Genomic DNA, 56,134 nt, shown 5'->3' with positions numbered 1-56,134 from the left:
CGGCCACCGAGCCGTCCTCGATGCCGCTGATGATGGACGGGTCGTCGTCGATGGCGACGACCTTGGTCGGCAAGCCGGCGGACTTGACGCCCTCGGCCGCGGCCACGGCCGGGTTGTACGCCGTGGTGACGATGCCGTCGATGTCGTTGCCGCGCGCCGCGAGCAGGTCGGCGACGGCCCGCTGGGCCGACTGCAGGTCGACGTCGATGTCGGTGACGGTCTGGACCAGCTCGACGGCCCCGTCGGTCTCCTCCACGGCCTTCTCGACGCCGGCGATGCGTCGCTGGGTGTTGGAGTCGACCCGGTTGCCGGTCAGGTGGACCAAGGCGCCGGAGCCGCCCATGGCGTCGATCGCGGCCTGGGCCGCGCGGTAGGCGGCGACCTCGACGTCGGTGGCCAGGCAGAAGGCGGCCTCGTTCGTGTCGCCGGCCGGGCAGGACGCGAGGGACGCGACCTGGAAACCCTGGTCGGTCAGGTCGGCGAAGGTGGAGTTGATGTTCTCGGGCGAGACCCCGAAGATGCCGAAGGCGTTGTAGCCCTGGGCCGCCAGCGAGCTGAGGACGTCGTTCTGCTTGGTCTGGTCCCAGGCCGCGGTCTCGTTGAAGGTGACGTCGGCGAGGCCGAGCTCCTGACCCTCGGCGGCGCCGGCGTCCTTCCAGGGCTGGAAGTAGGGGTGCGGGCCGCCGGGTACGAGGGCGACCTTGACCTGGTCGGCCGACAGGGCCTCGGCGGCGCTGGACGCGGAGGATCCGGCGTCCTGCTTCGCGCAACCGGCGGCGACGGCCAGGCAGACGACAGCGACCGCGGCGGTCCCACTGCGACGAACGTTCATGCGTGTGCTCCTTTGGACTGCACCCCGTCAGGGTGACGTGGGACACAGCATCAGACGTCATACGTATTCTGTCAAGCGTCGTCATGGCTTATGCTCGGGCAATGGAAAGCACTGCGTGGGCCGCTGGCGACGACATGGGCACGAGCGCGGCCATGCCATGGCCCAAGCGCCCGCGACGGCTGGCCACGGTGCTCGTCGAGGAGCTCGTCGACCGTCTGGTGAGCGGGGAGGTGCCTGTCGGAGCGGCGCTCCCCACCGAGCCGGTGCTGTGCGAGACCTTCGGCGTCTCACGCACGGTGGTGCGCGAGGCGGTGAAGGCGCTCGAGGCCATGCGACTGGTCACCGTCCAGCAGGGGCAGGGCACGCGCATCAGGCCCATGGCCGACTGGGACCTGGTGAACCCGGCGGTGCTGTCGGCGGCCGTGCGGCACGACGCCGACAACGCCATCCTCGAGGACGTCGTCGACGTGCGTCGGACCCTCGAGTCGCGCATGGCCGCCCAGGCGGCGGCGCACGTGAGTGCCGCCGAGCTCGACGTGATCGAGCAGCGGATGCGTGACCTCGATGCCAGCATGGACGATGCCGCGGCCTACCTGAAGGCCGACGTGGCGTTCCACGACGCGATCATGGTCGCCTCCCGCAACCGGCTCGGTCGCGCGATGGTGCACAACCTCACGGTCGAGGCCTACCGCAGCCTGCGCTACGTCGGCGATCCGTCGACCGAGCACATCCGCATCACGCACGGCGCCCACCGGCGCATCCTCGACGCCGTCAGGGCCGGCGACGCCGAGCTGGCCTCGCGGGCCATGGACGAGCACATCATCGACTCCTGGCAGCGCAGGCGACCGGCGCCGTCGCCCCGCGTCGACTGAGGCTCGTCGGCCTCAGCGGTCGAGCCCGTACCACGCGGTGGCGGTGTCGGCCCACACCGCCCGGCGATCGTCGTCGCCGAGCTCCTCGAGAGCCAGGGAGGTGACCTCGACGACCTCGGCGTAGGACAGGGACATCTGGGAGACGGGCCAGTCGCTGCCGAAGAGGACGCGCCCCGCCCCGAACAGCTCGACCGCGGTCGCGACGACCCCGGGGAGACGTCGGCGTACGTCGTCGGGATCGACCGCCCGCGCCGCCACGGCCGAGAGCTTGACGCCCACGTGAGACGAGGCGGCCAGTCGCTCGAGCGACGCGCCCCAGGCGTCGGTCGAGGTGGTGTCGAGGTCGACGTTGCCCAGATGGTCGAGGACGAAGCGCGTCTCCGGGTGCCGCTCCACGGCGACGGTCGCGGCGGGCACCTGGTCCGGTCGCAGCAGCAGGTCCACCACCAGATCGGCCGCACCGCACGCGGCGAAGAGTGCTCCCGCCTCGGGGGAGAGCGCCCAGGCGGGATCGGGCCGATCGGCGCTCTGGTCGCGCACGCCCACCAGCCGCTCGGCGCCGGGGAGGACCCGCAGTGCCTCCACCTGAGCCGCGACCTGCTGCGGGCCGGCGTCGAGGTCCACCCAGCCGACGACCCCCAGCACCAGGGGCGAGTCGGCCGCGAGCGCCAGGAACTCGGGGGTCTCACGAGGGTCGCGCACCGTCTGCACGAGCACCGACCCGGACACCCCGGCGGCCGCCGCCTCGGCCTCGTAGTCGGCGAGGAGCCGGTCGCGGCCGATCACCTGACGTTGGGCCGGCGACATCCACGTCTGCGGATAGCGGGCGATGTCCCAGACGTGGTGGTGGGCGTCGATGATCCTGGTCACATCGAGCAATTCATCATATCATCGCACCATGAGTCAATCGCTGGCGTCCGACGCCCCCACCGATCCCCTGGCCACCCTGCGACCCGCGCCGGGACTGCGCGTCCTCGTCACCGGGGGCACCTCGGGCATCGGGCTGGCCGTGACCGAGGTCCTGGAGGCCGCAGGCGCGCGGGTCCACGTGTGCGGCACCGACGCCGGTCGCCTCGAGGCGTTCCTGGCGGCGCGCCCGGGCCGCTCGGCCACCAGGTGCGACGTCTCCGACGAGGCCGACGTGGCCGCCCTGATGAGCCAGGTCCAGAGCACCCTCGGCGGTCTGGACGTGCTGGTCAACAACGCCGGCATCGCCGGCCCCACGGCGCCGGTTGAGCAGGTGAGCCTGCCCGACTGGTCCCGCACCCTCGAGGTCGACCTGACCGGCGCCTTCCTGTGCGCCCGCGACGCGGCGCCGATGCTGCGGGCCAGCGCCGGGAGCATCGTCAACATCTCCTCGGTGGCCGGACGACTGGGCTACGCCCTGCGAGCGCCCTACAACGCCGCGAAGTTCGGGCTGCGCGGTCTGACCGAGTCGCTGGCCCGCGAGCTGGGGCCCGAGGGCGTGCGGGTCAACTCGGTGCTGCCCGGATTCGTCGACAGCGACCGGCTCAACCGCACCACGCAGGCCCGGGCCGACGCCACGGGGGCCGACTTCGAGCAGGTCGAGCAGGTGCTGCTCGCCAAGACCTCGCTGCGGACCAAGGTCAGCGAGGAGGAGGTCGCGCTCCTCGTCGCCTACCTCGTCTCGCCGGCCGCGCGCACCATCAGCGGGCAGTCGCTGAGCATCTGCGGCAACGTGGAGTACCTGTGAGCGCCTCGTCGGGTCCCGCGCCGGGCCCCGTCGCCGTCGTCGGTGCCGGCCTCGTCGGTCTGGGGTGGGTGGTGGTGTGGACGCGCGCCGGACATCCGGTGCGTGTGGTCGACACCGATCAAGCGGCGCTGGACCGCGCGGGCGAGACCATCGCCGCGCTCTGGAGCGACGTCGAGACGCGGCCCGTGCCCGACACCGTCACCTTGACCACCGACCTCGCCGCCGCCGTGAGCGACGTCGTGCACGTGCAGGAGTGCGTGGTGGAGGACGCCACGGTCAAGGCCGAGGTCTTCGCCGCGATCGCCGCGGCCGCCCCGGCCACGGCGGTCATCGCCTCGTCGACCTCGGCCCTGGTGCCGTCGTCGTTCACCGCGTCGGTGCCGGGCCGCGAGCGCACGCTGGTCGCGCACCCGTTCAACCCGCCGCACCTGCACACCGCCGTCGAGCTCGTGCCCGCCCCGTGGACCGGCGCCGAGGCCATGGCCGCGACGCGGCATCTGCTCGAGGACGCCGGCATGGAGCCGATCGAGCTCGCCGCCGAGATCGACGGCTTCGTGGTCAACCGGCTGCAGTCGGCGCTGATCCACGAGGCGTTCCGGCTCGTGGGGTCGGGGGTGGTCGATGCGACCGACGTCGACCGCGCCGTGCGGGGAGCGCTCGCCCCGCGGTGGCTCACGCTGGGGGTGATGGAGACCATCGACCTCAACGCCCCGGGAGGGATCGAGGACTACGTCCAGCGCTACGGACCGATGTACGCCCGCCTGGCCCGTGAGCAGCGTGAGCCCGTGGACTGGCAGCAGGTGCTGGACGCCGGGCTGGCCGCCGACCGGGCGGCGGTGCTGCCGCGCGAGGACCTCGACGCGCGACGGCGCTGGCGCGACGGACGTCTGGCCGCGCTGCGCCGCTTCCTCGACGGCGGGTCCGCGACCTCCTGAGACCCCCTGGCGCACCTCCGATCCGGGGGCTCCCGCCGGGCCGGCCGCGAGGGCCGGCCCGGCGGCGCTACTTGCTGGTCGAGAGGCGGTACTGCCGCACCGAGAGCGGCACGAAGACGACCAGGATCAGCAGGACCCACAGCAGCGTGTAGAGCGCCGGGTGCTGCATCGACCACGCCTCCTGGGGCGGGGCGGTGGCCGGCACGTTGCCGAAGAGCTCGCGCACGGCCTGGGTCAGCGTCGACACAGGGTTCCACTCGACCACCGTGCGCAGCACCGAGCCGAAGCTCTCGGTGGGCACGAACGCGTTGGAGACGAAGGTCAGCGGCATGATGACGATGAACGAGGCGTTGTTGATGACCTCCACGCTCGGCACGAGCAGGCCGACCCAGGCCATCACCCAGCTGATCGCGTAGGCGAAGAGCAGCAGCAGGCCGAAGGCGAGCAGCGCGTCGACGACCCCGTCGCGGATGCGCCAGCCCACGAGCAGGCCGGTCAGCGACATGATCACCACCGACAGCACGTTGTAGACCACGTCGGAGGTCGTGCGGCCCACGAGCACCGCCGACGACGACATCGGCAGTGAGCGGAAGCGGTCGATGATGCCCTTCTGCATGTCCTCGGCCAGGCCGGCGCCGGTGAACGTGGCGCCGAAGACCACCGTCTGGGCGAAGATGCCCGGCACCAGGAACTCCTTGTAGTCCACGCCCTCGGGGGAGATGGCGCCGCCGAAGACGTAGGCGAAGAGCAGCACGAACATGATCGGCGAGATCAGCACGAAGACGAGCACCTCGGGCACCCGCTTGATCTTGATCAGGTTGCGCTTGGCGACCACCCAGCCGTCGGTGGCGGCGCGGGTCATGGTGCTCATCGGAGGGCCTCCGTCGGGGTCGGGGAGTCGTCGGTCGCGGCCGGTGAACCGGGCGTGGCCGAGGTGGCGTGACCGGTGAGGGTCAGGAAGACGTCGTCGAGGGTGGGCCGGCGCAGGCCGACGTCGAGCACCTCCACGCGGTGCTCCTCGAAGTCGCGCAGCACCTCCAGCAGCGCGGACGCGCCGCGGTCGACGGCCGCGGTGAGGGCCCGGCCGTTGTCGCCGACCGACACGCCGCCGACGGCGACCCGCTCGAGCACCCGCTGGGCCGTCTCGCGGTCGGCGGCGTCGCGCAGGACGATCTCGATCCGCTCCCCGCCGGTCTGGGCCTTGAGCTCGTCGGCCGTGCCGCGGGCGATGGCGTTGCCGTGGTCGATGACCACGATGTCGTCGGCGAGGCGGTCGGCCTCCTCGAGGTACTGCGTCGTCAGCAGCAGGGTGGCGCCGGAGGCGACCAGCTCGCGGATGACGTCCCACATCTGCTGCCGGCTGCGCGGGTCGAGCCCGGTGGTCGGCTCGTCGAGGATCAGCACGGGCGGCTCGGCCACGAGGGCGCCGGCCAGGTCGAGGCGCCGGCGCATGCCGCCGGAGTAGGTCTTCGAGGGCCGGTCGCCGGCGTCGGCGAGGTCGAAGCGCTCGAGCAGCTCGCGCGCACGGGTGCGGGCGCGGGCGCGACCCAGGCCGTAGAGCCGGCCGACCATCTCGAGGTTCTCGTAGCCCGTGAGGTGCTCGTCGACCGCGGCGTACTGCCCCGACAGGCCGATGCGCGAGCGCACGCCCTCGGGGTCGGCGAGCACGTCGACGCCCGCGATCTGCGCGCTGCCGCCGTCGGGCTTGAGTAAGGTGGCCAGGACGCGCACCGCGGTGGTCTTGCCGGCACCGTTGGGCCCGAGCAGCGCCAGCACGGTGCCCTCCGGCACGGCGAGGTCGAGCCCGCGCAGGGCCTCGACCTCCTTGTAGCGCTTCACCAGGCCGGTGGCGCGGATCATCTCGTACATGGGGTCCTCTCCTCGGGTGCCGACGCGAGGTGGACCCGGGTCGACGCCGAGAATCATCGCGCGCGGCACCGACAGTCGCCAGCGGATTGACGGCCCCGGCCGGCCCCGGCCGGCCCCGGCCGGCGACCGGTCGGCGTTGCGCCGAGCCGGACGGCGTGGCAGCGTCGTCGGCCGGCCGCCGTCCACCGACCGGACGGTCGGGGACCCACCACCGAGGAGCCCGCCATGCACCCCCTGCGCCTGGAGCGCGACGGCGCCGTCGCGACCGTCGTGCTCGACCGGCCCGCCCAGCGCAACGCCCTCGACCTCGCGCTCAAGGTCGCGCTGCGCGAGACGCTGGGCGAGGTCGCCGCCGACGAGGGGGTGAGGGCGGTGGTGCTCACCGGTGGTCCGGAGGCCTTCTGCGTCGGCCAGGACCTCGCCGAGCACGCCGCCGCGCTGGCCGAGGGTCCGGCCTTCGACACCGTCACCGAGCACTACAACCCGGTCGTGACCGCGCTGGCCACCATGCCCAAGCCGGTCGTGGCGGCCGTGGCCGGCCCCTGCGTCGGGGCGGGCCTGGGGCTGGCCCTGGCCTGCGACCTGCGGCTGTGGAGCACCACGGCCCGCCTCGGCACGGCCTTCTCCGGGATCGGCCTGACCTGCGACTCGGGCCTGTCGACCACGCTGGTGCGCGCGGTCGGCGAGCAGCGCGCCCGGGAGCTCGTGCTGCTGGCCCAGCCCTTCGGGCCCGACGAGGCCGTGGCCTGGGGCCTGGGCGGCCGCGTCGTCGAGCCCGACGCGCTGCTCGAGGAGGCGACCGCCCTGGCGCGGCGGCTGGCGGCCGGGCCCACGGCGGCGTACGCCGAGTCCAAGCGGCTGCTCGCCGACGCCGCCGCGGGCCGCCCGCTGGCCGAGACCCTCGCGGCCGAGGCGGCCGCGCAGGTGCGCCTCGGCGCCACGACCGACCACGCCGGAGCGGTGGCGTCGTTCCTGGCCAAGCGGCGCCCGACCTTCGAGGGCCGCTAGCCGCCGCGCGGGCTCAGCCCTGACGGGCCTTGAGGCGGGGGTTCTGCTTGTTGATGACGTAGGTGCGGCCGCGGCGGCGGACGACCTGCGACCCGGGCTGCTGCTTCAGCGAGCGCAGCGAGTTGCGGACCTTCATCTCTCACCTCCCCCCGAGGTGCGGACGCGGGTGGGGGCGCCGGTGGCGGGGTCGACCAGGCCGCGCTCGACGGCACGGAGCAGGCGCCGGGGCACGAGGTGCTCCTCGCCGGCGACCGTGACCGGCACGAGGGCGGGAGGGTTCGCCTTCCACTGCGAGCGGCGGTGACGGGTGTTGCTGCGCGAGGTGCGGCGCTTCGGCACGGCCATCAGGCGATCTCCCTCACGGGGCCCAGCCACGGCTCGAAGCCGTCGACCGGACGCTGCCACGACTGCCCGGAGGCCTCCTCGGCGGTGGTCATCAGCAGGGCCTCGAAGGCCTCCTCGAGGTGGTCGGGCCGCGCGCCGACGCCGGTGAGCACCAGGCGGGTCTGCGCGGGGCGACGGCCCCACGACTCGCCGGCGCCGATGCTGAGCTGGCCGCCGGCGCCGTCCCACTCCAGCGCTCGCCCGGGGCGGGTGGGCAGCCAGAAGCAGCCGCGCGAGCGGTGGCGTCCGCTGCCGAGGTCCTCGAGGCCCTCCAGCAGCCGGTCGGGGTGGAAGGCACGGTCGGAGCGCAGGTCGACCTGCCACACGTCGGGGACGTCGGGGGAGGGCACGTCCTGGGTGCGGTAGGGCGAGGCCCAGGCGGTGGTCGCGGCGTGGTCGTGCAGCCCGCCCGCGACCAGCGCGCCGTCGAGCAGCTCGGGGCCTGCGACGACGCGGGCGCCCGGCCGCGCCAGCGTGCGCAGCAGGGCCAGGCCCGCGGGCTCGCGCTCGCCGGTGACCACGACGACGTCGGCGTGCTCGACCATGCCCGAGGCGACCTCGCCGACGCCGCGCTCGTCCTCGTGGGACGTCGCGACGCCGCGCTCGGCCATCAGTGCGTCGCCGAGCAGGTCGTCGACCACGGTGGGGCCGGCGACGGCGGTCACGACCCCGGCGACGCGCAGGTGGCGGGCCAGGCGCGCGTCCCAGGTCAGCACGTGGCACACCTGCGCGGCGTCGGCACCGACCGGCAGGTGCGCGACGACGGTGCCCCAGCGCCCGTCGCGGGCCAGCCGCTCGATGGTCGGCACGACGTCCTCGCGCAGCGCGCAGCTCACGCAGGCGTGCTCGAGGTCGACCTCGGCGCGGTCGAGCACGCCGGTGACGTCGCTGACCACCCGGGTCAGCAGCTGCCGCTCGACGTCGATGTGGTGGCGCACGGCGACGGCCTGCGGCAGGTCCCACTGCAGGCTCACCAGGGTCGCGTCCATCGCGTCGGGCGAGACGCCCGTGACCAGGACGACGGGTGTCCTCACGACGACCGCCCCCCTCCGGCGCGGGCGCCGTAGCGGCGCTGGAAGGCCTCGACGCGGCCCTCGCTGTCGAGCACGCGCCCCTTGCCGGTCCAGAACGGGTGGCTGGCGCTGCTCACGTCGACGTCGACCACGGGGTAGGTCGCGCCGTCGACCTCGACGGTGCCGCCCTCGCCGGCCGCGCGCTCGGCCAGCGTCGAGCGCGTCAGCACGACGTCGCCGGTGGAGCGGTCACGGAAGGCGACCAGGTCGTAGGTCGGGTGGATGCCGGGTCTCAACGGGTCCTCCTGGAGTGCTTAGAATGAGAATCGTTATCACTCTAGCCCATCACCAGGAGGACCCGTGTCCCGCACCTGCCAGGTCACCGGGCGGCAGCCCGGCTTCGGCCACCACGTCTCGCACTCGCACCGGCGCACCAACCGGCGCTTCGACGTCAACGTCCAGAAGAAGCGCTACTGGGTGCCGAGCCTGGGCCGCACCGTGACACTGCGTCTCAGCGCGCGCGGCATCAAGGTCGTCGACGTCCGCGGCATCGAGTCGGTCGTCGCCGACATCCAGCGCCGGGGCGGGAGGCTCTGATGGCACGCGGCAGCGACATCCGCCCGGTCGTGAAGCTCCGCTCCACCGCGGGCACCGGCTACACCTACGTCACCCGCAAGAACCGGCGCAACGACCCCGACCGGCTCGAGCTGAGCAAGTACGACCCCCGCGTGCGCCGCCACGTGGCCTTCCGCGAGGAGCGCTGAGGTGGCTACGACCGCGAAGATCGCCGCCGACGCCCGCCGTCGGCGCACCGTCGAGCGGTACGCCGAGAGGCGCGCCGCCCTCAAGGAGCGGGTGCGCCGGGCCGAGCCGGGCTCCGCGGAGCTGGCCGACGCCGTGCGTGCGCTCTCGCGCCTGCCGCGGGACTCCTCCCCGGTGCGCGTGCGCAACCGCGACCAGGTCGACGGCCGCCCGCGCGGCTACCTGCGCAAGGCGGGGGTCTCGCGGATCACCTTCCGGGCGCTGGCCCACCGCGGCGAGCTGCCGGGGATCACCACCTCCAGCTGGTGACCCCCGGCGTCGCCCCGGGCGATCGGATCAGCGCACGAAGCGGTCGGCGGTGACCGGGAGGTCGCGCACGCGGATGCCGGTGGCGTGCCAGGCGGCGTTGGCGACGGCCGCCGCGGTGCCGACGATGCCGATCTCGCCGATGCCCCGCCCGCCGAAGGGCGTGGCGAGGGTGTCGGTGTCGTCGGCGAGCCACTCGACCTCGATGCCGTGCACGTCGGCGTGCGAGGCCACGTGGTAGGTCGCGAGGTCCTGGGTGACGACGTGGCCGAAGCGCGGGTCGCGCACCGACTCCTCGAAGAGCGCGCCCGAGAGGCCCATGACCAGGCCGCCGTAGAACTGCGAGCGGGCGGTCATCGGGTTGACCACCCGACCCGAGGAGTAGACCCCGAGCAGCCGCGGCGCGCGCAGCTCGCCGGTCCAGCGGTGGATGCGGACCTCCGCGAAGACCGCGCCGAAGGAGTGCAGCGCGTAGCGGTCCATGTCGGGGTAGGCCTCGGCCGTCGCGGTCGAGGCCACCCCGGCGTCGGGGTGCTCGCCGTGGTCGGCGCGCAGCTGCTGCACGGTCTGCACGATCGCGGTGCCCCACGACCCGGTGCCGGCCGACCCGCCGGCCACCGTGGCCGCGGGCTGGTCGGTGTCGCCGATGTGGAGGTCGACCGCGGCGGGGTCGACGCCCAGGGCGTCGGCGGCGATCTGCACCAGCACCGTGCGGGCGCCGGTGCCGATGTCGACGGCGCCGATCGACACGGCGTAGCGGCCGCCCCCGAGCGACTCCACGCGTGCGGTGTTGCCCGGCATCCACAGCGTCGGGTACGTCGCCGCGGCCACGCCGGTGCCGACCCACCAGTCGCCGTCCTGCACGGTGCCGGGAGCCGACGGGCGACCGGCCCAGCCGAAGCGCTCGGCGCCGCGCTCGAGGCACTCCACCAGGCGGCGGTTGTTCCACGGGTTGCCCGTCTCGGGGTCGGCGTCGGGCTCGTTGCGCACGCGCAGCTCGATCGGGTCGACCTCGCAGGCGAAGGCCAGCTCGTCCATGGCGACCTCCTGGGCGAACATGCCGGGCATCTCGCCGGGCGCGCGCATCCAGGACGGCACCGCCACGTCGAGCGCGGCCACCCGGTGGGTCGTCGCGCGGGCGGGCGCGGCGTACATCATGCGGGCCGCGGTGGCGGTCTGCTCGGTGAACTCCTTGATCGCCGAGGTCTGGCTCACCGCGTGCTGCTCGATGCCCAGCAGCCGCCCGTCGGGCTCGGCGGCCAGGCGCACGTGGGAGACCGTCTCGGTGCGGTAGCCGGTGAGCGCGAACATCTGCTGGCGGGTCACCGCCAGCTTGACCGGCCGGCCCGGCACCGACAGCGCGGCCAGGGCGGCCGCCATCTCGGGGGCGTGGGGCAGGCCCTTGCTCCCGAAGCCGCCGCCGACGTAGGGCGCCCGCACGGTGATCTGCGCGGCCTCGAGACCGAGCATCGGGGCGAAGGTCTTCGCGACCGCGTGGACGGCCTGGGTGGAGTCCCACAGCGTCAGCCGCTCGCCGTCCCACAGCGCCGTGGCGGCGTGGGGCTCCATCGGGCTGTTGTGCTCGTGGGGGGTGGAGTAGCGCTGGTCGACGACCACCGCGGCCCCGGCGAAGGCGGCCGCGACGTCGCCGTCGGCCCAGTCGGTCTCGTGGCCGGCGTTGACCGACTCCGGGGCGTAGGTCTCGGCGCCCTCGAGGGAGGCCCGGTGGGGCTCCTCGTCATAGGCGACGTGCACCAGGCGCGCGCCCTCGCGGGCGGCCTCGGGGGTCTCGGCGAGCACGACCGCGACGATCTGGCCTCGCAGCCCGACCCGGTCGTCCTGGAGGATCGCCAGCTCACGGTCCTCGGTGTCGGCCAGGCGCGGCGCCGACTCGTGGTCGAGCACGCTCACGACGCCGGGGTGGGCGAGCGCCGCGGCGGGGTCGACGCGCACGACGCGGCCGCGGGCGATCGTCGACTGCACGAGCCAGGCGGTGAGCGGGGCCTCGACGCCGTCGTCGGCGCCGTGCTCCATCGCGTAGCGGGCGTGGCCGGTGACCTTCTCCCGGCCGTCGGCGCGGTCGAGGTGGGTGCCCATCGAGCGTGCCTCGACGGGGGTGGCCTGCTGGGTCATCGGGTGCCTCCCTGCTGGGGGTGCTGCTGCTTCGACGCGAGCTGGTGCATCACCAGCGCGGTGGCGTTGCGGACCATGGCGACCTTGAACGCGTTGTCGTCGCCGGTCTCGGCCGCGCGCAGCTCCTCGGCCGCGGCGGCGCGCACGGCGTCCTCGCTGTAGACCTCGCCGCGCAGGGCCTGCTCGGCCACCGTGGCTCGCCACGGCTTGTGGGCCACGCCGCCCCAGGCGATGCGCACGTCGCGCACGACGTCGCCGTCGAGCTCCAGCGCACCGGCCACCGAGACCAGGGCGAAGGCGTAGGACGCGCGGTCGCGCGCCTTGTAGTACGTCGAGTGCCGCGTCAGCTCGCTGCCGCGCAGCTCGACGGCCGTGATCAGCTCCCCGTGGGCCAGGGTGGTGTCGTCCTCGGGGTGGTGACCGGGCAGTCGGTGCAGGTCGGCGAGCGGCACGCGCCGCTCCCCGTCGGGGCCGAGCACGACGACGTCGGCGTCGAGGGCGGCCAGGCCCACGGCCATGTCGGAGGGGTGGGTGGCGACGCAGTCGGCGCTCGTGCCGAGGATGGCGTTGTAGCGCCCGTAGCCCTCCAGCGCCGAGCAGCCCGAGCCGGGCTCGCGCTTGTTGCACGGCGTGGTGACGTCCTGGAAGTAGACGCAGCGGGTGCGCTGCAGCAGGTTGCCGCCCGTGGTGGCCTGGTTGCGGATCTGGCCCGAGGCGCCCGCGAGCAGCGAGCGCGAGAGCGCCGGGAAGGTGCTGCGGACCACCGGGTGGGCGGCGAGGTCGCTGTTGCGCACGTTGGCGCCGATGCGCAGCCCGCCGCGGTCGCCCTCGAGGACCTCGACGGTGTCGAGCGGGAGCCGGCTGACGTCGACCAGGGTCGAGGGGGTCGCCACCCCCAGCTTGAGGTGGTCGACCAGGTTGGTGCCGCCGCCGAGGAAGCGGGCGTGGGGGTCGGCGCTGACGGTGGCGACCGCGGAGGCGGCGTCGTCGGCGCGGACGTAGGTGAGCTCCTTCACCGGGCGCCCTCCGTCTCGTGGTCGTGGGTGTGGCGGGCGGGATCGACGCCCCGGCCGGGGGTCTGGCCCGCGGCCTGGCGCACGGCGTCGAGGATGCCGACGTAGGCGCCGCAGCGGCACAGGTTGCCGCTCATGCGCTCGCGGATCTCCTCGTCGGTCAGCTCGACGTCACCGCCGACCTCGAGGTCGTCGGTCACGTGGCTGGGGTGGCCCTGCTTCGCCTCGTCGAGCACGCCGACGGCCGAGCAGATCTGGCCGGGGGTGCAGTAGCCGCACTGGTAGCCGTCGTGGTCGAGGAAGGCCTGCTGCACGGGGTGCAGCGCGTCTTCCCCACGGGAGGCCGGGTCGGCCGCGGAGCCGGTGAGCCCGGCGGCGGTGACGATCTCGTCGCCGTCGTGGGCCACGGCGAGGGCCAGGCAGGTGAGGTGGCGGCGCCCTTCGAGGAGCACGGTGCACGAGCCGCACTGGCCGTGGTCGCAGCCCTTCTTGGGGGCGGTCGCGCCGATCCGCTCGCGCAGGGCGTCGAGCAGCGTCGTGCGGGTGTCGACGTCGAGCGTGTGCTCGCTGCCGTCGACGGTGAGCGTGATGGAGGTGTCCATGGGCCGCCTTCCGTGGGGTGCCAGGGTGGCCTCCTCGACTCTGCCTCCCGGGCGCCCCGCAGCGTCCACCCGCGGGGGTGAACGGGACCCGCGCTCCCATGGACACCGGTGCGGCGGCCGGGTCGGCTCCCACCCGCGCGGGTGGGACGGTGAGGGTGCGGCGCGAGGGATGCTCGGGGCAGCGGTCGCCGCGGCGGCCGAGTCGGTCAGGCGGGGCTCACGCAGCCCGCCGGGGGGCGCCGAACTCCCGACCAGGCTGGCCCGCGGCGACCGCTGACCGCGCCGCGGGGCGTCAGCCCACCGGGACGGGGTCCACCGGGAGGGCGAGCGCCGAGCTGCTCTGCTCCTCGACGGGCGTGGGCGGGTCGAGGTCGGTGTCGTCGCCCTGCAGCAGCCCGATGAGCAGGATGACGCCGCCCACGACCACGAGCAGCACGAGCACGGCGGCGGGCACCAGCCACCGTGCCCGGTTGCCTGCGGGGGTCTTGGCCTGGTCGGTCATCGGTCCTCCGATCGTGAGGCGGAAGGTCCGGCCTCTCATCCACCGTGCCACGGGCCGCGGGCCGGTATCTCCCACAGAAGGGTGACTCCGACGTCGCCCGCGACACGTGCCGTGACCTTCGCCACAGGTGCCGCGGTGGCCGGGCGCGGTCTGCCATCGTGCGAGCGGGCCCGGTCGCCCCGACCGGCCGTCCCCCCCACGACCCCGAGCCCGAGGTGCGCCCATGAAGATCACCGTCGACTACGACCGCTGCGAGGGCATCGGCATGTGCGAGTCGCTGGCCCCCCACCACTTCCAGCTCGAGGACAACGGCGACCTCACCGTGCTCCAGGCCGAGGTCGCGCCCGAGGACGTCTCCGACGTCGAGGAGGCCGTGGCCAGCTGCCCCACCGGGGCGCTGCGACTCCAGTGACCGCTCCGGGGTCGGCGCCCGACCGCGGCGCGCCGCCCGACCCGGCCACGGGCCGACTGGTCGTGGTCGGCGCCTCGCTCGCCGGGCTGCGCGCGGTCGAGTCGGCCCGCAAGGCGGGGTTCGCCGGGTCGATCACGCTGGTCGGCGCCGAGGAGCACCTGCCCTACGACCGCCCGCCGCTGTCCAAGGCGCACCTCGGGGCCGGCCCCGGGTCGGAGCCCGCGGCGCCCTACCTGCGCGAGGAGGCCCACCTGCGCGAGGAGCTCGGGGTCGATCTGCTGCTCGGCCGGCCGGCCACCGCGCTCGACACCGCCGCGCGCGTCGTCCACGTCGGCGGGCGCGAGGTGGCCTACGACGCCGTCGTGCTCGCCACCGGGTCGACGGCGCGGCGCCTGCCCGGCACCGACCACCTCGACGGCGTGCACCCGCTGCGCACCCTCGACGACGCCCGCGCGGTGCGGCGCGCCCTCGAGGCGCGGGCACGCACGGTCGTGGTGGGCGCGGGGTTCATCGGCTCCGAGGTCGCCTCCGCGGCCCGGGGCCGGGGCCTCGACGTCACCGTGGTGGAGGCCCAGCCCACGCCGCTGGCGAGGGCCGTGGGCGCGGAGCTGGGCGCCCACGTCGCCGCCATCCACGAGCGCCACGGCACCCGCCTGCTCACCGGCGTCGGCGTCGCCTCGGTCGAGGGCGACGGCGCGGGCCGGGTGGAGCGGGTCGTGCTCGACGACGGCACGGTGCGGCCGGCCGACCTGGTGGTCGTCGGCATCGGGGTCGTGCCCGCCACCGGCTGGCTGGAGGGCTCCGGGCTGCGCCTCGACGACGGTGTCGTCTGCGACGAGACGCTGTGGGCCGGCGCCCCGGGGGTGTGGGCCGCGGGCGACGTGGTGCGCTGGCCCAACGCCACGATGGGGGAGACCCAGCGGCTGGAGAACTGGACCGGGGCCGCCGACCAGGGAGCCGCGGCCGCGCGCAACGCGCTCGACCCGGCCGCCGCGGCGGCGTACGCGACGGTGCCCTTCTTCTGGTCCGACTGGTACGACGTGCGGATCCAGATGATCGGCTCGCCGGTGGCCGACGAGGTGCTCGTCGTCGACGGCGACCCGACCGCGGCCGGACGCTGGGTGGCGCTCTACCGCCGCGGCGACCGGCTGATCGGCGCGCTGGCGGTCGACGCCCCGGCGGAGATCATGAAGTACCGGACCCAGGTGATGCGGGGCGGCTCGTGGGACGACGCGCTGGCCCATGCCGCGGCGCGGCGCGAGCGGGCCGCCGGGCGCGCCGCCGGGCCCGCTTCCTAGGCCGCTCCTGGGCCTGCTTCCTAGGCTGGGACCCATGAGCGACTTCCTCGTGCCCGACCAGACCGACCGCACCTGGCTGGTGACCGGCGCCAACTCCGGGCTCGGCCTGGAGACCTCCCGGATGCTGGCGGCCGCCGGCGCCCACGTGGTCATGACCGCCCGCGACGCCGCCAAGGGGCGGGCCGCGGCCGAGGAGGTCCGCGTCGGCCTCGGCGGCCGGGGGTCGGTGGAGGTCGCCGCGCTCGACCTGGCCGACCTGGCCTCGGTGCGGGCCCTGGCCGAGGGCTGGGAGCGTCCGCTGCACGGCGTGGTGGCCAACGCCGGGATCATGATGGTGCCCCAGGGCCGCACGGCCGACGGCTTCGAGCTCCAGCTCGGCACCAACCACCTGGGCCACTTCGCGCTGGTCAACCTGCTGCTGCCCCATGTGGCCGACCGGGTGGTGTCGGTGTCCTCGGCGCTGCACAAGGGCCCGCCGCTGGACTTCGACGACCTCTTCCTGGAGCGCTCCTACTCGCCGGGGCGGGCCTACCAGCAGAGCAAGCTGGCCAACCTCCTCTTCACCGCCGAGCTCCAGCGACGCCTCGGTGCGTCCGGCTCCGCGGTGCGCGCGACCGCCGCGCACCCGGGCTACGCCGCGACCAACCTCCAGTCGCACCACGCCGTGCCGCTGATGAACACCCTGATGGCGGTGGGCAACCGCGTCGTCGCGACCAGCGCCGAGGAGGGGGCGCGCCCCTCGGTGATGGCGGCGACCTACGACCTCGTCGGCGGCACCTACGTCGGTCCGTCGCGGCTCGGCGGGCTCCGCGGCGCCCCCGCACCGGCCTCGCGCTCGCTGGAGGCGGCCGACGACGGCGCGGCTCGACGGCTGTGGGACGTCTCCGAGGAGCTGACGGGCGTGGGCTGGGCGCTGTGACCTGCGGGTTCGGCTGAGCCGCGCCCCGCGGGTGCGGCACACTGGGCCCGAGCACGGCCGTCGACGACGGCCCCCACGGAGGCCGGACGGAGGTGGCTGGAGTGAGCCCTGGGACCGCCGGCACCGTCCAGGCCGCCCGCAACCCGTTCGGGTCGTGGCTGCTGGGCCCGGCCGACCAGAGCCTGCGGGCGCTGCGGGTGCGGATGCAGCTGCTGCTCACCGTCATCCTGCTCACCACCCACAGCATCGGGGCGGGGGTGGTGGTCGTCCTGTCGACCTTCGTCTTCGCCCAGGAGACGCCGGAGGCCGACATGGCCCTCGCGCTCTTCATCGCCATCCCGGTCTACGTCGGCCTCGCGCTCGTGCTCGGGGCGGTCCGCGGCACCCGGGGCACCCTCAAGGCCCTGCGCTGGGCCACCCGCGGCGAGGAGCCCACCCCGCGCGACCGGCTCCGCACGCTGCGGGTGCCGCTGCGCCTGACCCTGCTCCAGGCGGGGCTCTGGCTGGCCGCCGTCGTGCTCTTCACCCTCCTCTCGGCGCTGCTGCAGCCCTCGCGGGCGGTGAGCACCGGCCTGACCGTGGCCATCGCCGGGCTGGTGGTGTGCGCGGTGGCCTACCTGCTCACCGAGTTCACGCTGCGCCCGATCGCGGCGCGCGCCCTCACCGGCGACACCTCGGCGCGGCGCCCGCGCGGCCTCGGGGTCGGCGGCCGGCTGCTGACCTTCTGGCTGCTCGGCACCGGCGCCCCCGTGGTCGGCCTGATGGTCGCGGCCGTGCTGGCCCTCACCGACGGGGTCTCCACCACCCGGCTGGCCGTCGAGGTGCTGGTGCTGGGCGGGGTGGTGCTCGTCTTCGGCCTCCTGGTCACCGTGCTCAACGCCCGCTCGGTGGTGGCCCCCATCGAGTCGGTGCGCCGCGCCATCGCCCAGGTCCGCACCGGTGACCTGTCGCAGCGGGTGCCGGTCTACGACGGCAGCGAGCTGGGCCTGCTGCAGGCCGGCTTCAACGAGATGGCCGACGGGCTGCGCGAGCGCGAGCACCTGCGCGACGTCTTCGGGCGCCACGTCGGGCGCGACGTCGCCGAGGCCGCGGCGGCGGGCGACCTCGAGCTGGGCGGGGCCTCGCGCGTGGTCACCGTGCTCTTCGTCGACCTCGTCGGCTCGACCTCCATGGCCGCCGACCGCGAGCCGGCCGAGGTGGTCGACGTGCTCAACCGCTTCTTCTCCGTGGTCGTCGACGAGGTCGGCGCCCACGGCGGCTTCGTCAACAAGTTCATGGGCGACGCGGTGCTGGCCGTCTTCGGCGCCCCGGTGGAGCTGCCCGACCACGCCGCGCGCGCCCTGGCGGCCGGGCGCGCGATGGCGCAGCGGCTGGCCGAGGAGCAGACCGACGTCGCGGCCGGCATCGGCGTCTACACCGGCGAGACGGTGGCCGGCAACGTCGGCACGACCGACCGGCTGGAGTACACGGTGATCGGTGACGCGGTCAACGCCGCCGCCCGCCTCACCGAGCTGGCCAAGGAGGTCGACGGCGGGCTGCTGACCTCGTGGGAGACCGTCGAGGCCGCGGGCGGCGAGGAGGGCGCGCGGTGGCGGCGCCACGGCCGGGCCGTCCTGCGGGGGCGGACCGTCGAGACCACGCTGGCCGTGCCGGCCGACCTCGCGTGACCACGGCGCCCCCGGCCCCCCGGCAGCCCGACCGGCAGCCCGACCGTCAGGTCTGGGCCGACGTCGCCAAGGGCGCGTGCATCCTGCTGGTCGTGCTGCACCACGCCGTCGGCAAGCTCTACGTGCCGGCGCTCATGGGCGAGCCCGGCCCGCCGCCGCTGCCGGGCACCGACCGCGCCGCCGGCGACGGCTGGCTCGACCCCTCCGGGCTGGCGCTGGTCTGGTACGAGCTGTCGGCGGCCCTCAAGCCGGTGCGGATGCCGCTGTTCTTCGTCGTGAGCGGCTTCTTCGCCGCCGGCGTCGTGCGCCGGCCGTGGCCCGCGCTGCGCCGTCGGGTGGGCACGACCGCGTGGGTCTACGCGGTGTGGCTGCTGCTGCTGGCGGCGTACTTCTCGGTGGAGCGGGCGATGCCGCTCAACCGCACCCAGGACGGCGCGGAGCTGCTGGCCGACCTGGTCTGGGCCTCGACGGGGCTGTGGTTCCTCTACGCGCTGGCGGTCTACGTCGTGCTGGCCCGGCTGCTGGTGCGCTGGCCGCGGGCGACCCTCGCGGGGGCGGCCCTGCTCACCGCGGCGACCTCGTGGCTGCCGGTCGACGACCTCAACCGCGCCGCGGTGCTGACCCACTTCGTGTTCTTCGCCTGGGCCGCCTACCGGCCCCAGGACGTACGCCGGCTCGCCGGTCCCGCCGCCGGCCGGCCGGGGCGCGTGCTGCTGCTCGTGGCCGCCTTCGTGGCGCTGCTCGCGGCGCAGCGGGCCGCCGGCCTGCCGGGCAGCGCCGACCTGCTGGTGCTGGCCCTGCTCGGGGTGCCGTTGGGCCTCGCCGTCGCGGTCGCCCTGGCCGAGCGGCCGCGGGTCGGGGCCGCGCTGGCGCGCCTCGGGGCGCTGACGCTGCCGGTCTACGTCCTGCACTCGCCGCTGCTCGCGCTGCTCGCCCACGCGCCGGCGCTGCTGCCCCCGCCCGGGAGCCCGGTGCTCGCGCTGGCGTGGCCGGTGGTGGTGGCCGCCGCCGCCGTGGCGGTGTGCCTGGCCCTGCACCGGCTGCTGCTCGCGGTCGGCCTCGACTGGCTCTTCGCGCTGCCGCGCCCGGTGGCCGCGCGCGCCCCGGCAGGGCTCAGCGGGCCAGGGAGCGGTGGGCCTCGAGGAGCGAGGGCCCGTACCAGGTCAGCAGCCGACCGCTGACCAGCTCGGTCGCCACGCCGTCCGCGCCGCCCGCGCCGTCCAGGCCGTCCAGGCCGTCCGGGCCGTCCGGGCCGCCCGCGAACACCTCCGGGCCGTCGTCGGCGGTGAAGAGGTAGGGCTCGTCGGGGAGCAGCACGACGTCAGGGGCGGCCGCGACGACCTGCTCCGGGGAGGCGGCGGGATAGCGGTCGGGGTGGTCGGCGAAGACGTTGTCGAGACCGAGGCGACGGGCCAGGTCGCCGGTGAAGGTGCGCGCGCCGACGACCATCCACGGGTCGCGCCACACCGGGATGGCCACCCGTCGCGACACCGGTGGCACCGGGCCGCACCACAGCCTGCGGGCCTCGCCCAGCCAGGTCGGGCGCTCCCAGCCGAGACCGTCGAGCAGCCGCTCCATCGAGCCGACCGCCTCCGGCACGGTCTCGATGCGGGTCACCCAGACCCGCACGCCGCTCTCGCGCAGCCGCCTCACGTCGAGCTCGCGGTTCTCCTCCTGGTTGGCCACGACCACGTCGGGCTCCAGCGCGCGCACCGCGGCGAGGTCGGGGTTTTTGGTGCCGCGCACCCGGGCGGCGCCGAGGTCGGCGGGGTGGGTGCACCAGTCGGTCGCACCGACCACGGCGTCGCGGTCGACCGAGGCCAGCGCCTCGGTCAGCGACGGCACCAGCGAGACCACCCGGCGCGCCGGGCGCGGTCCGTCGTACACCGTGCCGAGGTCGTCCACCCGCCCGACGCTACCCGCCCGCTGGTCTAGCCACCGGGCACGGCCCGGGGCCGTTCGGCCCCCGGCGCGGGCCGCCGCGTCCTAGCGTCGGGCCGTGCCCACGCCGAGCCGCCCCCGAGCCGCCCACCGCCGACCGGTCCGAGCCGCCGTGGCCGCAGCGCTGCTGGTGCTCGCCGCCGGCTGCGGGGGCGCGCCGTCGCCGGGGGAGGCGGACGCGGGTGGGTCGGTGCCGACCGCCCACACCGGGCGCGAGGGCGACGGCTGGACGGTGCTGCACTACTCGATGGCCGACACCGACCTCGAGCCCTTCATGGTCGGCGACCTCAACGAGCTCGGTGCGGTGGGCTCCAACGACAACCTCCAGGTGCGCGAGCTGATGGACCGCTCGCCCGACTACGGCGCCGACCCGGCGCTCGACCAGGGCGACTGGGTCGGCGCGCGCGTGCTCGACCTGGGCCCCGCGGGCACGAGCGAGCTGGTGGAGGACCTCGGCGACGTCGACTCCGCCGACCCCGCGACCCTCGCCGACTTCGTGGCCGAGGGCATCGAGGCCCACCGGGCCGGTCACTACGCGCTGGTCATCTCCGACCACGGCGCCTCGTGGCCCGGCGTCGGGCCCGACGACGGGACCGGCGAGGTGCTCGACCTGGCCGACCTGACGCGCGGCATCTCCGAGGGGCTGGAGCGCGCGGGCGTCGACAAGCTCGACCTGCTGGGCTTCGACGCCTGCCTGATGGCCAGCTACGAGGTGGCCAGCGCGGTCGCTCCGCTCGCCGACCGGCTGGTCGCCTCCCAGGAGCTCGAGCCCGGCCACGGCTGGGACTACGGCGCGCTCCGGCTGCTCGCCGAGGACCCCGACGCCACCGCCGACCAGCTCGGCGCGGCGCTGCTCGACGGCTTCGTCGCGCAGGCCGAGGCCGAGGGCACCGCCGACGGCATCACCCTCGGGCTGGTCGACCTGACGCGCATGGACGAGGTCGACGCCGCGATGGCCGCCTTCAGCGGTGCGCTCGCGGAGCGGGCGGTCGCGGTGGCACCCGTCGTGGGCCGCGCGGGGGCGGAGACGCTGGGCTTCGCCCGCAGCCCCGACGAGGACGAGGACAGCCACATGAAGGACCTCGGGCTGCTCGCCACGACCATCGGCGTCGAGGCCCTCGACGTCTCCGACGAGGCCGACGCCCTGGTGCGCGCGATCGGCGACGCCGTCGTCTCCGAGGTCGACGGCGCCGCCACCCGGGGCGCCACCGGCCTGTCGATCTACTTCCCTCCCACCGCCGAGCTGGCCGACGGGGCCTATCTCGACGTCGCCTCCGCCGAGCCCTGGGCCGACTTCCTCACCGCCTACTACGACGCCGGCGCGCAGATCCCCGCCGAGGAGACCGCGCAGTTCACCGACCTGGCCGACGGCCCGCTGGTGGAGCTGGAGGACGGCGGCGTCTACGTCACCGCGGAGTACGACGAGCTGGGCCAGGCCAACCTCACCGACGCCACGATCTCCTACGCCGTCGTCGAGCCCGACGGCTCGCTGACCTACCTCGGCGAGGAGAGCGCCGCCATCGACCCCGACGGGGCGCCGGTGGCCAGCGGCTTCTACGACCTGACGACGCTGGAGATCAGCGACGGCATCGACACCGCCCGGGCCTACGTCTCGCTGCTGGTGGAGGAGGACGCCGACGTGGTCTCCCTCGACGTGCCGATGGCCTACTACGCCCCCGGCGACGTCGACGGCGAGACCTACCAGGACGTGCTGCTCTCGATCGAGATCGACGTCGACTCCGGCGACATCGTGGCCGAGACCTACTACGCCTACGACCCCGCGACCGAGGGCTACGGCGAGCTCAACGCCGAGCCCGACGGCCTCATCGTGCCGGAGGTCTACACCTTGCTCAACGACGGCTCGGAGCGCTGGACCCCCACCTCCGACGTCGGCCTCTACGCCGACCTCGAGGCCCTCACCTACGACCTCGTGCCCCTGGAGTCGGGCACCCGCCTCCAGCTCGACCTCACCGTCTACGACTACGGCGACCACGCCAGCACGATCAGCGGCTTCACCCAGGTGCCCTGAGGCGACGCCGGCCCGCCGCTAGGCTCGGGCGGGCCGGGCGCCGGCGCCACTTACTGACCGTTGGACCCACTTCCACACCGTTGTGACGGTCAGGCAGTGGGTCCAACGATCAGTAAGAGGGAGCCCCGCGATGGGTGCGCACCACCCGCGACACGCAGCACCGGGGACGGCTGAGGCCTCCTCGCCCCGCATGCGACGACTGGCCCTCGCGGTGGTCGTGCCGCTGGCGCTCGTGACGCTGGGCTGCCTGGTCTGGCTGTGGCCGGGCTCGCTGCCCGGGCCCGACACCCCCGGCTCGCTGGAGCAGGTCGAGGGCGTGGTCACCGCGGTCAGCGTGGAGCAGTGTCCCGAGAGCGCAGCGACGGGCGGCACCACGCCCGACCCCGCCGCCGACCCGGCATCCGGCGCCGGCGGTGCCGCGGCGGCGAGCACCTGCGGCACCGCGACGGTGCGGCTGACCAGCGGCGCCGACGACGGGCTCGAGGTGGAGACGCCGCTGCCGACCGGCGCGGGTGCCGTCGAGGTCGGGGAGGGCGACGACGTGCTGCTGGTCGAGCTCGGGGCCGCGCGCGACCCGGACGGCTCCGTCGACGAGTCGGCGCCCCCGTCGTACTCGATCGTGGACCGGCAGCGCGGCACGGGGCTGGCGGTGCTGGTGGGGGCCTTCGCGCTGGCGGTCGTGGCCTTCGGGCGGCTGCGCGGGCTGACGGCGCTGCTGGGGCTCGGGGTGACCTTCGGACTGCTGGTGTGGTTCGTGGTGCCGGCGATCCTGGCGGGGGAGTCGCCGCTGCTCGTGGCCATCGTGGGGTCGGCAGCGATCGTGCTGACGGTGCTCTACCTGACCCACGGGCCGAGCCTGTCCACCACCGTGGCGGTGGTCGGCACGATCGCGGCCCTGACCCTCACCGGGCTGCTCTCCGCGCTCTCGGTGGCGGTGCTGGGGCTGACCGGGGTCTCCGACGACCTGTCGTCCTCGCTCGGCACGACCTACGGCGTCAACGTGCAGGGCGTCCTGCTCGCGGGGATCGTCATCGGCTCGCTCGGCGTGCTCGACGACGTCACCGTCACCCAGGCCGCCACGGTGGAGGAGATCGCGCGGGCCAACCCGGGCTACGGCGCGCGCGAGCTCTACCGTGCCGCCACCCGCGTCGGGCGCTCCCACATCGCCTCGGTCATCAACACCATCGTGCTGGCCTACGCCGGCTCCGCGCTGCCGCTGCTCATCCTCGTCGTCGCCACCGACGACCCGCTGGGCGACGTCGTCACCGACCAGGTGATCGCCCAGGAGGTCGTGCGCAGCGTCGTGGCGACCTTCGGGCTGATGGCCGCGGTGCCGATCACCACGGCGCTGGCCGCGCTCGCGGTGCGCGAGGCCCGGCAGGCGACCCGCCAGCCGAACCGCCAGCCGACCCGGCGGGCGGCGGGGGCCCGACGGGCGTGAGGCTCAGCCGGCGGGCGCGCTCCAGTGCTGCCAGTCGGGCTCGGAGTAGTCGCCGCCCCACTCCCAGCCGCGGGAGGCGAAGGCGCGGAAGACGACGTCGCCGCGAGCGATGACGCCCGGCACGGCGCGGGCACCGGGGGAGCGGTCGACGTCGGCGAACGCGCGACCGGCCGGCGGCAGCACCTCGCCCCCCAGGACGTAGGGGTTCTGCACCGGGTTGATGTCGAGGGCGCGGCCGAAGGCGTGGTCGGAGAAACGGTCGGTGCCGGCCACGGTGCGGCAGTTGTAGCCCGAGGTGTTGTTGGCCGCCATCGAGCGGTCGTCGTCGCCGCCGTAGGCGTCGACGAGCCGCATCCGGCGGATCGGGAAGCGCTCGCGGTAGAGGGTGCGGAAGATCTGCGTGACCTCCTCGGCGACGTCCTCGTGCACGACCATCGCCCCGGTGCGGGCCGCTCCGTCGAAGCCGACGTAGGACATCCGCAGCTGGCGCAGGTCGGTCAGCGGCACCGGACAGGTGGGGCGGTGGCTGGAGCCGAGCATGCTGCGGCGCACGGCCGGCCCGATCCGGCGCACCTCGGAGCGGTACGCCGGCAGCGCCTCGGTCGCCGGAGGGGCGGGCTGCTGGGTCGGGTCGGGCTGCTGGGTCGGGTCGGGCTGCCCGCCGGGCTCGGCGGCGGCGCCGGGGCCGGGCTCGAGGCCGGTGCAGCCGCGCAGGCGGCGCCAGTCGGCGACGGCCTCGCCACGGGCCGCGCCGGTGACCGGCTGGGGCTGTCCGCCGGGCTCGGGGATGAGCGCCGGCCGCCAGGTGACGCCCTCGACGGCATCGGCGGAGACCTCGACCTCGAGCACGCCGGTCTCGGCCTGCCGGCCGTGGTACCAGAGGAAGTTGCCCAGGCCGTAGCCCACGTAGGCGTCGTCGAGCAGCCCCCCGCCCTGGAGCTGGTGGGAGTGGGAGCCGACGACGACGTCGGCGCCGGCCTCGGCGAGCGAGGCGGCGAGGTCCTGCTGGAGCGGGGTGGGGCAGGCGGCGCCCTCCTCCCCCCAGTGCAGGTAGACGACCGTGACGTCGTCGGTGGCGGCGGAGTCGCGCACGGCCGCGAGCAGACGGGGGGCGTCGGGGGTGCGGGCCGCGGCGAGGCCGGGTCCGGCGCCCTCCCGCACGCTCCAGGTCGGGTCGGCGCTCTCGAGCGGGGAGGAGTCGGCGGCCAGCACGCCGACGCCGAGGCCCTCGACCTCGACGCGGTGGGGGGTGAAGGCCGCGGTGGGGTCGGCGCCGACGCCGACCACGCCCACGGGGCTGTCGGCGGCGATCGCCAGGGTGTCGCGCAGGCCGGCCGCGCCGTAGTCGGCGCCGTGGTTGTTGGCGACCGAGACGACGTCGACACCGGAGCGGTCGAGCAGGTCGAGGGCGGAGGGCGGGCTGCGGAACCAGTAGCGCAGTGACGGGTCCTCCAGCTCCTTGGCGGCCGGGGCGCCGGTGCCGGGGCGGGTCAGCGCGCTCTCGAGGTTGACCATCGCGAGGTCGGCGCCGCGCAGCACCCGCGACATCGGCCCGAGGGTGGAGCGGGGGCGCTCCGAGAGCCCGCGCAGGGCGCCCTCGAGGTGGACGTCGCCGGCGAAGGCGAGGGTGGCGGTCGGGCCGGCGGGGGCGGCCGACGCCGCGCGACCGGCCTCGGAGGCGGGGGCCTCGGACGTGCGCGCCGACTCCGCCTCGGAGTCGGGGCTGCACCCCCCGAGCACGAGCGAGCCGACCAGGGCACCGACGAGCGCACCCGCGCCGCGTCGGCGCCCGCACCGCTCGCCACGCCGCCCGTGGTGTCGCATCTGGTCCCCGTCCGCCCGGCCTCGCCCGTGTGCGAGTGCCTCCACTGTGACGGGCGGCGCCAAGCAAAGGTCGTCCCGCGACGGGCCACGGGCCCCGGTGCTGTCTGCTCACCCCTCGATGGGGTACCAGTAAGGGTGCCCACCTCCACCGTGACCAGCCCTTCCGCGACCGGCGCCGTCACGGCCGCGGCAGACCCGGCCGAGCGGCCCGTCTCCCCGGCGACGGCGCACCTGGACGCCGCCGACGTCGCGGCGCTCGCGGCCGAGCTCGACGCCCTGCGCGACGAGGTCCTGGCCGGTCGCGGGGCGCGCGACGCGGCGTACATCCGTCGGGTGATCGCGGTGCAGCGGGGCCTCGAGCTCGGCGGTCGCGCGCTGCTCGTCGTGGGCTCGCGCCGCCGGCCGGTGTGGGTGCTGGGCGCGGCCTGCCTGGCCACCGCCAAGGTGCTCGACAACATGGAGATCGGCCACAACGTGCTCCACGGCCAGTGGGACTGGATGCGCGACCCGAAGATCCACTCCGCGACCTGGGACTGGGACCACGTCACCCCGCCGGAGCAGTGGAAGCGCTCGCACAACGAGCTGCACCACGTGCACACCAACGTGCTCGGCCACGACAACGACCTCGGCTACGGCATCCTGCGCGTCGACGAGACGCAGCCGTGGCGTCCCCGCCACGCGGTGCAGCCGCTGTGGAACCTGGTCAACGCCGTCTTCTTCGAGTACGGCATCGCGCTCTACGACCTCGAGGTCGGGGAGACGCTGCGCGCCGGGCGGCGCCCCGACGCGGAGATGCGGGGGCGCATCGGCGACGTGCTGCGCCGCGCGCGCCGCCAGCTGCTCAAGGACCTCGTCATCCACCCGGCGCTCTCGGGCCCGGGGTGGCGCTCGACGCTGAGCGCCACCCTCGCCGCCAACCTGGTCCGCAACCTGTGGAGCCACTCGGTGATCATGTGCGGCCACTTCCCCGAGGGCGTGGAGACCTTCGAGCTCGACGAGACGCCGACGCGCGAGACGCGGGGGGAGTGGTACCTGCGCCAGATGCTCGGCTCCGCCGACATCACCGGCCCGCCGCTGCTGCACGTGCTCGCGGGCAACCTGTCGCACCAGATCGAGCACCACGTCTTCCCCGACCTGCCCAGCAACCGCTACGCCGAGATCGCGCCCCGGCTGCGGGAGATCATGGAGCGCCACGGCCTGACCTACCACGCCGCGCCGCTGCACCGTCAGGTCGCCAGCGCCTGGCACAAGGTGGTGCGGCTCTCGGTGCCGCCGAGGGTCAGCGGGTCCAGACGGGGTCGGTGAGGATCGCGCGGGCCTGCTCGACGCTGAGCGCGGGCACGTCGGCAGGGTCGGGCAGGGTGTCGGGGCCCTCGTCGCGGGTGCCCTCGGCGACGTAGAGCTCGACGTGGCCGCCGGAGGGGTCGGCGAGGGTGGCCAGGACGTAGGCGCGGTCGGTGGGCCGCTCCCGGCCGTCGACGACGGTCCGCTCGACCGTCTCGGTGACCACGCCGACGAGCTCGCCGGCCCCGGTGCGGACCTCCTCGCAGGTCTCGTGGCCGGTGAGCTCCGCGCACGGCACCACGGCCTGCAGCGGCGCGTTGTCGCCACCCGCGCACGGACCACCGGCACTCAGCTCGGCCAGGCTCGTGCGTCCGCCCGGCACCCCCGGCGGCGGCAGCAGGGTGACGCTGGCGAAGTCGGCGTCCTCGCCCGCCCCCTCGCCCGTGACCAGGTCACCGCCCCAGCCCCCGGGCGAGGCGTCGTCGGTGCCGCCGATCCGGGTGCCCGGCGGCAGGAGGGCCGCCAGGTCGTCGCGGACCCCCTCCGAGGGCCTGCTCCACCAGCCGGTGGCCGCTGCGTCGGGGTCGCACGCGGCGCGACCCGCCTCGTCGAGCCGGGTCCGGGGGTCGGAACCACGGCCCTCGCCCGCGCCGGCGCCCGGGCCGCTGGCGGGGTCGACGGCCACCGGGGGACCGGACGGGTCGGGCCCTCCCGGCCAGCCATCGGCGAGGGCCGGGGCGGCGAGCGCGAGGGCGGCGGCGACGGCGAGGCCGCCGGTGCCCTGGACGAGACGACGGCGGGTGCGCTGGCGCCGGCCGCGGGCCAGGGCTGCGGGCAGGACGTCGGGGGCGCGCAGCCCGTCGACGGCGTGGGCCAGGCGCTCGCGCAGGCGGGCGTCGTGGTCGGGCTGGTGCGGGGTCTGGTGGCTGGGGTCGGTCACGGGGTGCTCCTGGGGAGGTCGTGGGTGAGGCCGGCGGGCTGGGCCGCGGGCGGTGCCGCGGGTCGTGCCGCGGAGGGGTCGGCGGGGTCGTCGGGGTCGTCGGCGAGCAGCTCGCGCAGGGCGCGCAGCGCGCGTGCGGTGCGGTTCTTGACCGCCGACTCGGTGAGGTGGAGATCGGCCGCGGTGGTGGCGACGCTGAGGTCGAGCCAGAAGCGCAGCACCACGACCGCGCGGTCGAGGGCGGGCAGCCGGGCCAGGGCCGCGGTCAGGGTGACCCGGTCGGCGACACCGGCCGGGCCGGAGGGGTCGGGCGACGCCAGCGCGGCGGCGGTGCCGGTGTCGGCGGCCCGGCCGGCCACGTCCTCCACCGGGAGCTCGCCGCTGCGGCGCAGCCGCCGCTCGGAGAGGAACGCGTTGAGCAGGATGCGGTGGGTGTAGGCCACCGGGTCGTCGGTCGTGCGCAGGCGGCGCCAGCCGGCGAAGGCCTTGGCCAGGGTGGTCTGCAGCAGGTCCTCGGCGGCGTGCGGGGAGGCGGTGAGCAGGTAGGCGGAGCGGTAGAGCCGGTCGGAGTGCAGCGTCACGAACTCCGTGAACTCCGCGTCGTCTCGTCTCGCACCGCGCACGGTGCCTCCTCTCGGGTGGTGGATCGGCCTACGTGAGAGGAGACGCCTCGGCACCCCCACCCGGTCTCACGACACCGTCGGCCGGTCCCACGACGACCGCGCCGCGCTCAGGAGGCGCCCGGGAAGCCGTGCTGGCGCCACGCCTCGTAGGCGACCACGGCGGCGGAGTTGGACAGGTTGAGCGAGCGGCGGCCGGGCACCATCGGGATCCGCAGCCGGTCGGTCGTGCGGGGGTGCGCCAGCACCTCGTCGGGCAGCCCGGTCGGCTCGGGGCCGAAGAGCAGCACGTCGCCGGGCTGGTAGGCGACGTCGGTGTGCCAGCGGGTCGCGTGGGCGGTGAGCGCGAAGACCCGCGAGGAGGCCAGGGCCTCGCTGCCCAGCGCGGTGTCGAGGTCGGGGTGGACCACCACGGAGGCGAGGTCGTGGTAGTCGAGACCGGCCCGCTTGAGCCTCGGCTCGTCGAGCTCGAAGCCCAGCGGCTCGACCAGGTGCAGCGTCGCCCCCGTGCCGGCGACCATCCGGATCGCGTTGCCCGTGTTGGGCGGGATCCGGGGCTCGAGGAACATCACGTGGAACATGGGCGGCAGTATCCCGCGCCCGGCCGCCGGGGGGCCGGGCGCTCGGGGGCGAGTGCCCGCGAGTGCCCGCGAGTGCCGAGCACGACGACACCGCGCCGTCGGGGCGGTCGCACCGCCGCGTGGGACAGTGGCCGCCAGGGACGGCGGAGCACGGAGGATCCGGGATGCGCGTGGACGACGTGGTGCGGCTCGACCTCGGCACGTTCGTGCGCCCGGCCGAGGAGACCGGCACGGGCGCCCCTCGCGTCGAGCACGTGCTCGGCTACGTCGCCCGGACCCCCGCCGGCGTGCTGCTGCTCGACACCGGCATCGGCGACGCCGGGGCCGAGGCCGAGGGGTGGTACCGCCCGCGGCGGGTGCCGGTCGAGGAGGCGCTGGCCCGCGTCGGGCTGGCGGTCGGCGAGATCGACCTGGTCGTCAACTGCCACCTGCACTTCGACCACATCGGGGCGAACCCGGCCTTCGCCGGCCGCCCGATCCACTGCCAGCGCGGAGAGCTCGACGCGGCCCGCGCGGTCGGCTACACGGCGGCCGACCTGGTCGACTTCGCCGGCGCCCGCTACGAGCTGCTCGACGGCGAGGCCGAGATCGCGCCCGGGGTGCACGTCGTGCCGACGCCCGGCCACGTCGCCGGCCACCAGTCGGTCGTGCTGGAGTGCGACGACGGCTCGGTCGTGCTCGCGGGGCAGGCCCACGACACCGCGTCGGCCTGGTCGGCCGACGTGCTCGCCGAGCGGGCCCGGTCGCGCGGGCACACCGACCCCCTGCCCGCCGCGAGCCCGTGGCTGGCGCGGCTGCTCGCCTTCGACCCCCGACGGGTGGTCTTCGCCCACGACGCGGCGGTGTGGGTGCCCTGACCCGCGGCCGCGCGGCCTCGGCCGGGCAGCCTCAGCCGCGCAGGCCGACCTCGATCTCGGCGAGGGCGGCGTGGAGGTCGACCTCGGGGGTCCAGCCCCAGGCGTGGGCGCGGTCGGCGAGGATCCGGCCGGTCCAGGCGGGCTCGTCGTCCCAGACCGCCTCCACGCCGAGGGCGCCGGTGACGGCCTGGTGGTAGTCACGCACCGTGGCCGGCCCGGCGGCGACGTTGACCGGGGTGCACCCGCCGGCCACCGGGCCGGTGGCGGCGTCGTCGGAGGCGGCGACCCGGCCGGTCGCGACGTCGGCGATGAATGCGGCGAGGTCGTCGACGTGCACCCACGCGAAGCTCTGGTCGGGCACGGCGTGGCGCGCCTGCTCGTCGTCGCGGACGGCGGCGGGGCGCAGGGTGTTCCACACCGAGGAGTCGCCCTCGCCGAGGATGGCCGGCGGGCGCACCAGCACGCGGGTCAGCCCGTCGGTGGCGGCCAGCGCGGCGTCGGTGTCGCGCTTGGTGACGGGGTAGTCGCCGGCGTCGTCGTCGACCAGGTCGGAGGACTCGTCGACGTCTCCGCGCCCCGGCGAGCGGTCGTAGACGGCGGCGGTCGAGACGTGCACGAGACGGTCGACCCCGGCCGACGCGGCCGCGCGGGCCACCACGGGGGTGCCCTCGACGCCGATCTCGTGCTGGGTCGCGCGGTCGCTGCCCATCGGGTGCACGGTGGTCACCACGGCGAAGGCGCCCTCGACCGCCGACGCGGCGAAGGCGGGGTCGGGGAAGTCGCCGACCCGCTCCTCCACACCGGCCAGGTCGGGGGCCGTGCCCGCGCGACGTACGACGGCACGCACCTGTGCGCCCCGCTCGACCAGCGCCTCGCACACGCGGGCGCCGACGAGGCCGTTGGCGCCGGTCACGACGACCACGGGGGAGTCGGGGGCCTGCGTCGAGCCGGAGGACTGCGGGGCATCAGGGGTCGAGGTCATGCCCTCCACCCTGGCACGCGGCCGCCGCCCGCCCCAGGCGCTGAGGGGTGAGGGCGGCCGGAGGGGGCGGGTCAGGACCGGCGGGCGAGGAACGCCGAGAGGGCCACGCAGACGACGAGGCCGACGGCGCCGACGTCGGCCAGCAGCGGCAGCACGAGCACGGCCGCCACGAGCAGCACCGGAACGGCGAGCGCGCCGGGCACGACGTAGCCGAGGGCGCGCGAGCCCTGGACGCCCGGGGCGGGGCGTGACGGCCCGTCGGGCCGGTCGTCGGGCCGGTCGGAGGGCATGCGACCGACCTTAAGCCCCGGGCGCGGGCCGCGACGGCGCGGCGCCCGGGGGAGGGGTGCGCTCAGCGCAGGGCGAGGGAGCCTGAGAGGCCCGGCTCGAAGTCGAGGGCCTGGTCCTCGGCGATGCGCTCGTCCATCGCCTTGGCGACGTCCTCGGGCCACGGGCTGGTCTTACGGGTGCTCATGTCGATGTGGAGGAAGATCTCCTCCATCACGTAGCTGACGCGCTGCTCGGTGTCGTCGAGCAGGTAGACCACGACGTGGGCGGCGCGCTCGGAGCGCCCGACCAGCCGGACCCGCGCGGAGAGCCGGTCACCGGTGCGCAGCTCGGTGAGGTAGGTGAGGTGGTGCTCGGCGGAGAAGCAGGCGTGGCCGTGGGCCGGCCAGTTCTGCGGGACGCCGAGGCTCACCAGGGACTCGTCGAGCCCCTCGCTGGCGATCCCGAGGTAGTGCCGCACGTTGAGGTGTCCGTTGACGTCCTCGAACGCGATCGGCACGGGCTGCTCGGTGTAGGCCGGGAGGGCGACGAGCTGGTCGTAGGTAGGCAGAGAGGTGCTCACACGTTGCGACGATACTGCCCGCCGACCTCGAAGAAGGCCTCCGTCACCTGTCCGAGCGTGCAGACCCGCGCGGCGTCCATCAGCACCGCGAAGACGTTGTCGTCGGTGACGGCCGCCGCCTTGAGGCGCGCGATGGCCTCCGCGGCCTCCTGGGAGTGCTCCTGGGAGAAGCGACGCACGCCGCTGAGCTGCGACTCCTTCTCGGCCTCGGTGGCGCGGGCGAGCTCCACGTGGACCGGCGTGCCGTCGGTGCCGTCGCCGCGCTCGGGCTTGCGGAAGGTGTTGACGCCGATGATCGGCAGCGAGCCGTCGTGCTTGCGGTGCTCGTAGAGCATCGACTCGTCCTGGATCCGGCCGCGCTGGTAGCCGGTCTCCATCGCGCCCAGCACGCCGCCGCGCTCGTTGATCCGGTCGAACTCCTCGAGCACCGCCGCCTCCACGAGGTCGGTCAGCTCGTCGACGACGAAGGCGCCCTGGAGGGGGTTCTCGTTCATCGCCAGGCCCCACTCGCGGTTGATGATCATCTGGATCGCCAGCGCCCGCCGCACCGACTCCTCGCCCGGGGTGGTGACGGCCTCGTCGTAGGCGTTGGTGTGGAGGCTGTTGGCGTTGTCGTAGATGGCGATCAGCGCCTGGAGCGTCGTGCGGATGTCGTTGAAGTCCATCTCCTGCGCGTGCAGGGAGCGACCCGAGGTCTGCACGTGGTACTTCAGCTTCTGCGAGCGCTCGCCCGCGCCGTACCTCTCCTTCATCGCCACCGCCCAGATCCGGCGCGCGACGCGGCCGATCACGGTGTACTCGGGGTCCATGCCGTTGGAGAAGAAGAACGACAGGTTGGGCGCGAAGTCGTCGATGTCCATGCCGCGCGCGAGGTAGGCCTCGACGTAGGTGAAGCCGTTGGCCAGGGTGAAGGCCAGCTGGCTGATGGGGTTGGCCCCGGCCTCGGCGATGTGGTAGCCCGAGATCGAGACCGAGTAGAAGTTGCGCACCTGGTGCTCGATGAACCACTCCTGGATGTCGGCCATCATCCGGAGGCTGAACTCGGTGGAGAACAGGCAGGTGTTCTGCCCCTGGTCCTCCTTGAGGATGTCGGCCTGCACGGTGCCGCGCACGCTGGCCACCGCGTGGGCGGCGAGCGCGGCCCGCTCCTCCTCGCCGGGCTCGCGTCCCTCGCGCTCGCGGAAGGCGTCGACCTGCTGGTCGATCACGGTGTTGAGGAAGAAGGCGAGCACGGTGGGCGCGGGGCCGTTGATCGTCATCGAGACGCTGGTCGTGGGCGAGACCAGGTCGAAGCCGTCGTAGAGCACCTTCATGTCCTCGAGCGTCGCCACGCTGACCCCCGACGTGCCGACCTTGCCGTAGATGTCGGGGCGCTCGTCGGGGTCGCGGCCGTAGAGGGTGACGGAGTCGAAGGCCGTCGACAGCCGCTTGGCCTCGCCCTCGGCCGAGAGGATCTTGAAGCGGCGGTTGGTGCGCGCGGGGTCGCCCTCGCCGGCGAACATCCGCGCCGGGTCCTCCCCGTCGCGCTTGAAGGGGAAGACGCCCGCGGTGAAGGGGAAGTGGCCCGGGAGGTTCTCGCGGCGCCAGAAGCGGACCAGCTCGCCGTGGTCCTCGAAGGTCGGCAGCGAGACCCGTCGCACCTTGGTGCCGCTGAGCGACTCGCGCGTGAGCCGGGTGGTGATCTCCTTGTCGCGCACGCGGGTGACCTGCTCGTCACCGGCGTACGCCGCGACCACACCGGGCCAGGCCTCCACCTGGTCGGCGACCTCGGCCGGCAGCGCCTTGCGGGCGCGCTCGAGCAGCCCGGGCACGTCACCGTGGTCGCCGCCGTCGAGGGAGTCGAGCTCGGCGGAGACCGCCTCGAGCCGCTGCACGCGGCGGGCCGCGGCCACCAGCTCCTCGGTGCGGGCGTGGTAGCCGCGCACGGTCTCGGTGATCTCGGCGAGGTAGCGCACCCGCTCGCCGGGCACGACCTGGCGGATGCCCGAGGAGTGGCGCACGTCGACGGCGGGCAGCACGCCCTCGCCGACCGGGAGCCCCGCCCCGCCGAGCAGGTCGCGCAGGTGCTGGTAGAGCGCGGTGACGCCGTCGTCGTTGAACGTGGCCGCCGAGGTGCCGAAGACCGGCATGTCGTCGGGCTGGGAGCCGAAGGCCTCGCGGTTGCGGACCAGCTGGCGGCCCACGTCGCGCAGCGCGTCCTTGGCGCCGCGTCGCTCGAACTTGTTGATCGCCACCACGTCGGCGAAGTCGAGCATGTCGATCTTCTCCAACTGCGAGGCGGCGCCGAACTCCGGCGTCATCACGTAGAGCGAGGTGTCGACGTAGGGCACGATCGCGGCGTCGCCCTGGCCGATGCCCGGGGTCTCCACGATCACCAGGTCGAAGCCGGCGGCCTTGACCACGTCGATGACGTCGCCGAGGTGGTCGGGCAGCTCGTGGGCGCCGCGCGTCGCGACGGAGCGGAAGAAGACGCGGTCGCCGTCGAGGGAGTTCATCCGGATCCGGTCGCCCAGCAGGGCGCCGCCGCCCTTGCGGCGGGTCGGGTCGACGGCGATGACGGCCACGCGCAGCTTGTCCTGCTGGTCGACGCGGAAGCGGCGCACGAGCTCGTCGGTGAGCGAGGACTTGCCCGAGCCGCCGGTGCCGGTGATGCCGAGCACGGGGGAGCGGTGGGCGCTCGCGGCCTGCTGGAGCGCCGCCAGGGTCTCGGCGGGCAGCCGGCCGCTCTCGGCGGCGGTGATCGCGCGGGCGATCGCGGCGCGCTCGCCGCCGACGACCTGGTCGGCGGTGACCTGCCCTGCGGCCCACAGGTCGGTGTCGCAGTCGGCGACGACGGAGTTGATCATGCCGACCAGGCCCATGCGCTGGCCGTCCTCGGGGGAGAAGATCGTGACGCCGCTGTCGCGCAGGCGCTGGATCTCGTCGTGGACGATGACGCCCCCGCCGCCGCCCACGACCTTGACGTGGCCGGCGCCCTGGGCGCGCAGCGACTCCACGAGGTACTCGAAGTACTCCACGTGGCCGCCCTGGTAGGACGAGACCGCGACGCCCTGCACGTCCTCCTCGAGCGCGGCGTCGACCACCTCCTGCACCGAGCGGTTGTGGCCGAGGTGGATCACCTCGCAGCCCTGGCTCTGGAAGATGCGCCGCATGATGTTGATCGAGGCGTCGTGGCCGTCGAAGAGGCTGGAGGCCGTGACCAGCCGGACCGGGTGGGACGGGACGTGGAGCTCGGGCACGGAGGTCACCTCGGGGTGTCGCGGGGCGACCGGGCGGCGTGGGCCGGGGCCGGCGCCCGAAGATAGTTGGACGTCCTACTAATTGCCCACGATAGCCGCCCGGACCCCGCCGGTCGAGGGTGCGTCGGCCCCGGTCGGCGCGCCGGGTCGTGCGCCGGGTCGTGCGCTCAGTCGACGCGGTCGCCGCTGCGGGCGCGCAGGGCGGCCAGCAGGCGCGAGAGCGCACCGACCTGGGAGGGCGGCAGCCCGAGGGACTCGAAGACGTCGCGGTTGAGCCCCGCGGTGGCGGTGGCGGCGATCGCGCGGCCGGCGTCGGTGAGGGTGGCGAGCACGATGCGGCGGTCGCCCTCGCCGCGCGAGCGCTCGACGTAGCCCTGCCGCTCGAGGCGGTCGACCGCGCTGGTGACCGACGTGGGGTGCACCTGGAGCAGCGAGCCCAGCTTGGTCATCGGCAGCCGTCCCGCGGAGGTGAACGACAGCAGCTGGAGCACCTCGTAGCGGGCGAAGGTGAGGTCGAGCGGACGCAGCACGGCGTCGATGCGCTCCATGAGCAGCTGCTGCACCCGCACCAGCGAGGTCACCAGGGCCATGCCGTCGGCGGCGTCGTCCCACCCGTGGGCGACCCACTGGCGGTGCGCCTCGCGGATCGGGTCGGTCGTCACGCGGCTCAGTCTCCCGCACGCGGCCGGCGCCGCCGTGCCGATCCCATCGCCGATCCCAACGCCGATCCCGGCGCCGATCCCGGCCCGGACCCCGGCGACGGCGCCCCGGACGGTCCCAGCCGCTTCCTCAGCGCCGGGGCCAGCGACGAGCCGAGCGAGAGCAGCAGCGCGGCGAGCACGGCGACGACGACGGCCGTGGTGGTGTCGGCGAGCAGCGAGCCGCCGGCCAGCCCGATGGCGGCGTAGACGACCGCCCACAGGGTGGCCGCACCGACCGCGGCGCTGGCGAAGCGCCGCGCGGGGTAGCCGGTCAGCGAGGCCACCAGCAGCACGGGCACCCGCCCGCCGGGCACCAGCCGCGAGACCAGCAGCGTGCGCAGCTCGTGCTCCTCGATCGACTCGCGCAGCCGGTGGAGCCGGGTCTCGGGGTCGTCGGGGCGCAGCCACCCGACCCGCCGCGCGAGGGGCTCACCGGCGCGGCGCAGCACGGCGTAGGTCGTCACGTCGCCCACCCAGGCGGCCGCGCCGCCCACGGCGACGACCAGCGGCACCTCCCACAGGTGCGAGTCGGCCGCCAGCACCGCGGTGGCGCTGACGGCGGCCCCGGTGGGGAGCACGGGCACGATCGCGCCGACGGCGACCACGCCGAAGAGCACCAGCAGCGCCACCGGGCCGAAGTGGTCGGCGCTCACCGGACCGCCCTCACAGGACGATCCGCTCAGCGGGGGAGGCGAGGACGGGCCGGGCGCTGCCGGCGCGGGCCAGGGCGTCGGCGAAGCGCCGGCCCGGGGTGACGAAGAGGCGGTGGTGGGTGGCGCGGTCGACGCGCTCGAGCCCGACCGGCCAGAAGGTGCCCCAGTGCACCGGCACCGCCCAGCGGGCGCCGACGCGGCGCACGGCCTCGGCGGCCTCGTCGGGGTCCATGTGCTCCTCGCCGAGGCTCGGCCCCCACCCGCCGACCGGCGCCAGGGCCAGATCGACCGGCGCCACCTCGCGCATGTCCTCGCGCAGCCCGGTGTCGCCGGGGAACCAGAACGACGCCGGTGCGGGGGCGGTGGCCCCGGAGGTGGCCCCGGAGGTGGCCCCGGTGGCGGGCCCGGTCACGCGGAAGCCCAGCGCCGGCGGCCGCTCCCGCGCCCACGGGTGGCGCCGGCCGTCGTGGGTGGCCGCCAGCACCTCGACGTCGACCCCGCCCACCCGGTGGGTCTCGCCGGGACCGACGCCCAGCAGCCGGTCGCCGAGGTCGGCCAGCAGCCGCTCCCCGCCGCGCGGCACGACGACCGGCACGTCGGCGGCGAAGCGTCGCAGCGAGGGCAGGTGGCAGTGGTCGAGGTGCAGGTGGGAGACGAGCACGACGTCGGCGAGCGCGGCGTCGGCGGGCGGCAGCGGCGTACGACGGCGCAGGTGCACCAGCCGCCCGGCCAGCAGCGGGTCGAGCGCCACGCGGACCCCGCCCAGCTCGACCGTGGTCGACGCGTGGCCCCACCAGGTGACGCCCAGGCGCACCGGACCCGGGGCGGGGGCGCTCATGCGGTCTCCCCGACGCGCCCGGCCGACCCCGCCGAGCGGGTGGGGGAGTCGGCGCGCAGCCCGAGCCGCTCGAGGCGCGCGACCAGCGTGCGGTGCACGTCGAGACCGGTGAGCGGGGTGGTGGGCACCTCCCAGTCGGCGGGGTGCAGCAGCAGCGCCTCGGTCTGCCAGCCGCCGAGCCCGCCGTGGGAGCCGACGAGCTCCTCGAAGGCGACGACCTCGCCGAGGGCGGGGTCGTGGGCGCCCAGCACGACGAGGTCGCCGACGTGGTCGCGGCGCTCGAGGTCGAGCAGGTCGGCCGCGGCCCGCGGCCCGTAGGTGGCGAGCGGGTCGGCGCCCTCGCCGTCGACCACCCCGTGACCCGGCCGCAGGACGCACCAGCCGCCGGGCCCGTCGACACGCAGGTCGCCGTCGCGGCGCCCGGGGGCGGAGAGCCGGGTCACGACGCCACCGACGCCCGGGTGGGCGGCCAGGCCCGCCACCAGGTGCGGGTGGAGGGCGGCGAGGTCGTCGTGGGTCAGGCGCCCGGGGCGGTCGGTGCGGTAGACGTGGGCGAGGCCACCGGAGACGGCGACCAGCAGGCGGGCGGCGGGTGCGCCACCGCCCGTGCCCCCGTCGGGGGTGCCGCCGCGGGTGCCGCCGGCGCGGCGTCGGGGCCGCTCGGCCACCGACCGGGTCGCCCGGGTCAGGGCGCGCCCGGAGCCCGTCGCCCCGGCCAGCAGCATGCTCGCCGGCACCCACGTCTCCTCCGACCACGTGGCCCGGTCGGCGGGGCTGCGGGGGTCGGGGGCGGCCGCGCCCTGTCCGGCGTGCGCGTCGGCGAGCTCGAGCACGACGTCCTCCAGGGTCCTGCCGGTGAGCTGGAGGAAGGTCGTGCCCTGGGCCTGCCCGTGGTCGGAGACGACGGCGAGCTCGTAGCGCCGACCGACCTCGCCGCAGACCTGGTCGAGGAACTGCAGCACGCGGTCGAGGTTCTCCAGGGTGCGCATCGACTCCGGCCGGGTGGGGCCGGCGTGGTGGGCGACCTCGTCGTAGTCGACGAAGTCGACGAAGACCACCGGGGTCCCGCGGGTGAGCTGCTCGGTGACGACGGCGAGGTTGAGGTCGCGCAGCACCACGGTGGTCAGCCCGCGCAGCAGCAGGAAGGCGCCGCCGCGCCCGACCCGGGGCCGCACGTCGCGCGTGCGCTGGCGGCGGGCCTGGTGCCACTCGGTCACCACCTGCCCGCCGAGCAGGGTCAGCGAGCGCAGGAAGCCGCTGCGCAGCGCCATGTAGGACGCGGCGCCGCGGTCGGAGCCGGGCAGGCGGCCGTCGCTGATGGTCAGCACCGAGGTGGGCGCGTCGCCGGAGAAGAGGTTGGACACGCTCGCGCCGTCGTCGGCGAGCAGGCCGCGGCCGTCGGACATCGCCGCCTCCACCTCGGCGGCGTCGACGGGGCGGCTGGCCGTGAGCAGCCGCCCGCGGCCCTTGTCCCACCAGCGGAAGCCCGGCACCGCGGTCACGTCGCCGTGCAGCAGCACGGCCTGGCCGGCGGGGGTGGTGGCCGGCACGCCGGTGTGCCAGCCGCGCATGCGGTGGCTGCCCGAGCGCAGCCAGCGCGACACCGTGGGCAGCGCCCCCGCGGTGATCGCCTGGCGCAGCAGCGGCTCGCTGACCCCGTCGAGCTGCACCACGAGCAGGCCCGGCCCCTCGCTCCCGGCGCGGCGCGTACGACGCACGGCGCGGCCCAGGAGCTGGCCCAGGAACGCCTCGTCGGAGCTGGCGTCGAAGAGCCAGTTGACCGCCGCGGCCGCGACCGCCGCCGCCCAGGCGGCGAGCACGACCTGGCCGGCGCTGAAGGGCTCCACGGTGGGCACCAGGGCCAGGGCGATGCCGAGCACCACGGCCTGGGCCAGGAAGCCGGCGAGCAGCAGGCCCACCACGCCGGTCAGCACGGTGAGGCGGGTGATCAGCGGACGCACGAGCGCTCCGACGGCGAGCACGCCGACGGCCAGCGCCGCCACCGACTCCGCGCCGCGGGTCACCTGGGTGCCGGGCAGCAGCCACAGGCTCGCGGTGAGGGCCAGGAAGGAGGTGGCGAAGGACCGCAGCGACCCGCGCAGCCAGCGCCACGAGGGGCGGGACGCCGCCAGCTGGCGGCGCACCAGCAGCCACTGGCGCGACCGGAGGGCCGGCGCCGGCGGGGAGGTCGTCACCGCGTCACCGTAGCCAGCCCCGGCGAGCGTCCGGTCACGCGGCGCCGTACCCGGGGCCCGTCGGGGCACGGGGCTCGTCCGGCACGGGGGGCCGCGGGGTGCGGCATCGACGGCCCTCCGCTCGCAGGCGCCTCCCACCGGGCCTGCGCGCGCCCCCCGGACCGAGGGCCGCCGACGACAGGGCCATGCCCGGTGACGCGTCACCTACACCTGCGGTCCGGACTGGTCCAGACCGGTGGCGGGGCGCGGGAGGGTCGCCACCACGGCGATACCGTCGACGTCGTCGTCGCGCTCCACAGCGGCCCGCAGCCCGGCCCCCCGCGCGAGGGCCAGCGCCGTCCCGACCTGGCCCGCGCCCACCTCGAGCACGAGGGCGCCGCCCGGGCGCAGCCACCGGTGGGCCTCGGCGAGCAGGCGCCGGTGCAGCACCAGGCCGTCGTCGCCACCGTCGAGGGCGGTGCGCGGCTCGTGGAGCCGGGCCTCGGGCGGGAGGGTGGCCAGGGCGGCGGTCGGCACGTAGGGCGCGTTGGCGACCGCCACGTCCACCGCCCCGCGCAGCCGCTCGGGCACCGCGGCCCAGAGGTCGCCCCGGTGGACCCGCGGGCCCTCGGGGCCGTCGGGCAGGTTGAGCCGGGCGCAGGCGACGGCGACCGGGTCGAGGTCGGCGGCGTGCACCACCAGGTCGGGGCGGCGCGCGAGGAGCACGGCGCCGACGGCGCCGGTGCCGCAGCACAGGTCGACCACCGTGGCCCCCGATCGCAGGCGGGCCTCCGCGGCGCGCACCAGCACGGCCGAGCGCCGCCGCGGCACGAAGACCCCGGGGGTCACCACCACACGGGTGCCGGCGAGCTCGGCCCAGCCGACCACGACCTCCAGCGGCCGGCCCGCCACCCGCTCGGCGACCATCCGCTCCAGCGTCCCCGGGTCGGGGGATCCCTCGGCCGCGGCGCGCAGGAGGCTCGCCTCCTCCTCGGCGTAGACGCAGCCGGCGGCACGCAGCCGCGGCACCAGCGGGTCGTCCACACGCCCATCCTGCCCGAGCGGTCCCGGCGTAGGGTCCGCCTCGTGCCCCCCACACCCGCCCCGACCCCAGGTGAGACCCCAGGCCGGACCACAGGCCGGAGCGCACGACAGACCGCGGGCCGGACCGCGGGGCCGGGCACGTCGACGGCCCACGCGGTCTCACCCGACTCCGGCGAGCACTGGTCGGCCGAGGGCGCCTGGCCGGTGGCCGACGGGCTCCACCGGATCCCGCTCCCGCTGCCGAACGACGGGCTGCGGGCGGTCAACGTCTACGCCCTCGAGACCGACGACGGGTTGACCCTCGTCGACGGTGGCTGGGCCCTCCCGGCGGCCCGCGCGGTGCTGGAGCGCTCGCTGGCCCGGATCGGCGCGGGCGTCGGCGACGTGCGCCGCTTCCTGGTGACCCACGTGCACCGCGACCACTACACGCTCGCCTCGCAGCTGGCCGGCGAGACCGGCGCCCACGTGTCCCTCGGGATCGGCGACAAGCCGGCGCTCGACCTCTTCCACAGCGACGCCTGGCCCGGGCGCAGCCCGTTCCCCGACGTGCTGCGCACCGCCGGCGCCCACGGGGTCGCCGAGCGGTGGGAGGAGCACGCCCGCAGCCAGGAGGAGTTCGACCTGGGCCACTGGGCCTATCCCGACGCCTGGCTCGAGGGCGACCACCGTCTCGAGGTCGGCACCCGCACGCTCGACGCCGTGCACACCCCCGGCCACACGCCGGGCCACTACGTCTTCGCCGACCGGGCCGCCGGCCTGCTGCTCTCGGGCGACCACGTGCTGCCCACGATCACCCCGTCGATCGGCTTCACCGTGCCGGTCGTGGCCTCGCCGCTGGGCGACTTCATGGCCTCCCTGGCACGGGTGCGCGAGCTGCCCGACCTGCGGGTCCTGCCCGCCCACGGCCCCGTCGCACCGTCCTCCCACGCCCGGGTCGACGCCCTGCTGGCCCACCACGAGCACCGGCTCGCGCTGTGCCTCGAGGCGCTGCGCGGCGGGTCCGTCAGCGCCGCCGACGTCGCCGCCGTGCTGCCCTGGACCCGGCACGACCACGCCTGGGCGAGCCTCGACGTCTTCAACCAGGGCATGGCCGCGATGGAGACCAAGGCCCACCTCGACCTCCTCGTCGCGCGTGAGCAGGTCGACGCCACCCCCGACCCCGCCGGGGTGGTCTCCTACGCCGCCCGGCTTGGCTCGCCGACCGCCGGCGGCGAGAATGGCCCCGCGGGCGCCGGCACGGGCCCCGCCGACGACGGGGAGTGATTCGGTGGCCGAGCACGACGACCACGACGGCACCGGCGGCACCGGCGGCACCGGCGGCAGCAGCGCCCGGACGCCGGCCCAGGAGGAGTCGCACGAGGTGCGTCGCGCGGTGGCGACCGGACTGGCCGCGCTGCTGGGCGTCGGGCTGGCGGTCGGCCTCGTGCTGGGCGGCGTCGCGCTCGCCGTGACCCGCGTCGCCGGCGTCGGCGACTCCGGAGCCACCAGCAGCGCCAGCGACACCGGCTCCCTCTACATCCCGCGCTTCGAGGACACCGGCGCCCCCGGGGGCCCCGAGATCACCCTCGGCGGCTCGGCCACCGCGTCGGCCACCCCCTCGCAGAGCCCGTCGCCGACGAGGAGCGAGAAGCCCGACGGCGACCTCACCCTCAACGCCGGGCAGACCTCCGTCGCCCCGATGGGCCAGATCGACCTCACCGGCGTCTTCCCCACGGGGGAGGGGGCGGTGCTGCAGGTGCAGCGCTTCGCCGGCGGCGGGTGGGAGGACTTCCCCGTCACCGCGGTGGTCAGCAACCAGACCTTCGCCACCTACGTGCAGACGAGCACGCCCGGGGTCAACCGCTTCCGGGTGCTCGACCCCGACAGCGGCACGGCCTCCAACGAGGTCCGCGTCACCGTCGGCTGACGTCTCTCCGACGCTTCCCGACGCGCAGCACCCCTGGACGCAGCAGCACCCCGGACGCTCGGCGTCCGGGGTGCTGCGGTGTGCGGTCGTGCCTCAGGCGGGCACGTAGTCGAACGTGTCCGGGTTCGGACCGGTGCGCCCGTCCTCGCCCTTGTCGAGCCCGGCGATGGTGCTGACCTCGTCGGGGGTGAGGGCGAAGTCGAAGATCGCGAAGTTCTCCTCCATGCGCTCGCGCTTCATCGACTTGGGGAAGACGATGTCGCCGCGCTCGACGTGCCAGCGCAGGGTGACCTGCGAGGCGGTCTTGCCGTACTTCGCCGCGATCTCGCCGATGGTCGGGTCGTCGAGCACCGCGCCCTGCGCGATCGGCGACCACGCCTCGACCTCGATGCCGTGGCGGATCGAGGCGGCGCGGGCGTCCTCGTTGGTGAAGTAGGGGTGGACCTCGATCTGGTTCACCGCGGGCACCACGCCGGTCTCGGCCACGATGCGGTCGAGGTGGGCCGGCTGGAAGTTCGAGACGCCGACGGAGCGGGCCCGGCCGTCGGCCACGAAGGAGGCGAGGGTCTTCCAGGTCGAGACGTAGTCGCCGTCGTAGAGCGTCGGCAGCGGCCAGTGGATGAGGAAGAGGTCGATCTGCTCGAGACCGAGCTTGTCGAGGGTCTCCTCGAAGGCGCGCTCGGCGTCGGCGGGCCGGTGGTAGCCGTTGTTGAGCTTGGAGGTGATGTAGAGCTCGCTGCGCGGGATGCTGGAGGCCTTGAGCGCCTCGCCGACCTCCTGCTCGTTCTGGTACATCTGCGCGGTGTCGATGTGGCGGTAGCCCACCTCGAGCGCGGTGGAGACGGTGTCGGCCGTCTGCTCCGGCGGCACCTGGTAGGTGCCGAAGCCGAGCTGCGGGATCGTCGTCTGGTTGTTCAGGGTGATCGTGGAAACGGTCATGGGAGTGGTAGCGAGCGAGCGGCACGGATCATTCCTGGTCTCACCCGATCGGGCGTCCCGACCGGGCGCGGTTGACCCGGCCGGAAGGATGGGAGCCGTGCACTACACCGACTACGACACCCGTCTGGCCGCCTACGCCGTGATCACCGACGACGCCGGGCACGTGCTGCTCGCGCTCTGGAACGAGGGCAGCCGTCGCCAGTGGACGCTCCCCGGCGGCGGGGTCGAGCTGCACGAGAGCGTGGAGCAGGGCGTGGTGCGCGAGGTCAAGGAGGAGAGCGGCTACGACGTCGAGCTCGGCGACCTGCTGGGCGTCGACACCTACGTCATCGGCCCCGAGCGCCGCCTCAACGGCTCGGGACGCCCGATGAAGGCCGTGCGCGCTCTCTTCGCCGCCCGCGTCGTGGGCGGCGAGCTGACCCACGAGCGCGACGGCAGCACCGACGAGGCGCGCTGGATCTCGGTGCACGAGGTGGGCGGGCTCGACCGGGTCTCCGTCGTCGACATCGGGCTGCGGATGGCTGGTCTGCGCTGAGACGGCTGAGCCAAGTTGAGTCGATGAGACTCAACTAACTTGTCTGGGCGGCGCGGGCGACGCATCATGGAGTCATCGCCGGACGCAGCCCCTCGGGGCGCGCGGACGGCCCCACTCACCCGCAGCATCCCTAGATGGAGGTACCACCCATGGCACGAGCCGTTGGCATCGACCTCGGCACGACCAACAGCGTCGTGTCGGTCCTGGAGGGCGGCGAGCCCACCGTCATCGCGAACGCCGAGGGCGCCCGCACGACCCCGTCGGTCGTCGCGTTCGCCAAGAGCGGCGAGGTGCTCGTCGGCGAGGTCGCCAAGCGCCAGGCCGTCACGAACGTCGACCGCACCATCCGCTCGGTCAAGCGCCACATGGGCACCGACTGGAAGCAGAAGATCGACGACAAGGACTTCACGCCGCAGCAGATCAGCGCCTTCGTGCTGCAGAAGCTCAAGCGCGACGCCGAGGCCTACCTCGGTGAGACCGTCACCGACGCGGTGATCACGGTCCCGGCGTACTTCTCCGACGCCCAGCGCCAGGCCACCAAGGAGGCCGGCGAGATCGCGGGCCTCAACGTCAGCCGCATCGTCAACGAGCCCACCGCGGCCGCGCTGGCCTACGGCCTCGACAAGGGCGACGACCAGACGATCCTCGTCTTCGACCTCGGTGGCGGCACCTTCGACGTGTCGCTGCTCGAGATCGGCGAGGGCGTCGTCGAGGTCAAGGCGACCTCCGGTGACAACCACCTCGGTGGCGACGACTGGGACTCCCGCGTCGTCGACTGGATGGTCAAGAAGTTCAAGGACGGCAACGGCGTCGACCTGGCCGCCGACAAGATCGCCAAGCAGCGCCTGCAGGAGGCCGCGGAGAAGGCGAAGATCGAGCTCTCCTCCTCCAGCGAGACTACGATCCACCTGCCCTACATCACCCACGGCGAGTCGGGCCCGCTGCACTTCGAGGAGCGCCTGACGCGCTCGGAGTTCCAGAAGCTCACCGCCGACCTGCTCGAGCGCACCAAGACGCCGTTCCAGAACGTGCTCAAGGACGGTGGCGTCGCCGTCGACAAGATCGACCACGTGGTGCTCGTCGGCGGCTCGACCCGCATGCCGGCGGTCTCCGACGTCGTCAAGGAGCTGCTCGGCGGCAAGGAGCCCAACAAGGGCGTCAACCCCGACGAGGTCGTCGCCATCGGCGCCGCGCTCCAGGCCGGCGTGCTCAAGGGCGAGGTCAAGGACGTCCTGCTCCTCGACGTGACCCCGCTGTCGCTGGGCATCGAGACCAAGGGCGGCGTGATGACCAACCTCATCGAGCGCAACACCACCATCCCGACCAAGCGCTCGGAGATCTTCACCACCGCCGACGACAACCAGCCGTCGGTCGAGATCAAGGTCGCCCAGGGCGAGCGCCAGATGTGGGCGCAGAACCAGCCCCTCGGCAACTTCGAGCTGACCGGCCTCCCGCCGGCGCCGCGCGGCATCCCGAAGATCGAGGTCACCTTCGACATCGACGCCAACGGCATCGTGCACGTCTCGGCCAAGGACCAGGCCTCGGGCCGTGAGCAGTCGATGACGATCTCCGGCGGCTCCGCGCTCGGCAAGGACGACATCGACCGCATGGTCCGCGAGGCCGAGCAGTACGCCGAGGAGGACGCCAAGCGTCGCGAGGCCATCGAGGTCCGCAACCAGGCCGACCAGCTCGTCTACACCACCGAGAAGTTCCTCGGCGACAACGGCGACAAGATCCCCGACGACGTCAAGACCGAGGTGCAGGCCGATGTCGACGCGCTGAAGGCCACGCTGGAGAACTCCGAGGCCTCGGGCGAGGAGATCACCGCCGGCGTCACGAAGCTCAACGAGTCGAGCCAGAAGATGGGTGCGGCCATGTACGCCGCGGCCGAGGCCGACTCCGCCGCCGCCGGCGGGGCGACCGGCGCCACGGGCGAGGCCGACGACGACATCGTCGACGCCGAGGTCGTGGACGAGGACACCACCGGCCCCGCCGAGGGTGGGTCCAAGTGACCTCAGCCCCCGGCGAGCAGCCGTCCGGCGAGCACCCCGAGGGCACCTCCGGGGCGGGGGAGCCGCAGCAGCCTGCGGCTCCCTCCCCCGAGGGGGCGTTCCCGGCGGAGGCGGCCGAGATGGCCAACGAGACCGAGGTCGAGGAGGAGCCCGTGAGCGGCGACAGCTCGCAGGACCCCACCGAGCCGACCGGCGCGGTGGGTGGTGACCCGGCCGACGACGAGCTGGCCCTGGCCCGCATGGAGTCGGCCGAGCGGCTCTCCGACCTGCAGCGGCTGCAGGCGGAGTTCCTCAACTACAAGCGCCGTGTCGAGCGCGACCGCGAGCTGATCAAGGAGAACGCGACCTACGCCGCGCTCGCCCCGATCACCGAGGTGCTCGACACCATCGACCGGGCCCGTGAGCACGAGCCGCTCGAGGGCGGCTTCAAGTCGGTGGCCGAGCAGCTCGAGCGGACCGTGGCCAACCTCGGCCTGATCCGCTTCGGCCAGCCCGGCGACGCCTTCGACCCGAGCCTGCACGAGGCCCTCTCCCACCTCGGCGAGGACCCCGAGGTCGAGGTGACCACCTGCAAGGTGATCGCCAAGGCCGGCTACCGCATCGGCGACCGGGTCGTGCGCGCGGCCCAGGTGCTCGTGGCCGACCCGGCCGGCTGAGGCCCGACCCGCGCCGGCACGACCAGCACCGGCACGACCAGCACCGGCACGACCAGCACCACCGAGACCAGAGAGGGGAGGTTCTCCCGTGAGTGACAACGGCTTTCGCGCCGACTGGGCGCAGAAGGACTTCTACGCCACGCTCGGCGTGACCAAGGACGCCGGGGCCGACCAGATCAAGAAGGCCTACCGGCGCCTGGCGCGGGAGAACCACCCCGACTCCAACCCCGGTGACACCGCCAAGCACGACCGCTTCAAGCAGGTCGCCGAGGCCTACGACGTCGTCGGCGACCCCGAGAAGCGGGCGAAGTACGACGAGATGCGCTCGCTCTACGGCAGCGGCGGCTTCGGCGGCGGCTTCGGTGGGGGAGGCACCTCCGGCGGTGCCGGCGGCTTCAACCTCGACGACCTGCTGCGCGACCGCGCCGGCGCCCCGGGCCAGGGCGGGCTCGGTGACATGTTCGGCGACCTCTTCCGCGGCGGCGGGGCCGGTGGCGGCCGCACCCGTCAGCGCGTGCGCGCCACGAAGGGCGGCGACGTCGAGACCACCGCCACCATCAGCTTCACCGACGCCCTCGACGGCGTGACGATCTCGCTGCGGCTCAGCTCCGACGCGCCCTGCGCGACCTGCTCCGGCACGGGTGGCAAGCCCGGCACCAAGCCCCACGTGTGCCCCGAGTGCGAGGGCGCCGGCTTCGTGGTGGCCTCGGTGGGCGGGGCCTTCTCGATGAACGAGACCTGCCCGGCCTGCCACGGCCGCCAGCTGCTCTACGACGACCCGTGCCCGACCTGCCACGGCAGCGGTCGCGGCCAGTCCTCGCGCACCATCCAGGCCCGCATCCCCGCGGGGGTCAAGGACGGCCAGCGCATCCGGCTGCGCGGCAAGGGCGGTGCGGGGGAGCACGGCGGCCCGGCCGGCGACCTCTACGTCACCGTCAAGGTCTCCGGGCACCGCCTCTTCGGCCGCAAGGGCGACAACCTCACCCTCGACGTGCCGGTCTCCTTCGACGAGCTCGCCCTCGGCGCCGACGTGCGGATCCCGACGCTGGCGGGCACGCCGGTCACCCTCAAGGTGCCGGCCGGCACCCCCAACGGGCGCACCTTCCGCGTGCGCGGCAAGGGCGCGCGCAAGAGCGACGGCACGTCGGGCGACCTGCTGGCCACCGTCGAGGTGCAGGTGCCGGCCGTGCTCGACGCCACCGCCCGCGAGGCGGTGGAGGCCTACCGCGCCGCCACGGCGGGCAGGCCGCTGCGCGCCAACCTCTTCGAGCAGGCCGGGTGACCCCGTGGCCCAGCGCGACCCCTTCGAGCCGTCCTACGACGCGGCCGTCTACGTCATCTCCGTCGCCGCGGAGCTGACGGGCCTGCACCCGCAGACCCTGCGCACCTACGAGCGCCTGGGCCTGATCACGCCGGGTCGCACCGGCGGCGGGGGACGTCGTTACTCCCACCGCGACATCGAGCTGCTGCGGGTGATCTCCGAGCTCACCTCGGCCGGCATCGGGATCGAGGGCGTGCGCCGGATCCTCGACCTGGAGAACCACGTGGCCGCGCTGACCGCGCGCAACGCCGAGCTGGCCGACGAGCTCGACCGCACCCGGGCCGCGCTCCAGCAGGCGCTCTCCGCGCGGCGGGCCGACGCCTCGGCCCCCGCGCTGCCCAACAAGCTGCCGGTGCTGCGGCGACCCGACCCGGGTCAGTCGCTCGTGGTGTGGCGCCGCGGTCGCGGCTGAGCCGCTCGCAGGCGGGAGCGTGACGCGGAACACCCGTCCACCGACAGGAGCGGGGCGCTAGTCTTCGGCCACCACCCGGCCGGACGGCCGGGCACGAAGGGGTGCTCAGGGTGCAGTGGTTGCTCGACGTGCTGGCCGCGTGGGCCGACGACGTCAAGTGGGTCCACTTCCTCACGATCCCGGTCTTCACCGGCGTCATCGGCTGGCTCATCAACTGGTCGGGGCTGTGGATGCTCTTCAGTCCCGTGCGCTTCCACGGCGTGCGCGTGCCGGGCATGCGCGAGCTGGTCTCGGTGCTGCCGCGCAAGGTGCAGGAGGTGCCGGGGCTGCTCCAGGGCGGCCTGGGCTGGCAGGGGATCATCCCGGCGCGCGCGGCCAAGATGGGCAGCATCGCCGTCGACAAGGCCATCGCCAAGCTCGGCACCCCGGCGGAGTTCTACCAGCAGCTGGAGCCCGACCAGATCGCCGAGCACATCGTCACCGTCTTCCGCCCCGAGCTGCCCGAGCTCGTCGACGGGGTGATGCGCCGCGAGCACCCGCGCCTGTGGCGCGACCTGCCCGGGCCGGTGCGGCGTGCGGTGGTCGAGCGGGTCGACGCCCAGCTGCCGACCGTGGTGGGGCGGGTGACCACCGAGATCGGCACCCACATCGACCAGCTGCTCGACCCCAAGATCATGGTGATCGACCACTTCCGCGACAACCCCTCGCTGGTGGTGCGGATCTTCCGCGACTTCGGCCAGCGCGAGCTGAACCTGATGGTCACCTTCGGCTTCGTCTTCGGCTTCCTGCTCGGCATCCCCGTGGCGGTGGTCGACTCGATCTTCGGCCTGTGGTGGCTGCTGCCGGTGCTCGGCGTCGTGGTCGGCTGGATCACCAACGCGCTGGGCATGTGGCTGATCTTCGAGCCCCCGGAGCCGCGTCGCATCCTGGGCGTCAGGGTCCACGGGCTCTTCCCGCGCCGCCAGCCGGAGGCCGCGGAGGTCTACGCCCGCATCATCGCCGACGACGTCATCACCCTCGAGCGCATCGGCGACTTCCTGCTCGACGGCCCCCGCGGCGACCGTACGCGGGCGATGCTGGCCACCGCCCTGCGGCCGGCCATCGACCTCGCGGTCGGGCCGGCGCGCGGCGCGGTGCGGGTCGCGGTGGGCAGCGACCGCTTCGACACGATCCGCGACTCGGTGGCCCAGGACCTCGTGGGCCGCACGCTCACGCCCTTCCGTGACAAGGACTTCAGCGCGCGCCAGGCCGAGAAGATCCGGGTGCTGGTGGCGCGCCGCACCAAGGAGCTGCCGCCGCGCGACTTCGTCGAGATGATGCGGGCGGCCATCAAGGAGGACGAGTGGATGCTCTACGCCCACGGCGCCATCATGGGGCTGGCAGGCGGCTTCCTGCACCTGTGGATCTTCGGAGTGGGGTGAGGGCGTGAGCGACACCGCCGACAGGCGAGCGGGCGCAGCCGACAGGCGAGCAGGCACCGCCGACGGGCGCGGGACGACGGGCGAGCGGCGCGCGCGTGCGGGCGAGCCGCCCGCGCTGCCGCCGTACGTCGCCCCGGGCCCGGCCGCCCGCGACGGTCAGGGCCTCACCGGTCGCCTGGCGCCGGCCGTCGAGGCGCTGCCCGGGCTGGGCCGGGTGGCCGCATCGGCCGCCTGGCACACGACCGGCTGGGGGGTGCGCACCTCGGCGCGCACGAGCCGACGCTTCCTGCGCGCGGTGCGCGACCCCGACGAGGCCGCGGCGCTGGCCAAGGACGCCACGCAGGCCGCCACCGTGGTCAGCGACCTGACCCGCTCGGTGTCGTCGGGCACCCCGATCGGCAAGGCGCTGGCGCACGCGGCCGAGGCCTTCGGCGAGATCGTCGAGAGCGAGCCGGTGGTCACCGGCCAGGTCGTCTCCTACGGCGGCCACGCCACGCGCCGCGACGAGGCGCCGCCGCCCCTGAGCCTGCGCGAGCAGGGCGCCCGGCTGCTCGAGCGCTCCCGCGACGTGTGGGAGACCGAGTCCTCGCACCCGGCCTACGGGCGGATCCTCGGCGAGGTGGCCCCCGACGAGGCGCGCATCCTGCTGCTGCTCCTGCGCGGCGGGCCGCAGCCCAGCGTCGACGTGCGCACCGGCGGGCCGATCGGCATGGTCAACAGCCAGCTCATCGCGCCGGGGCTGACCATGATCGGCGGGCGGGCGGGGTGCCGCTACCTCGACCAGGTGCCGGCCTACCTCAACAACCTCTTCCGCCTCGGGCTGGTGTGGTTCAGCCGGGAGGCCCTGCGCGACCCGATGGACTACCAGGTGCTGGAGGCCCAGCCCGACGTGCTCGCGGCGGTGCACTCGGTGCGCTTCGCCAAGGTCGTGCGGCGCAGCATCCACCTCACGCCCTTCGGCGAGGACTTCTGCCGCACCTGCCTGATCGACGAGGAGTCGGCCGCGGTGGAGTTCCCCGCCCACGCCACACCGCCGGAGTCGGAGGCCGGCGACACGCCCCGCGCGGTCACCCCCGAGGGCTGAGCCCGGGGTCGGTGGCCGGGCCCGCGGCCGCCGACAGCGTGAGGGTGAAGACCGACCCGCCTCCGGCCCGGGGGAGGTGCTCCACGCTGCCGCCGTGGGCCTGCGCGAGCGCACGGACGACGGCGAGGCCCAGTCCGGTGCCGCTGGAGGCGCTGCCGCCGGCGCGGCTGAACTCGTCGAACAGCCGCGGGCGGAACGCCTCGGGCACGCCCGGACCGCGGTCGGTGACGTCGATGCACACCCGTCCGGGCAAGGGCGAGGGTCGCACGACCACGGCGTACGGCGGGGCGGCGTACTTGCTGGCGTTGCGCAGCAGGTTGCCGACCATCTGCTGCAGGTGCAGCGGGTCGGCGAGCAGCGGTCGCGGGTCGTGCACCCGCACCTCGACCTCGTGCTGCTGGTCCTCGGCCAGCGCCCGCAGCAGCGGCTCCGGGTCGAGGTGCTGCAGCATCGGGTCGAGGGTGCCGCGGCGCGACTGCGCGCAGGCGAGGAGATCGGCGGTGATGGCGTCGAGCAGCCAGGCCTGCCGGGCCATGGCGGCCATCATCCGGCGCCGCTGCTCGTCGCCGATCCGGGGGTCGGCGGAGGCCTCGGCCATGCCGCGCAGCACGGTGACCGGCCCCCGGATCTCGTGGGCCGCGGTCGCGATCGCGCGGCGCAGCAGGGCGGCCTCCTCCCCGGGGTCCGCCCTGATGTGCTCACCGGGGTCCTCGCCGGTCGGGGCCGGGTCGGGCGGTACGGGCGCGGTGCGCGGCGGGCCGGGGTCGGCGTCCGCCAGCAGCGCGTCGATGCGGGAGAGGATCGTGACCAGGGGCGTGCCCTTCTGCACGTAGCCGTGGGCGCCGGCCCGCAGCGCCCGGTCGGCCACCTGCTCGGCGCCGAAGCCGGACAGCACGACGATCGTGCTGGCCGGGCTGCCACGGCGCAGGTGGGGCAGCGCCTCGAGGCCGTCCATCACCGGCATCGACAGGTCGAGGAGCACGAGGTCGGGCTGCTGCTGCTCCACGACGGTGATGCCCGACCTCCCGTCGCCGGCCTCGCCGACGACGACGTGGCCGTGGTGGGTCAGGCACAGCCGCAGCATGTCGCGCAGGTCGGCGGTGTCGTCGACGATCACCGTGCGCGCAGGGCGCGCGGCGCTCACGGGCGCTGCCCCTCGTCCCCGCCGACGGTGCCGCTGCCGGTGACCGTGCCGCTGCCGGTGCTGCCGCCACCGGGGTCACCGGCGGCCGCGGAGCGCACCAGGTCGAGGCGGTGCGGGCTGCTGCCGAGCAGGTCGGTGATGATCCGCCCCGCCGCCGCCACCGAGGAGTCGACGGCGGCGCGGGCCCGCTCGGTCTCGCCGAGCTCGAGGGCCATCTGCGCGACGACCATGCGCTGCAGCACGGTGTCGTTGAGCTCGAGGGCCTGCTGCTCGCGGGCCCGGAGGTCCTCGAAGAGCTGGGCGCCGCGCATGAGCGAGCCGAAGCCGCGTCGCAGCGACCAGTAGTGGACGGCCACGACGGCGCCCACGACGTCCCAGCCCGAGAGCGTCCAGTCCCAGGCCTGCCGCATGGCCAGGCCGCTGGGGTCGTCCACGCCGAGGGAGGGCAGCGCCATGTGCAGGGCGTGGGAGCCGTGGTGGACGGCGCAGGTGAGGAAGATGGCCGCGGTCGCCGCGGCCAGCCGGTTGGCGCGCAGCTGGCGGCTGCGGGCCAGCGGCACGACGATGGCGAGCACGATGAGCAGGTAGGCCACGGCGATGACGGTGTTGGCGGCCAGGCCCACCACCCACGACTCCGGGCGCCAATCCGTCCACGAGCCCATCAGGACCCCGCCGGGGCCAGCAGCGGGAGGAGCGCCACGGCGGCGAGGACGGCCACGCAGGCGACGCAGCCGGCCCGCGCCACGACGTGCCAGACCGACCAGGCGGGCGGCGCGACCAGGGGCTCGTCGGCGCGCAGCGCCAGCACGACGCAGGCCAGCGCGACCAGCTCCGCGGCCACCGCCACGAGGTCCCACGCGCCCACCGCCTCGGGGCGCGGCATCAGCCCCCAGGGCAGACCGTGCAGCCGGGTCAGGGCCCACAGCGCGAGGCACAGGGCGCCGAGCGCGGCGCCGACGCGCAGCAGGGCGGCGCTCGGACGGGTGAGGGCCAGCGCCGACCATGCGACCTGGGCCAGGGAGGTGAGGGCGAAGAAGGCGCCGAAGAGGAGGGACTCGCGCAGGTGGGCGGGCCCCATGGCGGCGTGAACCCCGGCCGCCGTGGTCGTGGCGACCACCGCCAGCGGCAGGAGCAGTCGCCGGGTGCGCTGGCCGTGCTGGCCCTGCTGGCTGTGCTGGCTGTGCCGGCGCGACCGGACCGGGGGAGCGGTCGTCGGCACGGCCCGGTCGAGCAGCCCCAGGCCGGAGCGCAGGGCCGCGACCCGGGCGTCGTGCCCGCTGTGGGGCTCCCGGACGTGGCCCCGTTCGTGGCCGGTCCCGGGGCCTGCCCGGTGGGCTGCGCGCCGGCCGGCGCCGGTCGGAGCACCCGGCTCGGGGGCGGGGCGCGGGGCGCCGGCGGAGGGCGTGCGGCGAGGCAGCAGCAGCGCCGCCACCCCGGCCAGTCCGAGCAGCAGCAGCGTCACGTGGGCGGCGTGGAGCAGCCAGGCGGACTCCACCTCCGGTGGCAGCGCCATGGGGCTCCTCCCGCGCCCGGGCCCCCGCCTGGTCGCTCTCGCCTCGGAGGCTAAGCCCGCCGACGGCCCCGGCGGCAGGGCCGACCGGGTTTCTTTGCCTGCTGACGCGGCGCGGGCGTGCAGCGGTCAGATCAACAAAGTTGAGCGGAACAGACTAAACTCCTGGTGCGTTGATCCCGGTGACGGGCACACTCGGAGCCGTCGGTCGACGTCCTCGTCCCCGCACCGCGCGGGGTCGGCGAGGCGCACCCCACGCCAGCACCCGCAGGAGACACCCATGAGCCAGTTCGGCGCCGACAAGTTCACCACCCGCAGCCGCGAGGCCATCGAGGCCGCGCAGCTCTCCGCCACCACGGCCGGCAACAGCGTCACCGAGCCGGTCCACCTCCTCGTGGCGCTGCTGCGCCAGGGCGACGGCGTGACCCGCAGCCTGGTCACCAAGGCCGGGGTCGACGCCACGGCGCTGACCTCGACCGCCGAGGCCGTGATGGCCGCGCTGCCGAAGGCGAGCGGGGCCACGGTCCAGCAGCCGGCCGCCTCCGCCGCGCTGACCCGGGTGCTGGCCGGTGCGCTCGACCTGGCCGCGGGCATGAAGGACGACTACGTCGCCACCGAGCACCTGCTGGTGGCGCTGGCCGGCACCGAGAGCCCGGCGCAGAAGGTGCTGCTCGACGCCGGCCTCAGCGAGGCCGGGCTGCGCGAGGGCCTCGGCGCGGTGCGCGGCAGCCGCCGGGTCACCAGCCAGGACGCGGAGTCGACGTACGAGGCGCTGGAGAAGTACTCCGTCGACCTCACCGCGCTGGCCGAGGAGGGCGGGCTCGACCCCGTCATCGGGCGCGACGCGGAGATCCGCCGCGTCGTGCAGGTGCTGAGCCGGCGCACCAAGAACAACCCCGTGCTCATCGGCGAGCCCGGCGTGGGCAAGACCGCCGTGGTCGAGGGCCTGGCCCAGCGCGTGGTCGCGGGCGACGTGCCCGACTCGCTCAAGGGGCGCCGGGTGCTCAGCCTCGACCTGGCCGCGATGGTGGCCGGTGCGAAGTACCGCGGCGAGTTCGAGGAGCGGCTCAAGGCCGTGCTCGAGGAGATCAAGGACGCCGGCGGGCAGGTCATCACGTTCATCGACGAGCTGCACACGGTGGTCGGCGCGGGCGCCGGCGGCGACTCGGCCATGGACGCCGGCAACATGCTCAAGCCGATGCTGGCGCGCGGCGAGCTGCACATGATCGGTGCCACCACCCTCGACGAGTACCGCGAGCGGATCGAGAAGGACCCCGCCCTCGAGCGCCGCTTCCAGCAGGTGCTGGTGGGCGAGCCCAGCGTCGAGGACACCATCCAGATCCTGCGCGGCGTCCAGGAGAAGTACGAGGCCCACCACGGCGTGCGCATCACCGACGCCGCGCTGGTCGCCGCGGCCACCCTGTCCGACCGCTACATCACCGGGCGCCAGCTGCCCGACAAGGCCATCGACCTCATCGACGAGGCCGCCTCGCGGCTGCGCATGGAGATCGAGTCCAGCCCGGAGGAGATCGACCGGCTGCGCCGGCGCGTGGAGCGGCTCAAGATGGAGGAGTTCGCGCTGGCCAAGGAGAGCGACGAGGCCTCGGTCGAGCGGCTGGCCCGGCTGCGCGCCGACCTCGCCGACCACGAGGAGGAGCTGCGCGGCCTCGAGGCGCGCTGGGAGCAGGAGAAGGCGACGCTGGAGGACGAGGGCGAGCTGCGCCGGCGCCTCGACGCGGTGCGGGTGCACGCCGACAAGCTGATGCGCGAGGGCCGTCTCGACGAGGCCAGCGAGATCCTCTACGGCCAGATCCCCGCGCTGGAGAAGTCGCTGGCCCAGGCGGCCGCCACCGCCCAGCGCAGCGCCGACGGCAGCGAGGGCCCGCAGCTGGAGCCCCTGGTCGGCGAGGAGGTCGGCGCCGAGCAGATCGCCGACGTCGTGGAGGCCTGGACCGGCATCCCCACCGGCCGCATGCTCCAGGGCGAGACGGCCAAGCTGCTCGAGATGGAGGCGGTCATCGGCGAGCGCCTCATCGGCCAGCGCGAGGCGGTCGGCGCGGTCAGCGACGCCGTACGCCGCTCCCGCGCCGGCATCGCCGACCCGCACCGGCCCACCGGCAGCTTCCTCTTCCTCGGCCCCACCGGCACGGGCAAGACCGAGCTGGCCAAGGCGCTGGCCGACTTCCTCTTCGACGACGAGCGCGCGATCGTGCGCATCGACATGAGCGAGTACTCCGAGAAGCACGCGGTCTCGCGGCTGGTCGGTGCGCCTCCGGGCTACGTCGGCTACGACGAGGGCGGCCAGCTCACCGAGGCGGTGCGCCGCCGGCCCTACTCCGTCGTGCTGCTCGACGAGGTCGAGAAGGCCCACCCCGAGGTCTTCGACATCCTGCTCCAGGTGCTCGACGACGGCCGGCTCACCGACGGCCAGGGCCGCACCGTCGACTTCCGCAACACGCTGCTGATCCTCACCAGCAACCTGGGCTCGCAGCACCTGGTCGACCCGCTGCTCGACCCCGAGAAGCGACGCGAGTCGGTGCTCGCGGTGGTGCGGGCCTCCTTCAAGCCCGAGTTCCTCAACCGGCTCGACGAGATCGTGCTCTTCGACGCCCTCACCAAGGACGAGCTGACCCACATCGTCGACCTGCAGCTGGCGCTGCTGGAGAAGCGTCTGGCCGTGCGCCGGATCGCGATCGAGGTCAGCGACGAGGCCCGCACGTGGCTGGCCGAGACCGGCTACGACCCGGCCTACGGCGCCCGGCCGCTGCGCCGGCTGATCCAGACCGCGATCGGCGACCCGCTGGCCCGGCTGCTCATCGGCGGCGAGGTCTCCGACGGCGGCCGGGTGCGGGTCGAGGTCGGCGACGACGGGCTGGCGCTGGTCACCGGCTGAGCCGGGCGGCCCGGGCGGCCCTGTCGGTCCACCCGGCCCCGGGCCCGTCCGGCCCGGGGCCG

Annotated in this window: 56 protein-coding genes (1 of these 56 only partly in view); 26 read left to right on the top strand and 30 right to left on the bottom strand. The window is 75.0% G+C overall.

Features of this window, described 5'->3' with window-relative positions:
* Window positions 1-832, bottom strand: the 5' portion of a protein-coding gene (locus tag IR170_RS16025) for a sugar ABC transporter substrate-binding protein (RefSeq protein WP_193665698.1). 218 nt of this gene lie to the left of the window's left edge; only the first 832 of its 1,050 coding nucleotides appear in the window; its start codon is at window positions 830-832; the stop codon falls past the left edge of the window.
* 101 nt (window positions 833-933) lie between these two features.
* Here IR170_RS16025 and IR170_RS16020 point away from each other — a divergent pair, with 101 nt between their 5' ends.
* Window positions 934-1,704, top strand: coding sequence for a FadR/GntR family transcriptional regulator (locus tag IR170_RS16020; protein WP_193665696.1), 771 nt, complete (start codon window positions 934-936; stop codon window positions 1,702-1,704).
* Window positions 1,705-1,716: 12 nt separating this feature from the next.
* On the opposite strand, the gene IR170_RS16015 is transcribed toward IR170_RS16020, so the two are convergent.
* A complete protein-coding gene (locus IR170_RS16015; RefSeq protein WP_193665693.1) occupies window positions 1,717-2,574 on the bottom strand; it encodes an amidohydrolase family protein in 858 nt (285 codons plus the stop codon).
* On the opposite strand from IR170_RS16015, the gene IR170_RS16010 reads away from it, so the two are divergent.
* Together IR170_RS16010 and IR170_RS16005 are read left to right on the top strand one after the other, a co-directional pair.
* Complete coding sequence (locus tag IR170_RS16010; RefSeq protein WP_227489400.1) at window positions 2,534-3,418, top strand: SDR family oxidoreductase; 885 nt, start codon at window positions 2,534-2,536, stop codon at window positions 3,416-3,418. The two genes, IR170_RS16015 and IR170_RS16010, sit on opposite strands and share 41 nt — an antisense overlap.
* Complete coding sequence (locus tag IR170_RS16005; RefSeq protein WP_193665691.1) at window positions 3,415-4,353, top strand: 3-hydroxyacyl-CoA dehydrogenase; 939 nt, start codon at window positions 3,415-3,417, stop codon at window positions 4,351-4,353. The genes IR170_RS16010 and IR170_RS16005 overlap by 4 nt, the downstream gene beginning before the upstream one ends.
* A gap of 67 nt (window positions 4,354-4,420) precedes the next feature.
* On the opposite strand, the gene IR170_RS16000 is transcribed toward IR170_RS16005, so the two are convergent.
* Together IR170_RS16000 and IR170_RS15995 are read right to left on the bottom strand one after the other, a co-directional pair.
* Window positions 4,421-5,224 (bottom strand): ABC transporter permease, encoded by an 804-nt coding sequence (locus tag IR170_RS16000; RefSeq protein ID WP_056863265.1) that lies wholly within the window; start codon window positions 5,222-5,224, stop codon window positions 4,421-4,423.
* Window positions 5,221-6,222 carry an ATP-binding cassette domain-containing protein gene (locus IR170_RS15995; RefSeq protein WP_193665689.1) on the bottom strand — a complete coding sequence of 334 codons (1,002 nt, stop codon included), beginning with the start codon at window positions 6,220-6,222 and terminating at the stop codon, window positions 5,221-5,223. Before IR170_RS15995 ends, IR170_RS16000 begins: the two co-directional genes overlap by 4 nt.
* Before the next feature lie 225 nt (window positions 6,223-6,447).
* Here IR170_RS15995 and IR170_RS15990 point away from each other — a divergent pair, with 225 nt between their 5' ends.
* On the top strand, window positions 6,448-7,230 hold the full coding sequence (locus tag IR170_RS15990; RefSeq protein WP_193665687.1) for an enoyl-CoA hydratase/isomerase family protein: 783 nt from the start codon (window positions 6,448-6,450) through the stop codon (window positions 7,228-7,230).
* 13 nt (window positions 7,231-7,243) lie between these two features.
* Here the strand turns inward: IR170_RS15990 and ykgO are convergent, their stop codons facing one another.
* The 4 genes from ykgO to IR170_RS15970 are packed head-to-tail and all read right to left on the bottom strand — an operon-like array spanning window position 7,244 to window position 8,923.
* Window positions 7,244-7,366 carry a type B 50S ribosomal protein L36 gene (gene ykgO / locus IR170_RS15985; protein ID WP_056863268.1) on the bottom strand — a complete coding sequence of 41 codons (123 nt, stop codon included), beginning with the start codon at window positions 7,364-7,366 and terminating at the stop codon, window positions 7,244-7,246.
* Entirely contained in the window at window positions 7,363-7,575 is a 213-nt protein-coding gene (gene rpmF, locus IR170_RS15980; protein ID WP_193665685.1) for a 50S ribosomal protein L32, read from the bottom strand. Before rpmF ends, ykgO begins: the two co-directional genes overlap by 4 nt.
* Complete coding sequence (locus IR170_RS15975; protein ID WP_251535090.1) at window positions 7,575-8,648, bottom strand: CobW family GTP-binding protein; 1,074 nt, start codon at window positions 8,646-8,648, stop codon at window positions 7,575-7,577. Before IR170_RS15975 ends, rpmF begins: the two co-directional genes overlap by 1 nt.
* Window positions 8,645-8,923: a type B 50S ribosomal protein L31 gene (locus tag IR170_RS15970; protein WP_056863271.1), complete on the bottom strand. Its 279-nt coding sequence runs from the start codon at window positions 8,921-8,923 to the stop codon at window positions 8,645-8,647. The genes IR170_RS15975 and IR170_RS15970 overlap by 4 nt, the downstream gene beginning before the upstream one ends.
* Before the next feature lie 64 nt (window positions 8,924-8,987).
* Here IR170_RS15970 and rpmB point away from each other — a divergent pair, with 64 nt between their 5' ends.
* From rpmB to rpsN, 3 genes are read left to right on the top strand one after another with little or no spacing between them, the layout of a single operon-like run.
* Window positions 8,988-9,224, top strand: a complete 237-nt coding sequence (rpmB, locus tag IR170_RS15965; RefSeq protein ID WP_193665683.1) for a 50S ribosomal protein L28 — start codon at window positions 8,988-8,990, stop codon at window positions 9,222-9,224.
* Window positions 9,224-9,391, top strand: coding sequence for a 50S ribosomal protein L33 (rpmG, locus tag IR170_RS15960; RefSeq protein WP_056863273.1), 168 nt, complete (start codon window positions 9,224-9,226; stop codon window positions 9,389-9,391). The genes rpmB and rpmG overlap by 1 nt, the downstream gene beginning before the upstream one ends.
* A 1-nt stretch (window position 9,392) precedes the next feature.
* Window positions 9,393-9,698, top strand: coding sequence for a 30S ribosomal protein S14 (gene rpsN, locus IR170_RS15955; protein WP_193665680.1), 306 nt, complete (start codon window positions 9,393-9,395; stop codon window positions 9,696-9,698).
* Window positions 9,699-9,725: 27 nt separating this feature from the next.
* Here the strand turns inward: rpsN and IR170_RS15950 are convergent, their stop codons facing one another.
* The 4 genes from IR170_RS15950 to IR170_RS15935 form a co-directional block, all read right to left on the bottom strand.
* The gene (locus tag IR170_RS15950) at window positions 9,726-11,828 is read right to left on the bottom strand and encodes a xanthine dehydrogenase family protein molybdopterin-binding subunit (protein ID WP_193665678.1); all 2,103 of its coding nucleotides are present in this window, start codon (window positions 11,826-11,828) and stop codon (window positions 9,726-9,728) included.
* The gene (locus tag IR170_RS15945) at window positions 11,825-12,844 is read right to left on the bottom strand and encodes an FAD binding domain-containing protein (RefSeq protein ID WP_193665676.1); all 1,020 of its coding nucleotides are present in this window, start codon (window positions 12,842-12,844) and stop codon (window positions 11,825-11,827) included. Before IR170_RS15945 ends, IR170_RS15950 begins: the two co-directional genes overlap by 4 nt.
* Window positions 12,841-13,443 carry a 2Fe-2S iron-sulfur cluster-binding protein gene (locus IR170_RS15940; RefSeq protein WP_193665674.1) on the bottom strand — a complete coding sequence of 201 codons (603 nt, stop codon included), beginning with the start codon at window positions 13,441-13,443 and terminating at the stop codon, window positions 12,841-12,843. Before IR170_RS15940 ends, IR170_RS15945 begins: the two co-directional genes overlap by 4 nt.
* Window positions 13,444-13,735: 292 nt before the next feature.
* A complete protein-coding gene (locus IR170_RS15935; protein ID WP_193665672.1) occupies window positions 13,736-13,945 on the bottom strand; it encodes a hypothetical protein in 210 nt (69 codons plus the stop codon).
* A 223-nt stretch (window positions 13,946-14,168) separates the two neighbouring features.
* Between IR170_RS15935 and IR170_RS15930 the strand changes: the two genes are divergently transcribed.
* The 5 genes from IR170_RS15930 (at window position 14,169) to IR170_RS15910 (ending at window position 19,422) form a co-directional block, all read left to right on the top strand.
* A complete protein-coding gene (locus IR170_RS15930; RefSeq protein WP_056863279.1) occupies window positions 14,169-14,357 on the top strand; it encodes a ferredoxin in 189 nt (62 codons plus the stop codon).
* Window positions 14,354-15,655, top strand: a complete 1,302-nt coding sequence (locus tag IR170_RS15925; protein ID WP_193665670.1) for an NAD(P)/FAD-dependent oxidoreductase — start codon at window positions 14,354-14,356, stop codon at window positions 15,653-15,655. Before IR170_RS15930 ends, IR170_RS15925 begins: the two co-directional genes overlap by 4 nt.
* Before the next feature lie 34 nt (window positions 15,656-15,689).
* Entirely contained in the window at window positions 15,690-16,574 is an 885-nt protein-coding gene (locus IR170_RS15920) for an oxidoreductase (RefSeq protein WP_193665668.1), read from the top strand.
* Window positions 16,575-16,675: 101 nt separating this feature from the next.
* Window positions 16,676-18,241: an adenylate/guanylate cyclase domain-containing protein gene (locus IR170_RS15915; protein ID WP_319805121.1), complete on the top strand. Its 1,566-nt coding sequence runs from the start codon at window positions 16,676-16,678 to the stop codon at window positions 18,239-18,241.
* Window positions 18,238-19,422 carry an acyltransferase family protein gene (locus IR170_RS15910; protein WP_193665666.1) on the top strand — a complete coding sequence of 395 codons (1,185 nt, stop codon included), beginning with the start codon at window positions 18,238-18,240 and terminating at the stop codon, window positions 19,420-19,422. The genes IR170_RS15915 and IR170_RS15910 overlap by 4 nt, the downstream gene beginning before the upstream one ends.
* Here IR170_RS15910 and IR170_RS15905 read toward each other — a convergent pair.
* A complete protein-coding gene (locus tag IR170_RS15905) occupies window positions 19,355-20,146 on the bottom strand; it encodes a helical backbone metal receptor (RefSeq protein ID WP_193665664.1) in 792 nt (263 codons plus the stop codon). The genes IR170_RS15910 and IR170_RS15905 overlap by 68 nt on opposite strands.
* Window positions 20,147-20,240: 94 nt before the next feature.
* Between IR170_RS15905 and IR170_RS15900 the strand changes: the two genes are divergently transcribed.
* Together IR170_RS15900 and IR170_RS15895 are read left to right on the top strand one after the other, a co-directional pair.
* Window positions 20,241-22,211: a clostripain-related cysteine peptidase gene (locus IR170_RS15900; protein ID WP_193665662.1), complete on the top strand. Its 1,971-nt coding sequence runs from the start codon at window positions 20,241-20,243 to the stop codon at window positions 22,209-22,211.
* A 190-nt stretch (window positions 22,212-22,401) separates the two neighbouring features.
* Window positions 22,402-23,652 (top strand): YibE/F family protein, encoded by a 1,251-nt coding sequence (locus IR170_RS15895; RefSeq protein WP_193665660.1) that lies wholly within the window; start codon window positions 22,402-22,404, stop codon window positions 23,650-23,652.
* A 3-nt stretch (window positions 23,653-23,655) separates the two neighbouring features.
* Here IR170_RS15895 and IR170_RS15890 read toward each other — a convergent pair whose 3' ends face one another.
* Window positions 23,656-25,476: a CapA family protein gene (locus tag IR170_RS15890; RefSeq protein WP_193665658.1), complete on the bottom strand. Its 1,821-nt coding sequence runs from the start codon at window positions 25,474-25,476 to the stop codon at window positions 23,656-23,658.
* Window positions 25,477-25,626: 150 nt separating this feature from the next.
* Here IR170_RS15890 and IR170_RS15885 point away from each other — a divergent pair, with 150 nt between their 5' ends.
* Window positions 25,627-26,781 carry a fatty acid desaturase family protein gene (locus tag IR170_RS15885; RefSeq protein WP_193665656.1) on the top strand — a complete coding sequence of 385 codons (1,155 nt, stop codon included), beginning with the start codon at window positions 25,627-25,629 and terminating at the stop codon, window positions 26,779-26,781.
* Here the strand turns inward: IR170_RS15885 and IR170_RS15880 are convergent.
* The 3 genes from IR170_RS15880 to IR170_RS15870 all read right to left on the bottom strand — a co-directional run bounded on the left by IR170_RS15880 (window position 26,756) and on the right by IR170_RS15870 (window position 28,901).
* Window positions 26,756-27,700, bottom strand: coding sequence for a hypothetical protein (locus IR170_RS15880; protein WP_193665654.1), 945 nt, complete (start codon window positions 27,698-27,700; stop codon window positions 26,756-26,758). The two genes, IR170_RS15885 and IR170_RS15880, sit on opposite strands and share 26 nt — an antisense overlap.
* Entirely contained in the window at window positions 27,697-28,323 is a 627-nt protein-coding gene (locus tag IR170_RS15875) for a SigE family RNA polymerase sigma factor (protein ID WP_193665652.1), read from the bottom strand. The genes IR170_RS15880 and IR170_RS15875 overlap by 4 nt, the downstream gene beginning before the upstream one ends.
* A 107-nt stretch (window positions 28,324-28,430) precedes the next feature.
* Entirely contained in the window at window positions 28,431-28,901 is a 471-nt protein-coding gene (locus tag IR170_RS15870; protein WP_193665649.1) for a tRNA (cytidine(34)-2'-O)-methyltransferase, read from the bottom strand.
* 164 nt (window positions 28,902-29,065) lie between these two features.
* Between IR170_RS15870 and IR170_RS15865 the strand changes: the two genes are divergently transcribed.
* On the top strand, window positions 29,066-29,758 hold the full coding sequence (locus IR170_RS15865) for an N-acyl homoserine lactonase family protein (protein WP_193665647.1): 693 nt from the start codon (window positions 29,066-29,068) through the stop codon (window positions 29,756-29,758).
* A gap of 31 nt (window positions 29,759-29,789) precedes the next feature.
* On the opposite strand, the gene IR170_RS15860 is transcribed toward IR170_RS15865, so the two are convergent.
* The 9 genes from IR170_RS15860 to IR170_RS15820 form a co-directional block, all read right to left on the bottom strand.
* Complete coding sequence (locus IR170_RS15860; protein WP_193665646.1) at window positions 29,790-30,740, bottom strand: NAD-dependent epimerase/dehydratase family protein; 951 nt, start codon at window positions 30,738-30,740, stop codon at window positions 29,790-29,792.
* 71 nt (window positions 30,741-30,811) lie between these two features.
* Window positions 30,812-31,030, bottom strand: coding sequence for a hypothetical protein (locus tag IR170_RS15855; RefSeq protein WP_193665644.1), 219 nt, complete (start codon window positions 31,028-31,030; stop codon window positions 30,812-30,814).
* A 62-nt stretch (window positions 31,031-31,092) separates the two neighbouring features.
* Window positions 31,093-31,590 carry a thioesterase family protein gene (locus IR170_RS15850; RefSeq protein WP_193665641.1) on the bottom strand — a complete coding sequence of 166 codons (498 nt, stop codon included), beginning with the start codon at window positions 31,588-31,590 and terminating at the stop codon, window positions 31,093-31,095.
* Complete coding sequence (gene icmF / locus IR170_RS15845) at window positions 31,587-34,829, bottom strand: fused isobutyryl-CoA mutase/GTPase IcmF (RefSeq protein ID WP_193665639.1); 3,243 nt, start codon at window positions 34,827-34,829, stop codon at window positions 31,587-31,589. Before icmF ends, IR170_RS15850 begins: the two co-directional genes overlap by 4 nt.
* A 167-nt stretch (window positions 34,830-34,996) precedes the next feature.
* Complete coding sequence (locus IR170_RS15840; protein ID WP_228941707.1) at window positions 34,997-35,491, bottom strand: MarR family winged helix-turn-helix transcriptional regulator; 495 nt, start codon at window positions 35,489-35,491, stop codon at window positions 34,997-34,999.
* Window positions 35,492-35,496: 5 nt separating this feature from the next.
* Window positions 35,497-36,183, bottom strand: a complete 687-nt coding sequence (locus IR170_RS15835; RefSeq protein WP_193665637.1) for a DedA family protein — start codon at window positions 36,181-36,183, stop codon at window positions 35,497-35,499.
* Window positions 36,184-36,193: 10 nt separating this feature from the next.
* On the bottom strand, window positions 36,194-37,021 hold the full coding sequence (locus tag IR170_RS15830) for an MBL fold metallo-hydrolase (protein WP_227489399.1): 828 nt from the start codon (window positions 37,019-37,021) through the stop codon (window positions 36,194-36,196).
* Window positions 37,018-39,216: a phage holin family protein gene (locus IR170_RS15825; protein WP_193665635.1), complete on the bottom strand. Its 2,199-nt coding sequence runs from the start codon at window positions 39,214-39,216 to the stop codon at window positions 37,018-37,020. Before IR170_RS15825 ends, IR170_RS15830 begins: the two co-directional genes overlap by 4 nt.
* Window positions 39,217-39,420: 204 nt before the next feature.
* Window positions 39,421-40,239: a putative protein N(5)-glutamine methyltransferase gene (locus IR170_RS15820; RefSeq protein ID WP_319805120.1), complete on the bottom strand. Its 819-nt coding sequence runs from the start codon at window positions 40,237-40,239 to the stop codon at window positions 39,421-39,423.
* 204 nt (window positions 40,240-40,443) lie between these two features.
* Between IR170_RS15820 and IR170_RS15815 the strand changes: the two genes are divergently transcribed.
* The gene (locus IR170_RS15815) at window positions 40,444-41,502 is read left to right on the top strand and encodes an MBL fold metallo-hydrolase (RefSeq protein WP_319805119.1); all 1,059 of its coding nucleotides are present in this window, start codon (window positions 40,444-40,446) and stop codon (window positions 41,500-41,502) included.
* Window positions 41,503-41,506: 4 nt separating this feature from the next.
* Window positions 41,507-42,145: a hypothetical protein gene (locus IR170_RS15810; RefSeq protein WP_193665631.1), complete on the top strand. Its 639-nt coding sequence runs from the start codon at window positions 41,507-41,509 to the stop codon at window positions 42,143-42,145.
* A 93-nt stretch (window positions 42,146-42,238) separates the two neighbouring features.
* Here the strand turns inward: IR170_RS15810 and IR170_RS15805 are convergent, their stop codons facing one another.
* Window positions 42,239-43,084, bottom strand: a complete 846-nt coding sequence (locus IR170_RS15805) for an aldo/keto reductase (protein ID WP_056903307.1) — start codon at window positions 43,082-43,084, stop codon at window positions 42,239-42,241.
* A 97-nt stretch (window positions 43,085-43,181) separates the two neighbouring features.
* Between IR170_RS15805 and IR170_RS15800 the strand changes: the two genes are divergently transcribed.
* From IR170_RS15800 to IR170_RS19635, 7 genes are all read left to right on the top strand, one after another.
* Window positions 43,182-43,619, top strand: coding sequence for an NUDIX hydrolase (locus IR170_RS15800; RefSeq protein ID WP_200918980.1), 438 nt, complete (start codon window positions 43,182-43,184; stop codon window positions 43,617-43,619).
* A 149-nt stretch (window positions 43,620-43,768) separates the two neighbouring features.
* Window positions 43,769-45,631, top strand: coding sequence for a molecular chaperone DnaK (gene dnaK, locus IR170_RS15795; RefSeq protein WP_193665629.1), 1,863 nt, complete (start codon window positions 43,769-43,771; stop codon window positions 45,629-45,631).
* Window positions 45,628-46,287 carry a nucleotide exchange factor GrpE gene (gene grpE / locus IR170_RS15790; protein ID WP_319805118.1) on the top strand — a complete coding sequence of 220 codons (660 nt, stop codon included), beginning with the start codon at window positions 45,628-45,630 and terminating at the stop codon, window positions 46,285-46,287. The genes dnaK and grpE overlap by 4 nt, the downstream gene beginning before the upstream one ends.
* A gap of 88 nt (window positions 46,288-46,375) precedes the next feature.
* The gene (gene dnaJ, locus IR170_RS15785; protein WP_193665622.1) at window positions 46,376-47,569 is read left to right on the top strand and encodes a molecular chaperone DnaJ; all 1,194 of its coding nucleotides are present in this window, start codon (window positions 46,376-46,378) and stop codon (window positions 47,567-47,569) included.
* Window positions 47,570-47,573: 4 nt separating this feature from the next.
* On the top strand, window positions 47,574-48,020 hold the full coding sequence (locus tag IR170_RS15780; protein ID WP_193665620.1) for a heat shock protein transcriptional repressor HspR: 447 nt from the start codon (window positions 47,574-47,576) through the stop codon (window positions 48,018-48,020).
* 110 nt (window positions 48,021-48,130) lie between these two features.
* Window positions 48,131-49,441 (top strand): hypothetical protein, encoded by a 1,311-nt coding sequence (locus IR170_RS15775; RefSeq protein ID WP_056863306.1) that lies wholly within the window; start codon window positions 48,131-48,133, stop codon window positions 49,439-49,441.
* A gap of 4 nt (window positions 49,442-49,445) precedes the next feature.
* Window positions 49,446-50,525, top strand: a complete 1,080-nt coding sequence (locus tag IR170_RS19635) for an Abi-alpha family protein (RefSeq protein ID WP_319805117.1) — start codon at window positions 49,446-49,448, stop codon at window positions 50,523-50,525.
* Here IR170_RS19635 and IR170_RS20435 read toward each other — a convergent pair.
* Genes IR170_RS20435 through IR170_RS15755 form a run of 3 tightly spaced genes read right to left on the bottom strand, consistent with a single transcriptional unit; the run spans window position 50,509 to window position 53,182 of the window.
* Window positions 50,509-51,669, bottom strand: coding sequence for an ATP-binding response regulator (locus IR170_RS20435; protein ID WP_193665618.1), 1,161 nt, complete (start codon window positions 51,667-51,669; stop codon window positions 50,509-50,511). The two genes, IR170_RS19635 and IR170_RS20435, sit on opposite strands and share 17 nt — an antisense overlap.
* Window positions 51,666-52,331 (bottom strand): hypothetical protein, encoded by a 666-nt coding sequence (locus IR170_RS15760; RefSeq protein WP_193665616.1) that lies wholly within the window; start codon window positions 52,329-52,331, stop codon window positions 51,666-51,668. Before IR170_RS15760 ends, IR170_RS20435 begins: the two co-directional genes overlap by 4 nt.
* Window positions 52,331-53,182 (bottom strand): hypothetical protein, encoded by an 852-nt coding sequence (locus IR170_RS15755; RefSeq protein ID WP_193665614.1) that lies wholly within the window; start codon window positions 53,180-53,182, stop codon window positions 52,331-52,333. The genes IR170_RS15760 and IR170_RS15755 overlap by 1 nt, the downstream gene beginning before the upstream one ends.
* A gap of 277 nt (window positions 53,183-53,459) precedes the next feature.
* Between IR170_RS15755 and clpB the strand changes: the two genes are divergently transcribed.
* Window positions 53,460-56,072 carry an ATP-dependent chaperone ClpB gene (clpB, locus tag IR170_RS15750; protein ID WP_193665612.1) on the top strand — a complete coding sequence of 871 codons (2,613 nt, stop codon included), beginning with the start codon at window positions 53,460-53,462 and terminating at the stop codon, window positions 56,070-56,072.
* Window positions 56,073-56,134 lie beyond the last annotated feature (62 nt).

It is taken from the genome of Nocardioides kribbensis (genome assembly GCF_015070375.1).
Taxonomy (GTDB): domain Bacteria; phylum Actinomycetota; class Actinomycetes; order Propionibacteriales; family Nocardioidaceae; genus Nocardioides; species Nocardioides kribbensis.
Note: the sequence above shows the minus strand (reverse complement) of the source record. Positions and strands in the feature narration are given on the sequence as shown.

Excerpts from the sequence above, each read along its gene's own strand:
- IR170_RS15865 (WP_193665647.1), top strand. The coding sequence starts at position 29,066 with ATGCGCGTGGACGACGTGGTGCGGCTCGACCTCGGCACGTTCGTGCGC.
- IR170_RS15995 (WP_193665689.1), bottom strand. The coding sequence starts at position 6,222 with ATGTACGAGATGATCCGCGCCACCGGCCTGGTGAAGCGCTACAAGGAG.
- IR170_RS15755 (WP_193665614.1), bottom strand. The coding sequence starts at position 53,182 with ATGGCGCTGCCACCGGAGGTGGAGTCCGCCTGGCTGCTCCACGCCGCC.
- IR170_RS15895 (WP_193665660.1), top strand. The coding sequence starts at position 22,402 with ATGCGACGACTGGCCCTCGCGGTGGTCGTGCCGCTGGCGCTCGTGACG.
- IR170_RS15830 (WP_227489399.1), bottom strand. The coding sequence starts at position 37,021 with ATGAGCGCCCCCGCCCCGGGTCCGGTGCGCCTGGGCGTCACCTGGTGG.
- IR170_RS15890 (WP_193665658.1), bottom strand. The coding sequence starts at position 25,476 with ATGCGACACCACGGGCGGCGTGGCGAGCGGTGCGGGCGCCGACGCGGC.
- IR170_RS15860 (WP_193665646.1), bottom strand. The coding sequence starts at position 30,740 with ATGACCTCGACCCCTGATGCCCCGCAGTCCTCCGGCTCGACGCAGGCC.
- IR170_RS15990 (WP_193665687.1), top strand. The coding sequence starts at position 6,448 with ATGCACCCCCTGCGCCTGGAGCGCGACGGCGCCGTCGCGACCGTCGTG.
- rpmG (WP_056863273.1), top strand. The coding sequence starts at position 9,224 with ATGGCACGCGGCAGCGACATCCGCCCGGTCGTGAAGCTCCGCTCCACC.
- IR170_RS15930 (WP_056863279.1), top strand. The coding sequence starts at position 14,169 with ATGAAGATCACCGTCGACTACGACCGCTGCGAGGGCATCGGCATGTGC.
- IR170_RS16010 (WP_227489400.1), top strand. The coding sequence starts at position 2,534 with ATGTCCCAGACGTGGTGGTGGGCGTCGATGATCCTGGTCACATCGAGC.
- rpmF (WP_193665685.1), bottom strand. The coding sequence starts at position 7,575 with ATGGCCGTGCCGAAGCGCCGCACCTCGCGCAGCAACACCCGTCACCGC.
- IR170_RS15870 (WP_193665649.1), bottom strand. The coding sequence starts at position 28,901 with ATGTTCCACGTGATGTTCCTCGAGCCCCGGATCCCGCCCAACACGGGC.
- IR170_RS15805 (WP_056903307.1), bottom strand. The coding sequence starts at position 43,084 with ATGACCGTTTCCACGATCACCCTGAACAACCAGACGACGATCCCGCAG.
- IR170_RS15855 (WP_193665644.1), bottom strand. The coding sequence starts at position 31,030 with ATGCCCTCCGACCGGCCCGACGACCGGCCCGACGGGCCGTCACGCCCC.
- IR170_RS15940 (WP_193665674.1), bottom strand. The coding sequence starts at position 13,443 with ATGGACACCTCCATCACGCTCACCGTCGACGGCAGCGAGCACACGCTC.
- IR170_RS16000 (WP_056863265.1), bottom strand. The coding sequence starts at position 5,224 with ATGAGCACCATGACCCGCGCCGCCACCGACGGCTGGGTGGTCGCCAAG.
- dnaK (WP_193665629.1), top strand. The coding sequence starts at position 43,769 with ATGGCACGAGCCGTTGGCATCGACCTCGGCACGACCAACAGCGTCGTG.
- IR170_RS15760 (WP_193665616.1), bottom strand. The coding sequence starts at position 52,331 with ATGGGCTCGTGGACGGATTGGCGCCCGGAGTCGTGGGTGGTGGGCCTG.
- IR170_RS15920 (WP_193665668.1), top strand. The coding sequence starts at position 15,690 with ATGAGCGACTTCCTCGTGCCCGACCAGACCGACCGCACCTGGCTGGTG.
- IR170_RS15935 (WP_193665672.1), bottom strand. The coding sequence starts at position 13,945 with ATGACCGACCAGGCCAAGACCCCCGCAGGCAACCGGGCACGGTGGCTG.
- IR170_RS15950 (WP_193665678.1), bottom strand. The coding sequence starts at position 11,828 with ATGACCCAGCAGGCCACCCCCGTCGAGGCACGCTCGATGGGCACCCAC.
- IR170_RS16020 (WP_193665696.1), top strand. The coding sequence starts at position 934 with ATGGAAAGCACTGCGTGGGCCGCTGGCGACGACATGGGCACGAGCGCG.
- ykgO (WP_056863268.1), bottom strand. The coding sequence starts at position 7,366 with ATGAAGGTCCGCAACTCGCTGCGCTCGCTGAAGCAGCAGCCCGGGTCG.
- clpB (WP_193665612.1), top strand. The coding sequence starts at position 53,460 with ATGAGCCAGTTCGGCGCCGACAAGTTCACCACCCGCAGCCGCGAGGCC.